The 56,525-nt window shown below is 63.0% G+C and carries 56 protein-coding genes (2 of these 56 only partly in view); 24 read left to right on the top strand and 32 right to left on the bottom strand.

Annotation, left to right across the window (positions count from 1 at the left end; translation table 11 throughout):
- The 5 genes from QKW60_RS06680 to hisD all read right to left on the bottom strand — a co-directional run.
- Positions 1-775 carry the 5' portion of an ABC transporter permease gene (locus tag QKW60_RS06680; protein WP_282367434.1) on the bottom strand. Its footprint begins 182 nt before the window's first position, so the window shows 775 of its 957 coding nt (coding positions 1-775); it begins with the start codon at positions 773-775; the stop codon falls past the left edge of the window.
- A gap of 105 nt (positions 776-880) precedes the next feature.
- Positions 881-2,449: an ABC transporter substrate-binding protein gene (locus QKW60_RS06685; protein ID WP_282367435.1), complete on the bottom strand. Its 1,569-nt coding sequence runs from the start codon at positions 2,447-2,449 to the stop codon at positions 881-883.
- A gap of 61 nt (positions 2,450-2,510) precedes the next feature.
- Positions 2,511-3,620: a mandelate racemase/muconate lactonizing enzyme family protein gene (locus tag QKW60_RS06690; protein WP_282367436.1), complete on the bottom strand. Its 1,110-nt coding sequence runs from the start codon at positions 3,618-3,620 to the stop codon at positions 2,511-2,513.
- A gap of 155 nt (positions 3,621-3,775) precedes the next feature.
- Positions 3,776-4,459 carry a cysteate racemase gene (gene cuyB / locus QKW60_RS06695; protein WP_282367437.1) on the bottom strand — a complete coding sequence of 228 codons (684 nt, stop codon included), beginning with the start codon at positions 4,457-4,459 and terminating at the stop codon, positions 3,776-3,778.
- A gap of 16 nt (positions 4,460-4,475) precedes the next feature.
- Positions 4,476-5,789 (bottom strand): histidinol dehydrogenase, encoded by a 1,314-nt coding sequence (gene hisD, locus QKW60_RS06700; protein ID WP_282367439.1) that lies wholly within the window; start codon positions 5,787-5,789, stop codon positions 4,476-4,478.
- Between the two features lie 105 nt (positions 5,790-5,894).
- Here hisD and QKW60_RS06705 point away from each other — a divergent pair, with 105 nt between their 5' ends.
- Positions 5,895-6,860, top strand: coding sequence for a LysR family transcriptional regulator (locus QKW60_RS06705; RefSeq protein ID WP_282367441.1), 966 nt, complete (start codon positions 5,895-5,897; stop codon positions 6,858-6,860).
- A 132-nt stretch (positions 6,861-6,992) separates the two neighbouring features.
- On the opposite strand, the gene QKW60_RS06710 is transcribed toward QKW60_RS06705, so the two are convergent.
- The 7 genes from QKW60_RS06710 to pdxR form a co-directional block, all read right to left on the bottom strand.
- A complete protein-coding gene (locus QKW60_RS06710) occupies positions 6,993-7,868 on the bottom strand; it encodes a dimethyl sulfoxide reductase anchor subunit family protein (protein WP_282367442.1) in 876 nt (291 codons plus the stop codon).
- On the bottom strand, positions 7,868-8,605 hold the full coding sequence (locus QKW60_RS06715; RefSeq protein ID WP_282367444.1) for a 4Fe-4S dicluster domain-containing protein: 738 nt from the start codon (positions 8,603-8,605) through the stop codon (positions 7,868-7,870). The genes QKW60_RS06710 and QKW60_RS06715 overlap by 1 nt, the downstream gene beginning before the upstream one ends.
- Entirely contained in the window at positions 8,602-11,388 is a 2,787-nt protein-coding gene (locus QKW60_RS06720) for a molybdopterin oxidoreductase family protein (RefSeq protein WP_282367446.1), read from the bottom strand. Before QKW60_RS06720 ends, QKW60_RS06715 begins: the two co-directional genes overlap by 4 nt.
- A gap of 89 nt (positions 11,389-11,477) precedes the next feature.
- Positions 11,478-12,491, bottom strand: a complete 1,014-nt coding sequence (pta, locus tag QKW60_RS06725) for a phosphate acetyltransferase (protein WP_282367448.1) — start codon at positions 12,489-12,491, stop codon at positions 11,478-11,480.
- A 13-nt stretch (positions 12,492-12,504) separates the two neighbouring features.
- Positions 12,505-13,251, bottom strand: coding sequence for a sulfite exporter TauE/SafE family protein (locus QKW60_RS06730; protein ID WP_282367449.1), 747 nt, complete (start codon positions 13,249-13,251; stop codon positions 12,505-12,507).
- A complete protein-coding gene (xsc, locus tag QKW60_RS06735; RefSeq protein WP_282367452.1) occupies positions 13,251-15,029 on the bottom strand; it encodes a sulfoacetaldehyde acetyltransferase in 1,779 nt (592 codons plus the stop codon). The genes QKW60_RS06730 and xsc overlap by 1 nt, the downstream gene beginning before the upstream one ends.
- Positions 15,030-15,130: 101 nt before the next feature.
- Positions 15,131-16,603 carry a MocR-like pyridoxine biosynthesis transcription factor PdxR gene (gene pdxR, locus QKW60_RS06740; protein ID WP_282367454.1) on the bottom strand — a complete coding sequence of 491 codons (1,473 nt, stop codon included), beginning with the start codon at positions 16,601-16,603 and terminating at the stop codon, positions 15,131-15,133.
- A gap of 203 nt (positions 16,604-16,806) precedes the next feature.
- On the opposite strand from pdxR, the gene QKW60_RS06745 reads away from it, so the two are divergent.
- Positions 16,807-18,396 carry a hypothetical protein gene (locus tag QKW60_RS06745; RefSeq protein ID WP_282367455.1) on the top strand — a complete coding sequence of 530 codons (1,590 nt, stop codon included), beginning with the start codon at positions 16,807-16,809 and terminating at the stop codon, positions 18,394-18,396.
- A 143-nt stretch (positions 18,397-18,539) separates the two neighbouring features.
- On the opposite strand, the gene tpa is transcribed toward QKW60_RS06745, so the two are convergent.
- Positions 18,540-19,919 carry a hypotaurine--pyruvate aminotransferase Tpa gene (gene tpa / locus QKW60_RS06750; protein WP_282367456.1) on the bottom strand — a complete coding sequence of 460 codons (1,380 nt, stop codon included), beginning with the start codon at positions 19,917-19,919 and terminating at the stop codon, positions 18,540-18,542.
- 408 nt (positions 19,920-20,327) lie between these two features.
- Here tpa and QKW60_RS06755 point away from each other — a divergent pair, with 408 nt between their 5' ends.
- From QKW60_RS06755 to QKW60_RS06770, 4 genes are all read left to right on the top strand, one after another.
- Positions 20,328-21,329 carry a taurine ABC transporter substrate-binding protein gene (locus QKW60_RS06755; RefSeq protein ID WP_282367457.1) on the top strand — a complete coding sequence of 334 codons (1,002 nt, stop codon included), beginning with the start codon at positions 20,328-20,330 and terminating at the stop codon, positions 21,327-21,329.
- A 135-nt stretch (positions 21,330-21,464) separates the two neighbouring features.
- Positions 21,465-22,271, top strand: a complete 807-nt coding sequence (locus QKW60_RS06760; RefSeq protein ID WP_282367458.1) for a taurine ABC transporter ATP-binding protein — start codon at positions 21,465-21,467, stop codon at positions 22,269-22,271.
- A gap of 5 nt (positions 22,272-22,276) precedes the next feature.
- Entirely contained in the window at positions 22,277-23,542 is a 1,266-nt protein-coding gene (locus tag QKW60_RS06765; protein WP_282367776.1) for an ABC transporter permease subunit, read from the top strand.
- A gap of 433 nt (positions 23,543-23,975) precedes the next feature.
- Positions 23,976-24,518 carry a Hint domain-containing protein gene (locus QKW60_RS06770; protein ID WP_282367460.1) on the top strand — a complete coding sequence of 181 codons (543 nt, stop codon included), beginning with the start codon at positions 23,976-23,978 and terminating at the stop codon, positions 24,516-24,518.
- Here the strand turns inward: QKW60_RS06770 and QKW60_RS06775 are convergent.
- Positions 24,515-25,252, bottom strand: a complete 738-nt coding sequence (locus QKW60_RS06775; protein ID WP_282367464.1) for an RlmE family RNA methyltransferase — start codon at positions 25,250-25,252, stop codon at positions 24,515-24,517. The genes QKW60_RS06770 and QKW60_RS06775 overlap by 4 nt on opposite strands.
- Positions 25,253-25,341: 89 nt before the next feature.
- Positions 25,342-26,454 (bottom strand): Ppx/GppA phosphatase family protein, encoded by a 1,113-nt coding sequence (locus tag QKW60_RS06780; protein ID WP_282367466.1) that lies wholly within the window; start codon positions 26,452-26,454, stop codon positions 25,342-25,344.
- A gap of 273 nt (positions 26,455-26,727) precedes the next feature.
- Here QKW60_RS06780 and QKW60_RS06785 point away from each other — a divergent pair, with 273 nt between their 5' ends.
- From QKW60_RS06785 to QKW60_RS06800, 4 genes are all read left to right on the top strand, one after another.
- Positions 26,728-27,408 carry an outer membrane protein gene (locus QKW60_RS06785; RefSeq protein WP_282367468.1) on the top strand — a complete coding sequence of 227 codons (681 nt, stop codon included), beginning with the start codon at positions 26,728-26,730 and terminating at the stop codon, positions 27,406-27,408.
- Positions 27,409-27,660: 252 nt separating this feature from the next.
- On the top strand, positions 27,661-27,957 hold the full coding sequence (locus tag QKW60_RS06790; RefSeq protein WP_282367470.1) for a virulence factor: 297 nt from the start codon (positions 27,661-27,663) through the stop codon (positions 27,955-27,957).
- 28 nt (positions 27,958-27,985) lie between these two features.
- Positions 27,986-28,909 carry a methylenetetrahydrofolate reductase gene (locus QKW60_RS06795; RefSeq protein WP_282367472.1) on the top strand — a complete coding sequence of 308 codons (924 nt, stop codon included), beginning with the start codon at positions 27,986-27,988 and terminating at the stop codon, positions 28,907-28,909.
- 27 nt (positions 28,910-28,936) lie between these two features.
- Positions 28,937-29,896, top strand: coding sequence for a methyltetrahydrofolate cobalamin methyltransferase (locus tag QKW60_RS06800; RefSeq protein WP_282367474.1), 960 nt, complete (start codon positions 28,937-28,939; stop codon positions 29,894-29,896).
- Between the two features lie 195 nt (positions 29,897-30,091).
- On the opposite strand, the gene tsf is transcribed toward QKW60_RS06800, so the two are convergent.
- The 3 genes from tsf to QKW60_RS06815 form a co-directional block, all read right to left on the bottom strand.
- On the bottom strand, positions 30,092-30,967 hold the full coding sequence (tsf, locus tag QKW60_RS06805; protein WP_282367475.1) for a translation elongation factor Ts: 876 nt from the start codon (positions 30,965-30,967) through the stop codon (positions 30,092-30,094).
- 98 nt (positions 30,968-31,065) lie between these two features.
- Complete coding sequence (rpsB, locus tag QKW60_RS06810) at positions 31,066-31,839, bottom strand: 30S ribosomal protein S2 (RefSeq protein WP_282367476.1); 774 nt, start codon at positions 31,837-31,839, stop codon at positions 31,066-31,068.
- Positions 31,840-32,033: 194 nt separating this feature from the next.
- On the bottom strand, positions 32,034-32,762 hold the full coding sequence (locus tag QKW60_RS06815; RefSeq protein ID WP_282367478.1) for a DUF2461 domain-containing protein: 729 nt from the start codon (positions 32,760-32,762) through the stop codon (positions 32,034-32,036).
- A 32-nt stretch (positions 32,763-32,794) separates the two neighbouring features.
- Between QKW60_RS06815 and QKW60_RS06820 the strand changes: the two genes are divergently transcribed.
- The 4 genes from QKW60_RS06820 (at position 32,795) to QKW60_RS06835 (ending at position 35,770) form a co-directional block, all read left to right on the top strand.
- Positions 32,795-33,130 carry a cupin domain-containing protein gene (locus tag QKW60_RS06820; RefSeq protein WP_282367480.1) on the top strand — a complete coding sequence of 112 codons (336 nt, stop codon included), beginning with the start codon at positions 32,795-32,797 and terminating at the stop codon, positions 33,128-33,130.
- A gap of 48 nt (positions 33,131-33,178) precedes the next feature.
- Positions 33,179-34,072, top strand: coding sequence for a PfkB family carbohydrate kinase (locus QKW60_RS06825; protein ID WP_282367482.1), 894 nt, complete (start codon positions 33,179-33,181; stop codon positions 34,070-34,072).
- Complete coding sequence (locus QKW60_RS06830) at positions 34,069-34,986, top strand: pseudouridine-5'-phosphate glycosidase (protein WP_282367484.1); 918 nt, start codon at positions 34,069-34,071, stop codon at positions 34,984-34,986. The genes QKW60_RS06825 and QKW60_RS06830 overlap by 4 nt, the downstream gene beginning before the upstream one ends.
- Positions 34,987-35,047: 61 nt before the next feature.
- Positions 35,048-35,770 (top strand): DUF502 domain-containing protein, encoded by a 723-nt coding sequence (locus QKW60_RS06835; protein WP_282367486.1) that lies wholly within the window; start codon positions 35,048-35,050, stop codon positions 35,768-35,770.
- A gap of 5 nt (positions 35,771-35,775) precedes the next feature.
- On the opposite strand, the gene QKW60_RS06840 is transcribed toward QKW60_RS06835, so the two are convergent.
- Together QKW60_RS06840 and QKW60_RS06845 are read right to left on the bottom strand one after the other, a co-directional pair.
- Positions 35,776-36,813 (bottom strand): patatin-like phospholipase family protein, encoded by a 1,038-nt coding sequence (locus QKW60_RS06840; protein WP_282367488.1) that lies wholly within the window; start codon positions 36,811-36,813, stop codon positions 35,776-35,778.
- A gap of 136 nt (positions 36,814-36,949) precedes the next feature.
- On the bottom strand, positions 36,950-37,723 hold the full coding sequence (locus QKW60_RS06845; protein WP_282367489.1) for a 3-hydroxybutyrate dehydrogenase: 774 nt from the start codon (positions 37,721-37,723) through the stop codon (positions 36,950-36,952).
- Between the two features lie 300 nt (positions 37,724-38,023).
- Here QKW60_RS06845 and QKW60_RS06850 point away from each other — a divergent pair, with 300 nt between their 5' ends.
- The 5 genes from QKW60_RS06850 to QKW60_RS06870 all read left to right on the top strand — a co-directional run bounded on the left by QKW60_RS06850 (position 38,024) and on the right by QKW60_RS06870 (position 41,525).
- Positions 38,024-39,838 (top strand): extracellular solute-binding protein, encoded by a 1,815-nt coding sequence (locus QKW60_RS06850; RefSeq protein ID WP_419762649.1) that lies wholly within the window; start codon positions 38,024-38,026, stop codon positions 39,836-39,838.
- 3 nt (positions 39,839-39,841) lie between these two features.
- Positions 39,842-39,955 (top strand): entericidin EcnA/B family protein, encoded by a 114-nt coding sequence (locus tag QKW60_RS06855; RefSeq protein ID WP_282367490.1) that lies wholly within the window; start codon positions 39,842-39,844, stop codon positions 39,953-39,955.
- A gap of 76 nt (positions 39,956-40,031) precedes the next feature.
- The gene (locus QKW60_RS06860) at positions 40,032-40,505 is read left to right on the top strand and encodes an arsenate reductase ArsC (RefSeq protein WP_282367492.1); all 474 of its coding nucleotides are present in this window, start codon (positions 40,032-40,034) and stop codon (positions 40,503-40,505) included.
- Positions 40,506-41,153 (top strand): aquaporin, encoded by a 648-nt coding sequence (locus tag QKW60_RS06865; protein ID WP_282367494.1) that lies wholly within the window; start codon positions 40,506-40,508, stop codon positions 41,151-41,153.
- Between the two features lie 45 nt (positions 41,154-41,198).
- Entirely contained in the window at positions 41,199-41,525 is a 327-nt protein-coding gene (locus tag QKW60_RS06870; RefSeq protein WP_282367495.1) for a hypothetical protein, read from the top strand.
- 55 nt (positions 41,526-41,580) lie between these two features.
- On the opposite strand, the gene QKW60_RS06875 is transcribed toward QKW60_RS06870, so the two are convergent.
- The 10 genes from QKW60_RS06875 to QKW60_RS06920 form a co-directional block, all read right to left on the bottom strand.
- On the bottom strand, positions 41,581-42,360 hold the full coding sequence (locus tag QKW60_RS06875) for a hypothetical protein (protein WP_282367496.1): 780 nt from the start codon (positions 42,358-42,360) through the stop codon (positions 41,581-41,583).
- On the bottom strand, positions 42,354-43,172 hold the full coding sequence (locus tag QKW60_RS06880) for a sulfite exporter TauE/SafE family protein (protein WP_282367497.1): 819 nt from the start codon (positions 43,170-43,172) through the stop codon (positions 42,354-42,356). Before QKW60_RS06880 ends, QKW60_RS06875 begins: the two co-directional genes overlap by 7 nt.
- 83 nt (positions 43,173-43,255) lie before the next feature.
- Entirely contained in the window at positions 43,256-44,278 is a 1,023-nt protein-coding gene (gene dusA, locus QKW60_RS06885; RefSeq protein WP_282367498.1) for a tRNA dihydrouridine(20/20a) synthase DusA, read from the bottom strand.
- A 200-nt stretch (positions 44,279-44,478) separates the two neighbouring features.
- Positions 44,479-45,462: an ABC transporter substrate-binding protein gene (locus tag QKW60_RS06890; RefSeq protein WP_282367499.1), complete on the bottom strand. Its 984-nt coding sequence runs from the start codon at positions 45,460-45,462 to the stop codon at positions 44,479-44,481.
- A gap of 22 nt (positions 45,463-45,484) precedes the next feature.
- Positions 45,485-46,333 carry an ABC transporter permease gene (locus tag QKW60_RS06895; protein WP_282367500.1) on the bottom strand — a complete coding sequence of 283 codons (849 nt, stop codon included), beginning with the start codon at positions 46,331-46,333 and terminating at the stop codon, positions 45,485-45,487.
- A complete protein-coding gene (locus QKW60_RS06900; protein ID WP_282367501.1) occupies positions 46,330-47,199 on the bottom strand; it encodes an ABC transporter permease in 870 nt (289 codons plus the stop codon). Before QKW60_RS06900 ends, QKW60_RS06895 begins: the two co-directional genes overlap by 4 nt.
- Before the next feature lie 156 nt (positions 47,200-47,355).
- The gene (locus QKW60_RS06905) at positions 47,356-48,153 is read right to left on the bottom strand and encodes an ABC transporter ATP-binding protein (protein ID WP_282367502.1); all 798 of its coding nucleotides are present in this window, start codon (positions 48,151-48,153) and stop codon (positions 47,356-47,358) included.
- Position 48,154: 1 nt separating this feature from the next.
- Positions 48,155-49,609 (bottom strand): dihydropyrimidinase, encoded by a 1,455-nt coding sequence (gene hydA / locus QKW60_RS06910; RefSeq protein WP_282367503.1) that lies wholly within the window; start codon positions 49,607-49,609, stop codon positions 48,155-48,157.
- Between the two features lies 1 nt (position 49,610).
- Complete coding sequence (locus tag QKW60_RS06915) at positions 49,611-49,904, bottom strand: hypothetical protein (protein ID WP_282367505.1); 294 nt, start codon at positions 49,902-49,904, stop codon at positions 49,611-49,613.
- Positions 49,901-51,151, bottom strand: coding sequence for a Zn-dependent hydrolase (locus tag QKW60_RS06920; RefSeq protein ID WP_282367507.1), 1,251 nt, complete (start codon positions 51,149-51,151; stop codon positions 49,901-49,903). The genes QKW60_RS06915 and QKW60_RS06920 overlap by 4 nt, the downstream gene beginning before the upstream one ends.
- Positions 51,152-51,280: 129 nt before the next feature.
- On the opposite strand from QKW60_RS06920, the gene QKW60_RS06925 reads away from it, so the two are divergent.
- On the top strand, positions 51,281-51,913 hold the full coding sequence (locus QKW60_RS06925; protein ID WP_282367508.1) for a TetR/AcrR family transcriptional regulator: 633 nt from the start codon (positions 51,281-51,283) through the stop codon (positions 51,911-51,913).
- A gap of 124 nt (positions 51,914-52,037) precedes the next feature.
- Positions 52,038-52,967 carry a class I SAM-dependent methyltransferase gene (locus QKW60_RS06930; protein ID WP_282367510.1) on the top strand — a complete coding sequence of 310 codons (930 nt, stop codon included), beginning with the start codon at positions 52,038-52,040 and terminating at the stop codon, positions 52,965-52,967.
- Here the strand turns inward: QKW60_RS06930 and QKW60_RS06935 are convergent.
- On the bottom strand, positions 52,883-53,140 hold the full coding sequence (locus QKW60_RS06935) for a cupin domain-containing protein (protein WP_282367780.1): 258 nt from the start codon (positions 53,138-53,140) through the stop codon (positions 52,883-52,885). The genes QKW60_RS06930 and QKW60_RS06935 overlap by 85 nt on opposite strands.
- A gap of 127 nt (positions 53,141-53,267) precedes the next feature.
- Between QKW60_RS06935 and QKW60_RS06940 the strand changes: the two genes are divergently transcribed.
- Positions 53,268-53,891: a TetR family transcriptional regulator C-terminal domain-containing protein gene (locus tag QKW60_RS06940; protein WP_282367512.1), complete on the top strand. Its 624-nt coding sequence runs from the start codon at positions 53,268-53,270 to the stop codon at positions 53,889-53,891.
- A gap of 148 nt (positions 53,892-54,039) precedes the next feature.
- Positions 54,040-54,861, top strand: a complete 822-nt coding sequence (locus QKW60_RS06945) for a hypothetical protein (RefSeq protein WP_282367514.1) — start codon at positions 54,040-54,042, stop codon at positions 54,859-54,861.
- Positions 54,862-54,883: 22 nt separating this feature from the next.
- Here the strand turns inward: QKW60_RS06945 and QKW60_RS06950 are convergent, their stop codons facing one another.
- A complete protein-coding gene (locus QKW60_RS06950; protein WP_282367516.1) occupies positions 54,884-55,987 on the bottom strand; it encodes an anhydro-N-acetylmuramic acid kinase in 1,104 nt (367 codons plus the stop codon).
- A gap of 63 nt (positions 55,988-56,050) precedes the next feature.
- Between QKW60_RS06950 and tyrS the strand changes: the two genes are divergently transcribed.
- Positions 56,051-56,525: the 5' portion of a tyrosine--tRNA ligase gene (tyrS, locus tag QKW60_RS06955; RefSeq protein WP_282367782.1), read on the top strand. Its footprint extends 776 nt past the window's final position; 475 of the gene's 1,251 nt are visible here — the first part of the coding sequence; the start codon lies at positions 56,051-56,053; its stop codon lies off the right edge, out of view.

A 56,525-nucleotide genomic window follows, 5' to 3' on the forward strand; every position in this document is an offset into this window, starting at 1 on the left:
CCACGACGCCGGTGATGAGATAAGCAAGGTTCAGCGCGATGACGGTGATGATCGGCGCCAGCGCATTCGGCAGCGCGTGTTTCAGGATCACCCGCATCGGGTTGATGCCCTTGAGCCGCGCCATCTCGATATAGGGCGAGGCCAGAAGGTTGATGATCGCCGCACGGGTCATCCGCATCATATGGGCCGTGACGACCAAGGTCAGCGTCAGTGCAGGCAGGAAGGCACGATAGAGGCCCTCTCCGAGGGTGGTATCGGCATCCATCCGCGTCATCGACGGGAATAGACCAGACTGAGCAAGGACGAAGATCAGGATATAGGCGACGAAAAATTCCGGAAATGAGATCGAGGTCAGCGCGGCCGCATTGGCGGCGCGGTCGAAGATCGAGTTCCGGTAGAGTGCCGCGAGAATGCCAAGCACCAGCGACAGCGGCACCGCGATTGCGGCTGCATAGAGGGCGAGGAAGAGCGTATTGCCAAGCCGTGTGGCGATCAGGTCCGCAACCGGCCGCTTGTTGCCCGAAAGCGATGTACCAAAATCGCCCTGAATGGCGCCCCCAAGCCAGTTGAAGTAACGCTGATAGGCTGGCAGATCGAGCCCGATTTCCTTGCGAAACGCGGCCAGCGTTTCCTCGGTCGCTGACTGACCGAGAATGGCCTTGGCGAAGTCCCCCGGCAAAAGCTCGGTCGCGCTGAAGATGATAACCGAAATCACGAACAAGGTAAGCAGCCCCAAGCCGAGGCGCTTGGCGATCATCGTCCAAATCAGGCCCATCCCGGTTCTCTCCTGTTGTTTTTTTGTCCGGTCACTTCACGAAAACCGGTTGGTCCCTTCGGGGACGAATAAGCCCCGGCACTTGCGCGCCGGGGCCTTGTCAGATCAGGCGAACCACCAGCGTTCGTAGAGGCGCAGGCCGTCGAGGCCCTGGTTGGTGCCGATGACCTCGGGCACGCCGACCTTGTCGGAATGCGCGTTGACGTAGCTTGCGAACATCGGGATGACGACGCCGCCTTCGTTGGCGCAGATGTCCTGCATTTCCCAGTACATCTGGCGACGTTTGTCATCGTCCAGTTCCGACCGCGCGGAGACCAGGAGTTCGTTGAACCGGGCATGATCCCAGAAGCTGTCGTTCCACGGCGCGCCCGCGCTGTAGGCGACCGAGAACATCAGGTCTTCGGTCGGACGGCCACCCCAGTAGGAAGCGCAGAACGGCTTCTTCATCCAGACGTTGTCCCAGTAACCGTCGCTGGGCTCACGCACGACCTCGATGTTGATCCCGGCAGCGGCGGCCCGTTCGGCATAAAGGACGGCGGAGTCGACCGCGCCCGAGAAGGCGGCGTCAGCAGCCGAAAGCTGGACCGAAATCGAATCCATCCCGGCCTCTTTCAGGTAGAACTTGGCCTTGTCCGGATCGTAGGTCTTCTGCTCCAGTTCGGTGTTGAAGTAGCGCTGACCGCGACCGATCGGGTGGTCGTTACCGGCGCTGCCGAAGCCGCGCAGGATCTTTTCAACCAGCTCGTCCCGGTCGAGACCGTATTTCAGCGCCTGACGGATGTTGTTGTTGTCGTAGGGCGACAGCCGCGTATCCATAGGGAAGACGAAATGCTGGTTGCCGGTCACCGGCAGGACCTTGATGCCCGGCGCGCGTTCCAAGAGCGACACGGTGTTCAGATCAACGCCGTCGATCACATCCACTTCGCCGGTGATCAGCGCGTTCTGGCGCGCCGCCGCATCGACGATCGACAGCGCGTCGATCCCGTCGAACCAGGCCCGGTCGGATTTGAAGTAGTTCGGGTTGCGGCTCATCTTGACCGAAACGCCCGGCTCGAAGCTGTCGAGCACATAGGCGCCGGTGCCATCCGTCGTCGTCACGTCGATCTTGCCGTCGGCCGAGGGCAGAACGACCAGGTGATAGTCGGCGAGGATGAACGGGAAGTCGGCATTGCCGCCCGAAAGCGTGATAACGACGTTCTGACCGTCCGCCTTGATATCGGTGATCGGGTCGACATAGGGCTTCGCGGCCGATTTCGACTCTTCGCCACGGTGGTAGTTGATCGAGGCGACGACGTCGTCCACCGTCATCGCCTTGCCGCTGTGGAAGGTCACGCCTTCGCGGATCTTGAAGGTCCAGGTCACGGCATCTGCCGAGGCTTCCCAGCTTTCGGCAAGTTCGCCGACCAGCGTACCGTCCGGCGCGATTTCCGTCAGCGTATTGCAGCGTGCGGTGTTGAAGCTCTGCACGAAGGTAGAATCCCAGGTCGCGGGATCGAGGCTGTCGGTGGTGTTGCCGCTGGCAAGCGCGATGCGCAGGACGCCGCCGCGCTTGGGCTCGGCCATCGCCTTGCGCACGCTGGCGGGCAGGATCAGGCCCGCGGCGCCAAGGGCGGTCGCGCCCTTGAGCAGACCGCGACGGCTGAGGCCACCGGTTCCGTTAGTGAAGTTCGACATGTTGTCCTCCTTGTCGAGTCTTTGTCGTTTTTCTTGATTACGGCCCCCCGGACGCTCCGGGTCAAGCCTCTAACGCGCTCTTTTGATATTTCGCCCGGCCGAGCCAGTCGGGATTGATCTCGACGCCCCAGCCGGGACCATCGGGAATACGGAGCTTGCCATCCTGAACAGCGTAGGGACCGCCGAGGAACAGATCCTGCTGCCAAGGATAATAATCCTCCCCCTCGATGGAAAATTCGAGGTATTTGCCAGCGTTCGGGATCGCCCCCAGAAGATGCATCGTGCATATCGTCACAAGCGACAGGTTGGCGCTGTGCGGGGTGCAGGGCAAGCCTGCCTTGGCGGCAAGCTCGGCCACGAGCAGCGTTCGGGCGATGCCGCCCATATACATAACGTCAGGCTGGACGATGTCGACCGCGCGCATGTCGATCATGCGTTTCCATGTGGCGAGGTCCCAGTCCTGCTCGCCCCCGGTCACGTCGATATCGAGCGTATCGGTGACCTCTTTGGTCTGCTCCAGTTGCCAGTAGGGACAGGGCTCCTCGAAATGGCCGACCCCCTCGGCCTCCAAGAGCCGCCCGACCTCGATGGCGCGCTTGGGGGAAAAGCCTGAATTGCCATCGACCAGCTTTGCGATTCCGTCGCCCAGCGCGCCGGCGACAACCGGCACGACCGCTTCGGTCCGGCCCGGCCATTCGTCGACATCGCGGCCGCATTCCGCCCCGACCCGCCATTTGAACGCGTCAAATCCCTGTTCATCGCGCAGGCGGATGAAGCGCGCAGCCTCATCCTCGGGGGTAATGTCGCGCTTCATCGACGAGGCATAGGCCCTGATCCAGCCCGGCTTGCCGCCGAGAAGTTCGACCACCGGCTTGCCTTCACGTCGTCCGCGCAGGTCCCACAATGCTGTGTCGAGCCCCGCCAAGGCACGGCAGCGGTAGGAGCCGGGGAATTTGTGCTCTTTTTCCTCGATCCGCTGGACAAGGCCGAGAATGTCGTCCGTGCCCGCCCCTAGCGCATGGGGCGCGACCTGACGGTGCAGGATCAGTGCGGTGATATCGGCGTTGTAGGTAGAGCACTGCCCCCAACCAGTCGCACCGTCCTCTGCCGTGACCTTCACGAACGAAACAAATTCATTCGAAAAGGTTTCCAGGCAAGAAATCTTCGTCATTCCGCGATGGTCTCCCCCCAAAGGAACGACCGCGAGACTGAGCGTTGAGTCACGCAGCCAGACCAACGTATTGTCTGACATTAATCGCCCTCACATGAAATACGACGCTTCGCGACGAAAATACGACACGTTTGCGGTTTTTATTGATTGAGCCGTTAATTAACCGCGAACTCCACCACGCGCGTGACGAGGCAATCGAGCGTATCGATCAGCGGAAGGTCAGCGGGCAGGCCGGGCATGAGAATCGACAATTCCGTGCAGGCGACAGCAAGATGGTCGCAGTCCTGCCCGTCGATGAAGCCACGTGCAAGGCGTTCCAGACCCGCCGTTTCGGCAGCCCCCTTGCGGCCCGCCTTGACCGCGCGGATAACGGCAAGCAGGGCGTCTTCGTCATCCGACCAGACCGGTTCCAGCCCCTTGGCGGCAAAAGTCGGTCCAAACACGCCCGCGATCCGCACGGCGGGCGAGGCGAGCATACCGACCCGCCGGGCACCTTTCGCGGACAGGTCCGCTGCCGTCGCCTCGATCATGTCGAGAAACGGCAGCCCGGTCGCAGCCTTCACATCCGGCGCATAGGCATGCGCCGTGTTGCAGGGCATGGCGAGTGCCTCCGCCCCCGCCCGTTCCAGATCGCGGGCCATAGCGGCGAGGACGGGGCCGGGATCTTCGCCCGTCCCCTCAATCAGTGCCTTGATGCGGCTTGGCACCTGCGGGTTCTGATGCACGATGAGGGGGATGTGGTCGGCGTCATCCACCGCCGGCCGGGCGGCGATGACCTTCTGCATCAGAAGCACGGTCGCGTCCGGTCCCATGCCCCCGAGAATACCCACGCGCCGCATTACCACTCCTACCCGTTCAGCCGTTTCGGGCCGGTCTAAGGTTGAACGCCTCGCCGGGAAAGTATTTTTCCAGCCGGATATCGGCCGAACGGGCATGGCCCTCCATCCCCTCAAACCGCGAGATGCGGGCGGTGACGGCGGCAAGGTCGCGCAGCGCCTCGGGCTGCACTTCCTGCCATGTCACGGTCTTGAGGAACTTGTGGACCGAAAGCCCGCCCGTGTAGCGCGCCGCCCCCGATGTCGGCAGGACGTGGTTCGTCCCCGCCGCCTTGTCTCCGAAGGCCACCGTCGTCTCGGCCCCAAGGAAGAGCGAGCCATAGGCCGAAAGCCGGGACTTCCACCACGGAAGGTCAGCAGCCTGAACATGCAGATGTTCCGGCGCGACGCGGTCGGCATGGGCGGCCATCTCTTCGCGGTTCTCGCAGATCACGATCTCGCCCAGCGCCTCCCACGCTGCTTCGGCGGCGCTGCGGTTCGGCTGCGGCAGTTCGGCGATGCAATTCGGGATATGGGCGCTGACGGCCTCGGCGAAAGCGGTGCTGTCGGTCACCAGCCAGACGGGCGAGGTCTGGCCGTGTTCGGCCTGTCCGATCAGGTCCCAGGCGACGAGATAGGGATCGGCGGACTTGTCGGCGATGACGAGGCTGTCGGTGGGGCCCGCGAACATGTCGATGCCGACCCGGCCGAACAGCTGACGCTTGGCCTCGGCGACATAGGCATTGCCGGGACCGACGAGGATATCGGCTGGTGGCAGGCCGAACTGGCCATAAGCCATCGCCGCGATGCCCTGCACGCCCCCAAGCGCCAGAATGCGGTCGGCGCCGCAATAGTCGAGCGCATAGAGGATCGTGGCCGGAATACCCTTACCCGGGCGCGGCGGCGACACCGCGCTGATATGGCCGACGCCCGCCACCTTGGCCGTGGTGACGGTCATCAGCGCCGAGGCGATGTGGCTGTAACGCCCGCCCGGCACATAGGCCCCGGCGGACGAGATCGGGATCAGACGCTGACCGGCCTTGAGGCCCGGGCGCAGTTCGATCTCGGTCTCGCTGCAACTGTCGAGCTGGGCCTGCGCGAAGCGGGCGATATTGTCATGCGCGTAGCGGATGTCGTCCTTGAGCTGCTGCGGCACGGAACTGGCGGCTTCCTCGATCACCGCGCGCGGGACGACGATATCCCCGGCCCAGCCGTCGAGCTTTTCGGCATAACGCTGGGTCACGACCTCACCACCCGCCTCGATCTCGGCCAGCATACGGGCCACGGTCGCCGGAACATCGGCCGCAACCTCTTCGCTCGTGGTCGTCGATTGTTTGAAAAAGGTGATACCCATAATCGCGCCGTTCCTTTCCTGTCATTTCGCAGCGGGGGCTTGACCGGACCCCGCCGTAAGTTCAACTTTCTGAAAACTATGACCCCGATGCGGAGCCGTCAGACCATGCTCGCCAAAGGCATTACCCTTCGCGCACTGGAGCTTTTCGAAGCGGTTGCGCAGTCCGGCACCGTCGCCGAAGGCGCGCGGCTGATGGGGCTCAGCCTTCCGGCCGCCTCGCAACAGCTTTCGAACCTTGAAAACTCGCTGGGCTGTCCGCTTCTCGACCGCAGCCACCGGCCGCTGCAACTGACGCCCGCCGGCCGCGTCTTCCTGCACCGCACCCGCGACGCGCTGAGCCGCATACGTCAGGCGCAGGCGGAACTGACCGTTCTGGACATCTCGCACCTGACCAGCCTGCGGGTTGGCATGATCGACGATTTCGACGCCGAGATCACACCCGAACTGGTGATCGCGCTGGCCAAGAACCTGCGCAACTGCGACTTTCGCCTGACCACGGGCCCCAGCCACGACATGATCGCCCGCATGGCGAACCGTCAGCTTGACGTCGTGGTGTCGGCCGCCCCCGCCGATGCAGTGCAGGGCACGGTCGAATACCGCCTTCTGCGCGACCCCTATGTGTTGGCTGTACCGCGCGGTTTCGACCTGCCCAAGGGCAAGGAGATGGAGGCGCTCGCGGCGCTGCCGCTGCTGCGTTATGACCGCGGCCAGCTTATGGGGCGGCAGATAGAGGCGCATCTGGCGCGTCACCGCATCGCCCTGCCCGACAGGTTCGAGATCGACAGTAACCAGTCGATCATGGCGCTGGTGGCAAACGGCGTCGGCTTTTCGATCACCACGCCGCTCGCGGTTCTGCGGGCACGCGCCTTTCTCGACCGGGTGACGATCCATCCTCTGCCTTTGGCCGCGATGTCGCGCACGATTTCGCTCTTCGCGGCGGCCGATCAGTCCAGCCATGTCGCGACCGAAATCACCCGGACCCTTCGCGCCCTGATGACGGCTCGGCTCATCCGTCCGGCCAAGGACTTCGCGCCTTGGCTTGGGGATTCCTTCGCTGTCATTCCGGCTTAACTCGGCGATCACATTCGGGCCCTGAACGCTGCAATTCAGACCGTTAGGCGGCAAAAACGGGCGGCCCGGCAAGCGGGACGCCCGTCTTTTCGCCACGTGGAAGCGTAGCTTCAGGAAAGTGGAATGTTGCGGCTATCGCTGACCGTAGTAGAGACCGACAACATGTTCCGCCTCGGCAAAGAACAGCCAGCGCGCGGCAAAGGCCCCCATCAGGTGGATGGCGGCGATCACCGCCAGAACGAAGGGATGCGGCGGCATGAACAAAAGCATCAGCCCGGGCAGGATTGCCGCCAGCGTGACGGCAATCCGGCGCAGGGTCGCAGCATGCTTGCGCCCGACCACATGGATCATTTCCTTCATCAGGTAGTTCGGTCCGGTATGGGGCTGGGCGAGAACCCGGACCTTGCCGACGGACCCGAGCCCCGTGGCCGACCCCATCGAAGCGCCGACCTCGCCAAACCGCTGGTCACCCAGCTTGAAGGCCGCGATCATCAGGACAGCGAGAAGGGCACAGAGGACAGCGGCCATCAGCGCCTGCCCCGTCATGATCGCCCCACCGGTCGCGGCGAAGGCGAGGAACAGCGCAGGCGTCGCCCAGAAGTTCCAGCGCGGCACGGTCTTGAGCTGCGTGTAGATCATCGAGGTGGCGATGACCGTGGCAAGGCAGAAGGCCGCGCCGACAAGACCGAAGAATGGCGGCAGGCCGCCGCCGAATATCGCGGCCAGCGCGACGGGGGCGAGCAGAAGGAGTGCCGCGACCGCCGCCCAGCCCTCGCGGCTCAGCCAGCTTGTCCGCCACTGGGTGAAGGCGCGCCATGCCCGCTGGGGATTACCAAGGTGGAAGGTGGAGGCCAGAAGCCCGATCACGGCAAGGCCGTAGCCCAGCCCCCAGATCAGGAAGGCCTGCACCCCGTAGACCGGCAGGAGCCCGAGGGCGAGGAAGGCCAGAAGCCCGAAACCAGCGCCTGAAAGCGTCGTGAAGACAATGACCGAAGGTGCCGGATGCATTAGATTTTCTCCAGTATTCTGTCGAGCCATCCGGCAAAGCCGGTGGTCTTCACGTCAAGCAGCGGCGCGAGGATATCGACCTGCTGTTCGGGTCCCTTGGGGCGCGGCGGCAGGTATTTGTTGACCGGTTTCGTGTCCATCTCGGGCATGAGGTCATAGCCGCCACGCTCGGCGACCAGCTTGCTCACGTCGCTGTCAGGATCGCCGAGATCACCGAAATGCCGCGCGCCTGCCGGACAGGTGCGGACGCAGGCGGGCTGGCGGTCCTCTTCGGGCAGGTTCTCATTGTAGATCCGGTCGACGCAGAGCGTGCATTTCTTCATCACCCCCGCCGCCTGATCGAGTTCGCGCGCACCGTAGGGACAGGCCCAGGCGCAAAGGCCGCAGCCGATGCAGGCATCTTCGTTGACCAGAACGATCCCGTCCTCGGCGCGTTTGTAGCTGGCGCCGGTCGGACAGACGGTCACACAGGGCGCGTTTTCGCAATGGAGGCAGGAGCGCGGGAAGTTGATGACCTGCGCCGGGCCCTGGTCGGGCTGTACCTCATAGCTGTGCACCCGGTTGAGGAACGTGCCGGAAGGCTCTGATCCGTAAGCGTTCTGGTCCGATAGAGGCACGCCATAGCCCTGATCGTTCCAGCCCTTGCAGGCGGTCACGCAGGCATGGCAGCCGACGCAGGTGTCAAGATCGATGACAAGGCCGAGCTTCTTGGCGGAGGGGGGCGGAAGGGCGGTCATGGGCGGTTCCTCTTTGCGGAGGGAACGGGCGACGGGATGGAGGGGAAGGCCGGTTGCGATTCCTCCGGCGGGCCGGCCTTTTCGATCCTGACGCGCAGGTCGAACCATGCGGCCTGTCCGGTGATCGGGTCGGAGTTTGACCAGCGCATCCCGTCACCCTTTTCCGGCAGAAGTTCGTGGATCAGGTGATTGAGAAGAAAGCCCTTTGTCGCCTCCGGCGCATCCGGGTCCAATGCCCAGGCACCCTTCCGCTTGCCAATCGCGTTCCAGGTCCAGATCGTATTTTCGTTCAAGGCGGCCATATGGGCCACCGGAACGGTGATTTCCCCGGAAGGCGAGGTCACGCGGGCCCAGTCGCCGTCCTGAAAACCGTTCGCTTCCCAGATCTTGGTCGGCACGTAGAGCGGGTTATGCCCGTGGATCTGCCGTAGCCATGCATTCTGCGAGCCCCAGCTGTGGTACATCGCCATCGGCCGCTGGGTCAGGGCATGGACCGGATAGTCCGCCCCGGCACTGTCGCCGAAAGGCTCATACCAGATCGGCAACGGGTCCATCGTGGTCCGGACCCTTTCGCGCAGATGCTCGGGCGGCTGACGCTCACCGTGGCCTTCGGCGGCAAGGCGGAAGCGCTGCATCGGTTCCGAGTAGATCGAGAAGAGATAGGGCTGCGGCTTGTCATAAAGGCCAAGCTCCACCGCCCAGTCCTGATAGGCCATGTTCCACGGTTTGAAGAACTGCGCCTCGTCGGGGATATGGGCGATGGCGAAGCCGCCATTGTCGATATAGCGCTGCAACTGGTCCGGGTTCGGCGCGCCACGCCCGGTTTGATCGCCATTTCCGCGCCAGCCCATAAGAGGACCGACACCGGGGCGGCGTTCGTGGTTGACCATGTAATCCGCGTAATCGCGGTACTTGGCCTTGCCTTCTTCATCCACAAAGCCGGGCAGTTTCAATCGGTTACCCAGTTCCACCAGCACCGACTGGAAACCGCGCACCTCACGGTCAGGCTCGATCACCGGCCAGCGGATCGCATCCGCCGCCGCCTCTGCCTCGCAGATCGGGCGATCAAGCAGAGAGATGCAGTCGTGCCGTTCCAGATAGGTCGTGTCGGGCAGGATCAGGTCGGCATAGGCCACCATTTCGGAGGCATAGGCATCGGAATAGATGATGCGCGGGATCTTGTAGTCGCCATCTGCATCCTTGTCGGTCAGCATCTCCATCACCGCACGGGTGTTCATGGAGGAGTTCCACGACATGTTCGCCATGTAGAGCAGCATCGTGTCGATCTTGTAGGGATCGCCCGCATGCGCGTTGGGGATGACCATATGCATGAGGCCATGGGCACTCATCGGGTTTTCCCAAGTGAAGGCCTTGTCGATGCGTGCCGGGCTGCCGTCGGGGTTCAGCGCAAGGTCGTCCGGCCCGTGGACAAAGCCCAGATGCGGGCCGTTCAGCGGCGTGCCGGGATTGAAGCCGCAATGCGGTTTCGGATGCGCCTCGGGCGGTTTGGGATAGGGCGGCTTGAAGCGGAAACCGCCGGGGGTTTCGACCGAGCCGATGAGGATCTGCAGAAGGTGCAGCGCGCGGCAGGTCTGGAAACCGTTCGAATGGGCCGAGACGCCACGCATGGAGTGAAAGGCCACGGGACGGCCGACCATCTGGCTGTGGGTGTCGCCCCGGAAATCGGTCCATTCCTGATCGAGGACGACGGGTTCATCGAAAGCCGCCCTGGCGATTTCGGCCGCGAGACCCTTGATGCGGGCGGCGGGGATGCCGGTGCGCTCGGCCACCGCCTCGGGCGCGTATTCGTCGGAAAGGTAGCGCTCGGCGAGGTGCTGAAAGACGGTGCGGGCGCCCTTATGGGTCGCGCCAAGGTCGGGCTGCACACCCTTCTTGTCAAAGGGCGCGGGCTTGCCGGTTTTCTTGTCGATGACGAGGAGCTTGCCGTCCTTGTCGCGCAGCAGCAGGCCCCTGCCCGGCCCCTCGGCCTCATCCACCAGACAGGGCGCGTTGGTGAAGCGGGCGAGATAGTCTAGGTCGATCTTGCCGGCCTTCAGAAGCTCATGGATCAGCGACAGGATCAGCAAACCGTCGGTGCCGGGCGTGATGCCGTACCAGTCGTCCGCAACGCCATTATAGCCGGTGCGTATCGGGTTGACGCCGATCACGCGTGAGCCCCGCGCCTTCAGCTTGCCGATACCGATCTTGATGGGGTTGGAATCGTGGTCCTCGGCCACGCCGAAAAGGATGAAAAGCTTCGCCCGGTCCCAGTCCGGCTGGCCGAATTCCCAGAACGCCCCGCCCATCGTGTAGATGCCGCCGGCGGCCATATTGACCGAGCAGAACCCGCCATGGGCCGCATAGTTTGGGGTGCCGAAACCCTGCGCCCAGAAGCTGGTGAAGCTCTGCGACTGGTCACGGCCGGTGAAGAAGGCGAGTTTTTCAGGCGCGGTTTCGCGCAGCGGCTTCAGCCACGAAACGGCCGTCTGAAGGGCTTCCTCCCAGGAAATCTCCTCGAAGGCCCCCGATCCCCGGGGGCCTACTCGTCGTAAGGGCGCGCGCAGCCGCGAGGGGGCCGTGACCTGCATGATGCCCGACGACCCTTTGGCGCAGAGGACGCCCTTGTTCACCGGATGGTCGCGGTTGCCTTCAATATATGAAATCTTGCCCGACTTCAGATGCACATTGATGCCGCAGCGGCAGGCGCACATGTAGCAGGTCGTCTTCCTCACCTCGTCCGAGATTTTGGGAGAAGTGTCCAGTTTCGGCTGCTGATAGGTCATGTGCGTTCCCCGCTCCCCTGCGCCGGCAGGAGTTTGTTCATCTTCTCTTTACACGGCAACCCGTTGAACCCGAATTGCATTTTTTCGAACTAAACGTTCGCTTTCGTCATGTTGGCCTGCAACGCAGTGACGGCGATCATCAATTCGACATCGGCAGCCGTGCAGCCGCGCGAGAGGTCGTTGGCCGGTTTTGCGAGCCCTTGCAGCACCGGGCCGATGGCCATGGCGCCGCCGATCCGCTGGGCGATCTTGTAGCCGATATTGCCTGCGTCGAGGTCCGGGAAGACGAAGACATTGGCGCGACCTTCCACGGGCGAGCCCTTTGCCTTGGTGGCGGCGACCGAGGGCACGAAGGCCGCGTCGAACTGCAACTCACCGTCGAGGATCAGGCCGGGATGGGCGGCGCGGGCCAGGTCCGTCGCTTCCTGCATCTTCGACACCGCCGGATGGGCGGCGCTGCCCTTGGTGGAGAAGGAAAGCATCGCAACGTGCGGGTCTGCGCCCGTCAGGGTGGTCAGCGAGCGGGCGGATTGTCCGGCGATGGTCGCGAGTTCTTCGGAGCTCGGGTCGATGACCAGCCCGCAATCGGAAAAGACCACGGCCCCTTTGATCGCGTGGTGCGGCGCTTCCATGATCATCAGGAAGAAGGACGAAACCAGCGCCTCGCCCTTCGCCTTGCCGATGCACTGGATCGCTGCGCGGACAGTGTCGGCGGTGGTGTGAACCGCCCCACCGACGGTGCCGTCGGCCAGCCCCTCGCGGACCAGCATCGCGGCATAGGTCAGGGGGTCGCGCAGGGCTCCGGCCGCGCGTTCCGCGGTCATCCCCTTGTGCTTGCGCAGGTCGTGATAGGCCGCGGCAAGGCTCGTGTAATGCGGTGACGTGGTAGGGTCGTGAATGGCGAGCCCCTCGGCCTCCGCCCCGCCCTGCCGGGTCAGTTCGGCTGAGACAGTGGCATGATCCCCGACAAGGATGATCCGCGCCAGCCCGCGCGCCCGTGCGGCCAGAGCGGCCCCGACGATGCGCGGATCTTCGCCCTCGCTCATTGCGATGCAGGTATCGGCCCGGGTTGCGGCCGTAAAGATACGGTCCTGAACGCTCATGAGCTCCTCCTCTTCACACGAACGACCGGGCCAGCCCCAGAACGGACAGAGCGATCAGAAGCATGATCGCCACGCGGCGGAAGCTTTGCGGAGTGGCGGACAGGAACCGGCGCCCGCCCAGCCAGATACCCGCGACCAGAAGCGGCGCGGCGAATGCCAGCGTCACGAACGTGTCATGCGTCACCATCCCGTTCGCCCACATCAGTGGCAGCGCCACCATGTCGATTGCGGTCAGATAGGCAACCATGGTTGCGCGAAAGATCGCCGCCGGAATGGGCTGCGCCGCCATGAAGGCCGCGACCGGCAGGCCGCCCACCGCCGCCCCATTGGCAAAGCCCGAAACCAGACCGACGCCCGCGTGACCGACGAGCCCGATCTTGCGGTGAAGCGTCCAGCCCGTCAGCAGGATCAGCGCCATGACGAGGATCAACAACGAAATCGCGATCCGCGCCCGGTCCTCACCCACCCGCGCCAGAAGCGCGACGGAAATTGGCATGACCACAGCTGCGCCCGCCAGCATCGACAGGACCCGTTTCCATTCGATCTTTCCCGCCACGCCCCGCGCCTGCAAGAGCGTCATGGCGATCTCGGCGATCACCACGACCGGCACGAGAAAGACCGGGTTGGTCGCAAGGCCCGCTGCGGCGACGACAAGGGCCGAAAAGCCAAAGCCGGAATACCCCCGGACAAAGGCCGCCGCGAAGAAGGCGAAGGCAAGCCACAGGCCCGCCCCCGCCCCCAGATCGAAGGGAAGCGTCATCACGCTCCTTTTTGCGGACGCATGTCAGCCTTGTTGATGCCCGCCACCGCGACCGGCTTCTTCATGGCGTCACGACGGAAGGGCTCTCCCAGTTCCTGGTTGATCATGGCTTCGATCAGCGTGGTCTTGCCATGCTTCATCTGGTCCTCGATCGCCTTCGCGAGCGCGTCGGTCAGTTCCTGCTGCGTGCGGGCGACCACGCCCTGCAACCCGCAAGCCTTGGCGATGCCGGCATAGGAGACCTGAGTGTCAAGCTCGGTGCCCACGAAGTTGTCGTCGAACCACAGGGTGGAGTTCCGCTTCTCCGCACCCCACTGGTAGTTGCGGAAGACGATCTGGGTCACTGCGGGCCATTCCTCGCGCCCGATAGCGGTCAGTTCGGTGACCGCGATGCCGAAGGCACCGTCACCCGAGAAACCGACGACCGGCACCTCCGGGCAGCCGATCTTGGCGCCGACGACCGAAGGCAGTCCGTAACCACAGGGGCCGAAAAGGCCGGGGGCGAGGTACTTGCGGCCCTCTTCGAAGGAAGGATAGGCGTTGCCGATGGCACAGTTGTTGCCGATGTCCGACGAGATGATCGCGTTCTTCGGCAGCGCCGCCTGAATGGCGCGCCATGCTTTGCGGGGGCTCAGCCAGTCGGGCTTCGCGGCACGGGCGCGTTCGTTCCAGGTGGTGCCGGGATCGTCCTGCTCGTGATCCATCGAGGTCAGTTCCTGCGCCCAGGCCGACTTGGTCTTGGCGATCAGCGCCTTGCGGTCATCGCGGCCCGCATCGCCGGCGCTGTCGGCCAGCTTGTCGAGGATCGAGGTTGCGACCTTCTTGGCGTCGCCGATGATGCCGACAGTGACTTTCTTCGTCAGGCCGATCCGGTCGGGGTTGATATCGACCTGGATGATGGCCGCATCCTTGGGCCAGTAGTCGATGCCGTAACCCGGCAGGGTCGAGAACGGGTTGAGACGGGTGCCGAGCGCCAGAACCACATCGGCCTTGGCAATCAGCTCCATCCCCGCCTTGGAGCCATTATAGCCCAGCGGACCGGCGAACAGGGGATGCGAACCGGGGAAGGCATCGTTGTGCTGGTAGCCGACGCAGACCGGTGCGGTCAGGCGCTCGGCCAGTTTCATCGACGCGCCGATAGCGCCACCGAGGACCACGCCCGCACCGTTCAGAATGACCGGGAACTTGGCGTTCGACAGCAGTTCGGCCGCTTTTGCCAGCGCCTCTTCGCCACCGGCGGGACGTTCGAATTCGACAATCTGCGGCAGCTCGATATCGATCACCTGGGTGAAGAAATCGCGCGGCACGTTGATCTGGGCCGGGGCCGAGGCGCGCTTGGCATTCAGGATCACGCGGTTCAGAACTTCAGCCATGCGGCTGGGGTCGCGGACCTCTTCCTGATACGCGACGCAGTCGGCGAACATGCGCATCTGTTCCATTTCCTGGAACCCGCCCTGCCCCATCGTCTTGTTGGCGGCCTGTGGTGTGACCAGAAGAAGCGGGGTGTGGTTCCAGTAGGCGGTCTTTACGGCGGTGACGAAGTTGGTGATGCCGGGGCCGTTCTGGGCGATCATCATCGACATCTTGCCGGTGGCGCGGGTGTAGCCGTCGGCCATCATCCCGCCCGAGCCCTCATGGGCGCAGTCCCAGAAGGTGATGCCCGCTTCGCCGAAAATGTCCGAGATCGGCATCATCGCCGAACCGATAATGCCGAAGGCATGTTCGATCCCGTGCATCTGCAGGACTTTTACAAAGGCTTCCTCGGTGGTCATCTTCATGGCGGGTCTCCCTCGGGAACAGGCTGTTGCAGGGGATATCCCCCTTTTCATGATGTACTTACGCCGGGAAATGCGCCGCCCTGTAGGGCCAGTCGCAACACCTAGTTAGGTCCAGATTGACGTTGCGCTTCGGCGATCAGGCCGATCCCGTCCGGAATGCGGGTCTGGGCGATCGAGGAATAGGCGATCCGATAGTAGTTGCGGGGCGCCGTGCCCGGGGCAAAGAAGATACGTCCCGGCTCGATCAGCACGCCCTTTGGACGCAGCCGCGCCGCCAGGAGGTCGGTATCAATATGGTCGGGCGCCCGCATCCAGAAACTCGACCCGCCAAAGGCGCCCTGCCCGGCGATTTCCAGCCCATTCAGGCGGATCGCTTCGTCCATCGTTGTGCGGCGGCGCTTATAGGCCTGATTGAGCCGGTTGATCAGCGCGTCGTAGTGGCCAAGCGACAGAAAATAGGCGACCGTGCGCTGGATATGGCCCGGCGCATGGCGCAGCATCGCAGCCCTCAGCGCGCGCGCCTCGCGGATGAAGGCCTCGGACGCCACGACATATCCCAGCCGCAGTCCCGGAAAGAGCGATTTGGAGAAGGAGCCGACATAGATCACCCGCCCTTCCCGGTCGAGTGATTTGAGCGCAGGCGCGGCGGGCTTCAGGAACGACATCTCGAATTCGTAGTCATCCTCGACGATGACGAAATCCTCCCGTTCGGCCCGTTCCAGAAGCGCAGTGCGGCGATCGACGGGCATGGTGGCATTGGTCGGGCATTGATGGCTCGGCGTCGTGAAAAACACCTCTGTCCCCTCAGGAACCGCATCGGGCGAAGCACCGTGACTATCCACGTCCACGGGTCGCACCTGTATTCCCAACTGCCCAAGGATAGCCCTAAGTCCCGGGTAGCAGGGATTTTCTACTGCGGCCATGCCGTCCGGTTTCAGCAATATCTGGGCCGCGAGCCAAAGCGCGTTCTGCGCCCCCATCGTCAGCAATATCTCTTCAGGCCGGGCACTGATCCCGCGGCGTGGCAGGATCGATCGGATGATGTATTCGATCAGCATCGGATCATCGCGTTCGTAAAAATCGGCCGTCAGAACCTCGAAATCCCGCTTACCGAGGGCGCGGAGCGCGCATTGCCGCCAGTTCTGATGGTCAAAGAGCGTCGCATCCGCCTGCCCGTAGATGAACGGATAGGGATAGGATTGCCAGTCCTGCGGCTTCGCGATCAGCTCGTGGCGGGAAAACCGGCGGCCGATGATGCGCTCCCAGTCAACGGAATCGCCATGCGGCCGTTCCGACGGGGTAAAGGCCGGATGGATCGGCGCGGTATCGGACACGAAATAGCCCGACCGCCCGCGCGAGGTGAGATAATCGCCGGACACAAGCTCGGTATAGGCCAGCGTCACGGTGATCCGGCTGACCCCCAGATGCCGGGCAAGCCCGCGGCTCGACGGCATCTTCTCGCCCGGACGGAAGCGGCCGCGCAGAATGCCGTCGGCCACCATCTGCTGGATCTGCTGCTGCAGCGTCCCGTTGGAACCCGGAGCAAGGAAGAAGGATTCGGCGGGGATCGACATGTCTGGCCTTATCAGGGGTCGAGTCTGGACTTATTGGCAGCATGCCCTTTCTGCCGACATCGTCAAGCTTCGGGTGAGTTGGGTGACGGTGATTGCATTCAGACCAATCCAGCGCCGTCGCAAAACGGCCAATCGGTCACCTTTTTGTTGCCATGCCTCTCGGCGACGACTGACCGGACTGCTTTCGACAGGAATGAAACATTGTGTCTGATGCTACCAACACGTTGATTGTAAACGAAACCCGCTCCCGACCCGTAGCAGGGCAAGCTGTTGGTGTTCTGATCTCAATTGCGATGCCGATCCTTCTGCTGGCGGCGCTCTGGGGTCATCAGATCAATGTCGACACGGCCTGGTATCTGGTCGCCACACGGGATTGGCTGGATGGTGCACGCCTCTATGTCGATCTCTTTGAGATAAATCCACCGCTGAATTTCTATCTCACCGTTCCACCCATCCTGTTGTCCGACCTGATCGGCATCAGCGCCCCGAACGCACAATATGTCGTTTTGTGCCTTGCGATCTTTCTCAGCCTGCTGGGCTGCCAGCAGATGATCCCTTCAGCGCCGGAGATGCCCGAGTCTCGTCGCAACTTCTTTCTGTTCGGGTTGGGAATTGCGCTGATCGCGCCAGCCATGAACGATGTCGGCCAACGCGAGCATGTGATGGTCATCCTGACCGCACCCTGGCTTGTATCCTTGCTTCCGCGTCACCGACCACTACCGCTTGGCAACCGGCTCCTGCTGGCCGCAATTGCCGCGCTGGGAATCTGTCTGAAACCATATTTCGTACTGATCCCGGCAGCCGTCACGTTGTGGCTGGTTGTCTCGTCACGATCGCTGCGCCCGATCCTGTCGGCCGGGAATCTGGTCATGCTGTCGGTCGGGGTCAGCTATCTTGCAGCCGTCTACATTCTTCATCCGGAGTACTACCAGGACGTGATCCCCCTTGCGCGGGACGTCTACGGTGCGATTGGCTTTCTTGACGATCGCGTCTTTGGATACTTCGCGATCATTACATCTCCCTTCATCCTCTTTTCCATTGTTCTGCTGCTTGGCCGGAGCATCCCGGAAGGCACCGGCCTGTTCGCTTCGGCTGTCTTGGCTGGCGTCGGGTTGTATTTCACCCAGTGGAAGGGCTTCAACTACCACACAGTCCCACTCGAAGCCTTCGCGCTGGCCGCATGCTTCTGGGTCCTGTCACGCTCACACCGCGTAACCGCAATAGCGGCAACGGTAACAATCGGCATTCTGGGTTCAGGCTTTTGGGATTATTATCAAGGCATGTACCGGAACCCCGCGATGGGTTTCCCCCAGCGGGTCGTCAACGCCGGACTGCAACCACAGAGCGTCACAAGCCTGTCGACCCACGTCTTTTCCGGCCCACCGATTGCGCTCGACCTGGGTGCGGATTGGGGCAGCCGCTATGCCCACCTGTGGCCGATCCCCGGCGCTCTCAATGCGCTGTCCGACATGGACTGCAGCACCAATCCCGAAAGATGCGCCCAGTACCATGCGGTGCTTGATCACACTCGGCAAAGTGTCATCGCCGATCTCAAGGTGACCCGGCCTGACATGCTGATCCTCGACAGGGACAACCCATACATCACCGATACCGACTTTACCTGGGACGATTTCATGCGGAACGACCCAGCCTGGCAGACAGTCATGGATGACTACCGGTTGGCGATGATCGACAGCACCTACGATGTCTGGATACGCTGTACGCAGCCGACTGCCGCCTATGCCAAAAAATGTGGGGCACTGAGCAATGAAAGCCTGCCCCAACCACAGTGAAACGCGCAGCAGCCGTTACTCGGTCAGGGTCCAGAGCGTATTGACCAAAAAAAAAGAGCCGGGGAAGCCACATCTGGCATCCCCGGCTATCTTTAAATCTGATGAGCGTTACGGCCCGACCAGTCGGCGCCCATACGGAACTCTCAGCTGAAGACCTTGGTCAGCGCCTTGTCGATCGCGCCGGTGATCTGGTCGATATCGTCGGCGGTCGCGATCAGCGCCGGTGACAGGCACAGCGTGTTGTTGAAGCCCGGCAGCGAACGGTTGGTCGCGCCGATGATCACGCCCTGCGCGCCGCATTCGGCGACGACGGCCTGCACCTTCTTCTCTTCGACCGGCTCCTTGGTCTGACGGTCGGCCACCAGTTCGGCGCCACAGAACAGGCCCTTGCCGCGCACATCGCCGATCACCCGGTGTTTTTCCATCAGCGCGCGGAGATTGTTCATCGTCCGCTCGCCCATCTTCACCGTGTTTTCCAGCAGGCCCTCATCCTCGATGATCCGCATGTTCTCGATCGCCGCCGCCGGACCGGCCGTGCAGCCACCAAAGGTGGAGATGTCGCGGAAATAGTTCATCGGGTCGGACGAGTCGTCCTTGAACATGTTGAAGACCTCTTCGGTCGTCACCATGCAGGCGATGGCGGCATAGCCCGAGGCGACGCCCTTGGCCATCGTCACGAAGTCCGGCTTGATGCCGTAGTGCTGATAGCCGAACCAGGTGCCGGTGCGGCCGACGCCGCAGACGACTTCGTCGATATGCAGAAGGATGTCGTACTTCTTGCAGATCTCCTGCACGCGCTCCCAGTAACCCTGCGGCGGGGTGATGACGCCGCCACCGGCGGTCACCGGCTCAAGGCAGAGCGCGCCGACCGTATCGGCGCCTTCGCGCAGGATCACTTCCTCGATCGCGTCGGCGGCGCGTTCGCCGTAATTCTCCACATCCCACTGCTTGCGGTATTCCAGGCAATGCGGAACCTTGACGAAGCCCGGCACGAAGGGGCCGTACTGCGCGTTCCGCTCGTCCTGCCCGCCCGCGGACATCGTCGCGATGGTCGCGCCGTGATAGTCGCGGTCGCGGTAGAGGATCTTGTGCTTCTTGCCACCGTACCGCTTGTGGGCGATCTGGCGGATCATCTTGAAGGCCTTCTCGTTGGCCTCCGATCCGGAGTTGGTGTAGTAGACCCGGCTCATGCCCGGCATCTTCTCGATCAGCTTCTTGGCGAAGAGTGAACCGGGGATCGAACCGGCCGAGTTGGCGAAATAATTCACCTTGATCAGCTGGTCATAGACCGCCTTGGCGATGGATTCGCGGCCATAGCCCACATTCACCGTCCAGACGCCGCCGGACACCGCGTCGAGCAATTCAGTGCCCTTGGCATCCCAGACACGCATACCCTTGCCTTCGATGATGACCCGGGGATCCGAGGTTTCGAACGGCTTGTGCTGAATCAGGTGATGCCAGAGATGGGCGCGGTCAGCCTCGACCACCTCGGAAATATCGTTTGAATAGACGGAGTTGTTCATCTTCTTCACCTTAATTGACGTCTGCCGCTCCGCTCGCACATGCTCATTGCCGAACATCGCCGTGGCTCGCGGTCTTACATCGAAATCATCATGAAACCGCCGACACCCGTAGGGCCAGAGCGGCCGCTCATCTATAGCCAGTTCTGAGTCGAGATTTCACTTTCCGAAATATATGCTTCCCGGTCGTGGAAGCCGATAGGCACCGCTTGCCTGCGACCGTCCTGCGGCGCCGAATACCGGAGCATATAAGACGCCAAACGAAGTGGCGGCATCGCGTGGACGCCGCAGATTCTGGACATATGAAACACACCGATTCTGGCCCTATGCCAAAACACAGCAAACTCGCATCGTAGTAGAGATCACGGTGCAGTCAGAACCAAATCGGATCACATCAGGGAGAGAGACTGAATGAACAACCGGACTTTGAAGACCACAGTCGCCGCCATCGCGCTTGTAACCGCGGGTGGCCAGGCTGCGCATGCGCTCGACGAAATCACCGTTGCCTATTTCCTCGAATGGCCGATGCCGTTCGAATACGCCAAGGTCAAAGGCACCTACGAAGAAGAGATGGGCGTCAAGATCAACTGGCGCAGCTTCGACACCGGCACCGCGATGTCGGCCGCCATGGCCTCGGGCGACGTGCATATCTCGGTCAGCCAGGGCGTGCCGCCCTTCGTCGTCGCGACCTCGGCCGGTCAAGACCTTCAGGCCGTCGACGTAGCCGTGTCCTATGCCGAGAACGACAACTGCGTCGTGCGCACCGATCTTGAGATCGACAAGGACAATGCGGGCGAACTGGCGGGCAAGAAGGTCGCCGTGCCGATCGGCACTGCCGCGCATTACGGCTTCCTCAAGCAGATGGAACATTTCGGCGTCGACACGGCTTCGATGGAAATCGTCGACATGGCGCCGCCCGACGGCGCTGCCGCCTTCGCGCAGGGCTCGCTCGACATGGTCTGCGGCTGGGGCGGCGCGCTGCGCCGGATGAAGGAGCATGGCAACGTCCTGCTGACCGGGGCCGAGAAGGAAGAGCTTGGCATCCTGGTCTTCGACGTGACCTCGGCACCCGCCGCATTCGCCGCGGAAAATGGCGACCTGCTGGCGAAGTTCCTGAAAGTGACAGCCGACGCGAACGCAATGTGGGCCGATGAGGCGAACCATGCCGAAATGCTGCCGGTCATCGCCGCGGATGCCGGCATGGACGAGGCCGCGACGGCCGAGACCATGGCCACCTTCGTCTTCCCGACCGTGGAAGAGCAGCTGAGCGCCAAATGGCTCGGCGGCGGCGCGCAGAGCTTCATGAAGGGCGTAGCCGACGTCTTCGTCGCCGCGGGCTCCATCGACGCGGCGCTCGACAGCTATGACGGTGCGGTGAACACCGACGGGCTGACCGCCGCCTCGGGCATGTAAGGTACCAGTTGAACCGGGTCCGGGCGGCAGCGCCCGGCCCCCACCACTCACGGAAGGGGCTGCGCCCGGCGCAGTCCCGCCGAGTGAACATCGCGCGACGCGATCTTCCCGTCCAAACCTCAAGAAAGTGGCGAAATGGCCGGACTTTCCATACAGAATATCTCGATGCGCTTCGACCTGCCCAACGGCTCGTCGGTGCAGGCATTGAAGAATGTCAGCCTCGATCTGGCGCCGGGAGAGCTTCTGAGCGTCCTTGGCCCGTCGGGCTGTGGCAAGACCACCCTTCTCAATATCGCGGCGGGCTTCCTCGCGCCGACCGAAGGCACATTGACACTGAACGGCCACCCGGTCACCGGGCCCGATGCCGAACGTGGCATGGTGTTCCAGCAGGGTGCTTTGTTCGAATGGATGAACGTGCGTGACAATGTCAGCTTCGGTCCCCGGATGCGCGGCCAGAAAGAGGCAGACTACGGCAAGGAGGTGGACCACCTTCTCGACATCGTCGGGCTCAGGGACTTCAAGGAAAAGGCGATCTATGAACTTTCCGGCGGCATGCAGCAGCGCGTGGCCCTTGCCCGCTGCCTGGCCAACCACCCGGATGTCATCCTGATGGACGAACCCTTGGGCGCGCTCGACGCGCTGACGCGGGAAAAAATGCAAAGCCTTGTCCTCAAGCTCTGGAAAGAGACGGGCAAGACCATCATCCTCATCACCCACTCGGTGGAAGAGGCGTTGCTTCTGGGTGAGCGCCTGCTGGTCATGGCCCCGCGCCCGGGCCGCATCCACAAGGAATACCGCCTGCCCTTCGCCGATCTCGGCGTCGGCAAGGACCTGCGCGAGGTCAAGAAACATCCTGACTTCGCGGTGAAGCGCGAAGAGATCCTCGCGATGATCTGGAACATGGAAGAAGAAATCATGGGACGCACGGAGGCAGCGCAATGACCGGTCTGATCATCCTTGCGGTCTATGTCGCAATCTTCGTGGGCAGTTTCATCGTCACGAAGTTTCTTGTCCATAAAACACGACGCGACTTCACCTCGCTGAAGACCGTAACCTTCGGTGACGAAAGCGCCGTGTCGCCCAACCGGGTCGCCAGCGTCGTCTCGATCCTGACACTGTTCCTGATCTGGGGCTCGTTCACCGGGTCGAAACTCCTGCCCTCGTTCCTGCACGCGCCGGGGCCGACCACAGGAGAAGCGGAACTGACCTATACGCTTGAGGCCGAAGATGGCAGGCGCGACGACGCCACCATCGCAATTCTCATTCACAAGCACGGCGAAGAGGTCACTGAGCCGGCAATCGAGCCCGGCGACGGTTTTGCCAAGAACGACGTCATGACCATGGCGTCCGGACGGACCACGACGATCATCTTTGATAAGAATGATGAGATCACCCGCAAGATGGGCGCAAAGGTTGTGGCCGTCGATGGCAAGCCGATCGCCCCCGGGCAGACCGTCGAAATCGACGCGGGCACTGTGTCCCTATCCGACAAGGGCGCAATCCAGTTCGCGCCACCGCTCGGTCTGCAGATGGACCCGATCTGGCTGCCCGCGCCGGAATCTGTGGTCAGCCGGTTCGTGGAGATCCTGAAATCCGGCTATCGCGGCAGCACGCTCTTGGAGCATCTCGGCTATTCGCTCTTCCGTGTTGTCGTCGGATTTGTCTGCGGCGCGATCGTCGGCATCCCGCTCGGCTATGCGATGGGCCTGTCCAACTGGTTCCGCGGCTGGTTCGACCCGATTGTCGAATTCATGCGTCCGGTGCCACCCTTGGCGCTGATCCCGCTCGTCATCATCTGGGCCGGTATCGGTGAGACGGGCAAGATCATCCTGCTGTTCCTCGCCGCGCTCTGGATCATGGCCATCGCCGCCCGGTCCGGCGTGTCCGGTGTGCGGATTACAAAGATCCACGCCGCCTACTCGCTCGGTGCCACCAAACCGCAGATCATGCGCCATGTCATCGTGCCGAACTCGCTGCCCGACATCTTCACCGGTGCGCGGGTGGCGATGGGGGTCTGCTGGGGCACGGTCGTCGCGGCCGAGCTTGTCGCCGCCGAAAAGGGTGCGGGCATGATGATCATGGTCGCCTCCAAGTTCCAGCTGACCGATATCGTCATCATGGGGATCATCCTGATCGGCCTGATCGGCTTCGGCATCGATATCCTGATGCGCATGGCCGAGAAGTGGCTGGTGCCCTGGAAGGGCCGCGCCTGACGCACAGCTTACAGAACAACGCTCCCACCTGACCCGGCCATAAAGGCCGGGTTTTTTCTTTATTGTTCCCGCGCGGGTTGGGAATTCGGTATCGCATAACTTGGGATTTTAATAAAAACAGAATGTTTCCAGCCTATTAATTGGGCAAATGGGGCAAACCTGCCGTAATCCTTAAGTTGCTGCATCGGGTGCTTTTCTGGCCCGCGGAACCGCCTTTCAGGCCACAATCCCGACGAGTGACAAAAATGGGTGGCGAACCGTCAACGATCGTTTCGACTACGGAACCATTGCCCAGTGCTGACAATCATGGCTGCCCCAAACCAGTCCGGAATCAGGAAAAACCCCGCCTTGGCTGAGCCGCATTCCCGCTCTTTCCTAAGCTCATCCAGTCACGGCCGCGCGTTCAGGCGGTCAGAAAGCGTAACGAGGACCAATGAAAACTGCTTACGAGTCTATGAATTCCGCAACCGAACGCCCGCTGCCGCCCGGCCGGGGCGCTTTGATCCCGGAAAGCCCCCGCCCCTCCCGCCGCATAGCGACCCCTGTCATCTGGACCCTGCCGGGTCTCATTGGCACCGCCCGTGTGGAGACCTCTTTTGGCGCGCTGCCGGTTCAGGCGTTACGCAAGCACGATCCCCTGCGCACCGTTCAGGGCAGCTACGTTCGCGTGTCCTGTGTCGTGGCCAACCATCTAGACGCGGATTTCCTGAGCGCCAATCCGGACGCGCAGCCGATCCGGATCATGGCAGGGTCGCTTGGGCCGAATTGTCCGAAAACCGATCTTCTCGTCTCCCCCGCACAGAAGATCAATGTCAGCCCCGGTCAGTTCCGGCAGGATTTCCGCATGGCGCGCGAACTTCTGGACAAGCCGGGCGTGATGCGGGCGCCGCAGGCCCTGGTGAGCTATTACAGCTTTCAGTGCACGGCCCCGGCGGCGGTTCTGGTGGAAGGCCTCTGCGTCAGCGCCGATGCTTAATCGGCCAGGTCATCCTCCGGCACGCCCCGGAACCCGGTGGCGACGACGAACTTTTCCGAACTGTCGGCACGGCTTGCGGGCGGTTTCACATTCGCGACCTTGGTGAAGGCGCGTTTCAGTAGCGCCTGCAACTCGTTTTCAGCCCCACCCGCCAGAACCTTGGCAACGAAGGTGCCGCCCTCTTCCAGAACGTCGAAGGCGAAATAGGCCGCCGCCTCGCACAAAGCCACGATGCGCAGATGGTCGGTGCCCTTGTGGCCGGATGACGCGGCCGCCATGTCGGACATGACCACATCGGCCCTGCCGCCCAGCCATTCCTTCACCTTCTCATCGGCGTCGTCCGAGAGGAAATCGAGCTGATGGATCTCGGCTCCGGCGATGGGTTCGACCTCCTGCAGGTCGACGCCCAGAACCGTGCCCACCTTCTTGCCGGATTTCTGGCCAAGCGCGTTCACCCGCTCTACCGCCACCTGACACCACCCTCCCGGCGCACAACCCAGGTCCACAACCCGCGCGCCGGGCACGAGGAAGCGGAACTTGTCGTCAAGCTCAAGGATTTTGTAGGCCGCCCTGCCCCGGTAGCCTTCCTTCTTGGCCCGCTGCACATAGGGATCGTTCAACTGGCGTTCGAGCCAGAGGGTCGAGGACAGTTTCCGCCCCTTTGCGGTCTTGACCCGCACCCGAAGGTCGCGCTGCCCGCGTCCTGATGTGTTGCCCGAAGGTGTCTTCGCCATGTCCCCTGCCCGTCGCGGGCCCTCAGTTCTACTTCCCGGTTCAAATACGCACCCAGCGCCGCCAAGGCAATCGCGCGCGGACCGAAGGTTCAGAACGGCCCGTCCTCAAGTACCCCGTCAGCCGACATTTGGGCGTAAAGCAGGCCCTCGCGCAGGCCACGGTCGGCAACCGAAAGGCGGTTGGTCGGCCAGATCCGCATCAGAGCCTGAAGGATCGCAGCCCCCGACATGATCAGCGAATGCCGGTCGCGGCCGATCCTTGGATCGTTGCGCCGCCCTTCGGGCCCCATGTGAAGGTATTCGCGGATCACCTTGTCAATCTGGTCCGATGTCATCCGCAACCCGTCGACCTTGGTCCTGTCATAACGCTTAAGCCCCAGATGACTGGCCGCGACCGTCGTCACCGTGCCCGAGGTGCCGATGATCTGGAACCCCTCGCGCGGCTGGCTGGCATTGTAGGGGGAGAAATCAGCGAGGTTTTCCTCGAAGAACCAGCTCATCAGCGCGAAACGGGCCGCGTCATCCTCCACATCATGGAACTGGTCCTTCAGCGTCGCAACGCCGAGCGGGACCGAAATCCAGTCCACAACCTTGGCAGCCGGGAACGGGCTTTCGGCCGGATGGAAGCCCGCATGAAGCCGCATGATGGCGCGCGGCCGATCATGGCGGGGCACGGCGGAAAGATCGATCCAGACCAGCTCGGTCGAGCCGCCGCCGATATCGACGACCAGCAGCTGCTCGGTCTTTGTCGACACCAAAGGCGCGCAGGACACAACCGCCAGCCGCGCCTCTTCCTCGGGCTGGATGATCTCCAGGGGCAGGCCGGTTTCCTTCTTGACCATGGAAATGAATTCCGCGGCATTCTTGGCCCGACGGCAGGCCTCGGTCGCCACCAGACGCATCCGCTTCACGTCGTGTTGTTCGATCTTGCGGCGGCAGATCTGCATCGCTTGCACTGTGCGCGCCATCGAGCCGCGCGACAGGCGACCGGACGCTTCCAGCCCGTGCCCGAGTTGGACCGATTTCGAAAAACTGTCGATCACATGAAACTGACTGCCCTTCGGCTGGGCAATCAGCATGCGACAACTGTTGGTTCCGAGATCCAGCGCCGCATATAGCTGCGCTGGGTCCGGCCTTGGGGTGCCTGGCGGCTCTACCGATCTCGGGAACGCGCCCGCACCTCCGGGACGCCTGGGCGCCATCTTTGCGCCCTCCGATTTGCTGTTACCTTCAACTTAGACGCAGCCTCGACAGCAATCAAGTTGCCTCAAACTGCCAAATTCATGCATCCGTTCATCGCCACAACCTCAAATGCGTGGCGCTTGGGCAACGTGCACCCATCTCGGACAGGCCGCCTCCATTATTTTCGCTTGAGATGCAGCCACTTGTCTTAGACTTGTCGCAATCTGTCTGCCTGCGGCGATGGCCGGGTGGTCCGAAACATCTGGGCAGGACATAAAAGAAATGGGTGGGGCATGAAAAAGAGCATTCTGGCCGTTATGGCCATCTGCACGGCTACTTGTGGTTGGGCCGGTAGCTTTGACGGTGGCACGGAAGATCAGACCATAACCGAACCGGTCGCCGCATATGACTGGTCTGGCGGTTATGCCGGTCTTGGACTGGGGATAAGCACCGGGTCCGTGGCATGGGAAGCGATCGGTTTCGGCTTCGGCAACGACGCCGATTTTGAAGGGGAGTCATTCTCTCTGCGTGCAGGCTATGATTGGCAGCGCGGCAACTTTGTTTTCGGCGGCCTGATTGAAGGCGGGTTTGGGACGATTACATCGGTCGATGATGTCGATACAGTACTGAATTGCGGATCCGCCGGCGGCTGCACGACTGATATCGAAAACTACTTCTCCATCCGGGCCCGTGTCGGCCGCACGTTTGACCGAACCTTGGTCTTTGCTACGGTGGGCTCTGCTTCAGCCGATGTCACCGCAAGCACGCCGGTTTTCGGTATCCACGGCGAGGACAGTATGAACGGATGGGCTGCCAGCCTTGGCGTCGAACACGCCGTTCGCGACAACATCTCGGTTTCGGCAGAATACGTTCACAACGACCTTGGCAGTCTGCCGATTCCGTTCGCTTGTGGCGCATGCCAAACCGATATCAAATTCGGCTCGCTTCGTATCGGCGCCAACTATCGCTGGTAAACAGTTCATACAGTTCAAATTACGCTACGCCGCCCCCGACCAATCCGGGGGCGGCGTCGTTTTTTGTCCGGGAGGTTTCCACCGGTTTTCGTTGCGGTCAGGTCGACCATGCACCCGGTGGGCACTGGAGTGGTATCCGCAGGACCGCTATCAAAGGCGGCAACGTCGCTCCGGTCCCGCACAATGTCGAAAACCGGCACTGATGTGCGGGTTGCGACGAGTATTGAGGGCGCGAACCGAGAAGGAATCGTCATGGCTGAAGTCACAATCGTCTACTGGCGCGACATCCCGGCCCAGGTCATCGTCGGCAAGGGCCGCCGCGGCACGAAAAAGCCGCTGCCAGAGCGCTTTGAGCAGGCCATCGACCGCGCCGCGATGAAGACGGGTGCGGCCGGAACCGATGACTATCTCGCCGAATGGCGCAAGGCCGAGCCCTTCACTGTTGAGGGCGAGGACGAAGAGGTCGCGAACGCCCAGGTGGCGCGGATCGACGCCGAATACGACAAGGAGCGCATCAAGGCGCTCATCGACAACGATGGCTGGGCGTGACGCCTGATTTTTTGACCGGAGGGTTGCAATGGCACTTCTGAATTTCCGCCGCAAGGAAACCGCGGCACCCTCGGGTGCGAACGCCGCCGTCGAGGCCTTCCTGCAAGGCTACTCGATCGAGGTCATGCCGCGCACCGCTGAGAAGGTCGAGGATTTCCGCGATCTGTTGCCCACCGGCACGCGTGTCTACATCGCCCATATCGACGGGACGCCGATCGAGGACATGGTCGCGACCGCCAAGCGCATCGCCGCCGAGGGCTTCCCGGTTATGCCGCACTTCCCGGCGCGCATCATCAAGGACAAGGCGACGCTCGCCGACTGGATCGCCCGCTATAAGGGTGAGGCCGATGTCAAGCAGGCGCTCCTGCTGGGCGGCGGCATCTCCAAGCCGCACGGCGATTTCCACTGCTCGATGCAGCTGATGGAGACCGGCCTCTTCGACGGCTTCGACCGCCTGCATGTTGCCGGCCACCCGGAAGGTAACAAGGACATCGACCCTGACGGGTCCGACAAGAACGTGATGGACGCGCTGCGCTGGAAGCAGGCCTTCAAGGACCGCACCGACGCCAAGATGGCGATGGCCACCCAGTTCTGCTTCGAGGCGAAACCGGTGATCAAATGGGTCAACTGCCTGCAGGCCGAAGGCATCGACATCCCCGTCCATATCGGCGTCGCGGGCCCCGCGAAACTGCAGACCATGATCAAGTTCGCCATTGCCTGCGGCGTTGGCCCCTCGCTGAAGGTTCTGCAGAAGCGCGCGATGGATGTGACGAAGCTCCTCCTGCCCTATGAGCCGAACGAGTTCATCACCGAACTTGCCGCCCACAAGAAAGCCAATCCGGACTTCGGCATCGAATCCGTGCACTTCTTCCCGCTCGGCGGTATCAAGACGAACGCAACCTGGGCCATTGAAAACGGCGGCGCGTCTGCCGTCCCCGCCGCTCAGGCCTGAAGACATAACAAAGAGACAAGGTGAACCATGACCCGCACCGTCCTGGAATCGAAATCGAAAACCGTCGTCATCGGCTTTGACGAGCCGTTCTGCGTGATCGGCGAGCGGATCAACCCCACCGGGCGCAAGAAGCTGGCGGCCGAGCTTGAGGCGGGCAACTTCTCCACCGTCGAGAAGGACGCGCTGGAGCAGGTCGCCTGCGGCGCGATGGTCCTCGATGTAAACGCGGGCGTGGTTTACAACTCGAACCCCAACCCCAATGAGACCGAACCGCCGCTGATGACCAGGATGATCGAGATCGTCCAGGGGCTCGTCGATGTGCCATTGTGCATTGACTCGTCGGTACCCGGCGCGCTGGAAGCGGGTCTGGCGGCGGCGCAGGGCCGTCCGCTCCTGAACTCTGTCACCGGTGAAGAGGACCGTCTGGAACTCGTCCTGCCGCTCGTGAAGAAATACAACGTGCCGGTCGTGGCGATCTCCAACGATGACACCGGCATTTCCGAAGACCCGGATGTCCGCTTCGAGGTGGCCAAGAAGATCGTGCAGCGCGCCGCCGATTTCGGCATCCCGGCGCATGACATCGTGGTCGACCCGCTGGTGATGCCGGTGGGCGCGATGGCGACCGCTGGCCGCCAGGTCTTTGCGCTGGTGCAGCGCCTGCGCGAGGAACTCGGCGTCAACACGACTTGCGGCGCCTCGAACATCTCGTTCGGCCTCCCGAACCGGCACGGCATCAACGCCGCCTTCCTGCCGATGGCGATCGGCGCGGGCATGACCTCGGCAATCATGAACCCGGTCCGTCAGGTGGAAATGGAGGCGATCCGCGCCGCCAACTTCCTTTCGGCCCACGACCCCAACGGCGGTGAATGGATCCGCTTCGCCAAGGTTCTGGAAGCCGTCGAGGGCGGCATGAGCTTTGCCGAGGCTTCGCAATCGCAAAGCCAGGCTGCCTCGGGCCGCCGCGGCGGCCGCCGCGCCCGCGGCTGATACCCGTCAACCTGATCTGAAAAGGCCCCGGCTCCGACCGGGGCTTTTTCATTCGCCTACACGTATTACATCCATTTCCGATCCGGGCACGCGATGCCGCGGATGCGTAGTCCCGGAACCTTCGCCAGTCCGGTGACCGGGCAAAAGAAAAGGCCGGGGAAATCCCCGGCCTTCTTTGACTTTCCTGCCGTTGGCTCAGGCGCCGCGGGTCTTGGCGACTTCGGCTGCGAAGTCTTCCTTTTCCTTCTCGATCCCCTCGCCGACAGCAACGCGGGCGAAACCGGTGATCTCGACGCCGGCATCTTTGGCCGCCTGGGCCACAGTCACGTCCGGGTTGATCACGAATTTCTGGCCGAGAAGGGTGACCTCCTCGAAGAACTTCGCCATCCGGCCAACGATCATCTTCTCGATGACTGCTTCAGGCTTGCCCGACTCGCGAGCCTGTTCGGTCAGAACGGCCTTTTCACGCTCGACGAGCGACGGGTCGAGGTCGGCCTCGGACAGCGAGGCGGGCGAGGTCGCGGCGATGTGCATCGCGATCTGCTTGCCAATGCCGCTGTCCGCGCCCTTCAGACCGACCAGAACGCCGATCTTGCCCATGCCTTCGGCAGCGGCGTTGTGGACGTAGGATACGACCGAGTCGCCCGTGACCGAGACCATACGGCGGAGCGTCATGTTCTCGCCGATCTTGGCGATGGCGGCTGTGACCTTCTCGTCCACGGTCGCGCCGTCAACCTCGGTCACCTTCAGCGCGTCGAGATCAGAGGCGCTGAGCGCGGCATTGGCGATCGACGAGACCATGGACTGAAACTCTTCGTTCTTTGCAACGAAGTCGGTTTCCGAGTTCACCTCGACAGCCACGCCCTTGCCGCCCGAGACGGCGACGCCGACGAGGCCTTCGGCAGCAACGCGGCCGGATTTCTTGGCGGCCTTTGCAAGGCCCTTGGTGCGCAGCCAGTCAACGGCGGCATCCATGTCGCCATTGGTTTCGGTCAGCGCCTTCTTGGCGTCCATCATGCCTGCGCCGGTGGATTCGCGCAGTTCCTTCACCATTTGTGCGGTGATAGCCATGTCGGCTCTCCTTCGAAGATTTATCAGCGGATCAGGCGGGGACTATCCCCGCCCGATGAAAATCATGTGACAGCGGGGACGTAACCCCGGCCCTTGTCTCAGGCTTCGGCGGCGGCCTCTTCGGCCACGGCTTCCTCGGCCGGGGCCTCATCCATCGCGCCAATGTCGATGCCAGCGGCACCCATCTGGGCGGTCATGCCTTCAAGGGCGGCACGGCTGACGAGGTCGCAGTAAAGCGCGATGGCGCGGGCGGCGTCGTCGTTGCCCGGGATGATGTAGTCCACACCTTCCGGCGAGCAGTTGGTGTCGACGACGGCCACGACCGGGATACCCAGCTTCTTGGCTTCCAGGATGGCGAGGTCTTCCTTGTTCACGTCGATGACGAAGAGCAGATCGGGAACCCCGCCCATTTCGCGGATACCGCCCAGCGAGGCTTGCAGTTTCGCCTGCTCGCGCTCCATGCCGAGGCGCTCTTTCTTGGTCAGGCCTTCGGCGCCCGAACCCAGAACCTCGTCGATGTTCTTCAGGCGGCTGATCGACTGGGAAACGGTTTTCCAGTTGGTCAGCGTGCCGCCCAGCCAGCGGTGGTTCATGTAGTACTGCGCGCATTTCTCGGCAGCTTCGGCGATCGGCTTGGCAGCCTGACGCTTGGTGCCGACGAAGAGGATGCGGCCGTTCTTGGCCACGGTTTCGCGGATGACGTTCAGCGCCGCGTCCAGCATCGGGACGGTCTGCGTCAGGTCGATGATGTGAATGCCGTTGCGGTCGCCGTAGATGTATTCGCCCATCCGCGGGTTCCAGCGCTGGGTCTGGTGGCCGTAGTGAACGCCGGCTTCCAGAAGCTGACGCATAGAAAATTCAGGCAGTGCCATGTCCGTTTTCCTTTCCGGTTTCTACCTCGGCGAAGCCAATCAGGGATCTCTCCCAACCGGCGGACCATTCGGGGATGTCTCCCCCGAGGGCCCAAGCCTCGCCTGTGAAGTGGCGCGCGTATAGTCCGGAAACCTTGCGGGCGCAAGCCCCCCTTGACATTGCCGGGGGGCGAGCATGCGCGGGACGCGCCTTGCTAAAGGGCGTGAAGCCAGCCAATCAGCGGCATAAGGGCCCGCGCGCGGTTCAGTGCCTCGTCCACGGCTTTGTCGGTGCCGATCCAGCCGGGCATCATCCGCCCCTCCATCGTGCGGGCGACGATACCCTTGTAGCGCAGCAGGTAATCCCAGTCCGGCGCGGGATCAAAACCCTTCGGAATATTCTTCAGATGCGGCTCGTCGAGATGGCAGCCCACAGCGGCCGCCTGTTCAAGCGCCACCAGCAACGCATCCCGCTCGGCTGCTACCTTCAGCCGGTCGCGATAGCGCGCCAGAACCGGTCCGTCGAAGCCCCAGCGCCCGGCGCCGCAGCCCACGCCATCCGCATCCAGCACAAAATGAAAGCCCGCCCCCCGCGTCGGGTGATCCCCCGGCCAGAAGATCAGGTGCAGCATCGGTTCATAGGGAGACTTGTCAGCCGAAAACCGGACATCCCGGTTGATCCGGCGCAGTGAACCGTTGAGCTTCGCCTCGGCCTTCAGGCCCGGCTCCATCGCTGCCATGCCGGGTCGCAGCGCCTCGATGAAATCCAGCGCTGGTTTTTTCCAAAACGCCTCGTACCGGTCGCGATTGGCTTCGAACCAGCTGCGCTTGTTGTTTTCCTTCAAGTCGGAAAGAAATGAAAAGGTCTCGGGGGAAAAACCGTTGAAGGGCGGCAAGGCTGCCTCCTTGAGTTGCTTTGCGGTTATGACAACGACACTATGCATATCATCTTTTCCGACCCCGAGAGGAGCCCGCGATGCCAATCGCAGAGTTCATGCGCAACCTTCCGGCTATCGACATCCCCTTTCTGGACGACGTCGTTTCCACCAACGTGATCCGTTCGGAACACGGGCTGGCGGTATTCTTTACATTCCACACAGCGGTTGATCTGCCCGCCCACTCACACAAAGCCCAATGGGGTACGGTGCTTCAGGGTGAGATTGAGTTGACCATCGAGGGCGACACCCGCACATACCGCCCCGGAGAGACCTATTCGATCCCTTCGGGGGCGACCCACTCCGCGCGGATCACGGCCGGAACGGTGGTACTAGATGTCTTTGAAGAGCCTGACCGCTATCCCCTGCGCGGCTGACGTCGCGCCCGGCTTGCAGTATCCCGGCTTTCACGGCAAAGGACGGGAATGACACTCCGTCCCGACATTCTCTGCATCGGCTCGGTCCTCTGGGACATTATCGGCCGCACGCCTGCCCATATGGGCGCGGGCGCCGATGTTCCGGGCCGCATCACCCGGCTGCCGGGCGGCGTGGCGATGAACATCGCGATGACGCTCGGTCGCTTCGGTCTGCATCCGGCGCTTCTGACCGCCATCGGCCGCGATCCCGAGGGCGATGAACTGGTCGCCGCCTGCGCACGGATGGGGCTGGTGACCGATCACATCTACCGCTCCGACGATCTGCCGACCGACCGCTACATGGCGGTCGAGGGGGGTAACGGGCTGATCGCGGCGATTGCCGATGCACATTCGCTGGAGGCCGCAGGGGACAAGATCCTGCGCCCGCTCATGGACGGCACGCTCGGCGGCACGGGCGAACCATGGTCCGGTCCCATCGCGCTTGACGGCAACCTCACCACCGGGCTTCTGGCCGATATCGCCCGGTCGGAGGCTTTCACCGCCGCCGATCTGCGCATCGCCCCCGCCTCGCCCGGCAAGGCCGAGCGTTTGCTGCCGTTGCTGCCGGTCCGAAACGCGACGCTCTATGTGAATCTCGAAGAGGCCGGCCTTCTCTGCCATCGCCGCTTCGACACTGCGCCTCAGGCGGCTGAGGCCCTGATCAACCGAGGCGCGGCGCGGGTTCTGGTCACCAACGGCGGCCAGACGACCGCCGACGGCACTGCGGATGGCGTCGTCGCAGCCGAGCCACGCCCGGTCCTGGTCACCCGCGTGACAGGCGCGGGTGACACCTTCATGGCGGCCCATATCGTCGCCGAAACCAGGGGAGCGAGCCGCGAGGACGCTCTGCGCGACGCGCTCGACGCCGCCGCCCATTATGTGTCCGGAGATATCGGATCGTGACCGACCTGCCCCTCACATTCTCACCCGAAGTCACCGAAGCCCACGCCAATGGCGCCCCGGTTGTCGCGCTGGAATCGACGATCATTACGCATGGCATGCCCTACCCGCAGAACCTTGAAACGGCGCACCGGGTAGAGGCCGAAATCCGCGACCACGGCGCCGTGCCTGCCACCATCGCGGTGATGAAGGGCAAGCTGCATATCGGCCTGACCCCGGATGAACTTGAAAGGCTGGCGCAGGCCAGCGACGTGATGAAACTGTCGCGCGCAGACATCGCCGCCTGCCTCGCGCAGGGCCGGACGGGGGCCACAACCGTCGCCGCGACGATGATCGCCGCGCATCTGGCAGGCATTCACGTCTTCGCCACGGGCGGCATCGGCGGCGTGCATCGCGGCGCTGAAACCAGCTTCGACATTTCGGCCGATCTTCACGAACTGGCCCGGACCCCTGTCAGCGTTGTCGCGGCGGGTGCCAAGGCGATCCTTGACCTGCCGAAGACGCTGGAAGTTCTGGAAACCCTCGGCGTGCCGGTCATCGCCTACGGACAGGATGATTTTCCCGCCTTCTGGTCACGCTCCTCGGGTCTCGCAGCGCCCCTGCGGATGGACCGAGCATCGGAAATCGCCGCCGCCCACCTGATGCGCGCGCGTCTCGGACTCGACGGCGGCCAACTGATCGCCAATCCGATCCCTGAGCCGGATGAAATCGCCCGAGATCAGATAACACCGGTCATCGAAACCGCGCTCAAGGAAGCCGAGGCGCAGGGCATCGCCGCCAAGGCGGTGACCCCCTTCCTTCTTTCACGCATTTTCGACCTGACCGACGGCCGCTCGCTCAAGGCCAATATCGCCCTTGTTCTAAACAATGCCCGTCTCGGCGCGGCCATCGCGACCGAAATCTCCCGCGCCACCTGACCCCCCCATTGTCGGCAGGGTGCGAAGCCCCTACATTCGCGTGGGGACGGGGACAGGAACCATGAGCGCGGACAAAGACGGACACGAACACGGCATGCTCCAGCCGCCGCGCAGGCGCGGCCTGCTGGCGCGGTTCCGCGCGAACTTCCTGACCGGTCTCGTCGTGATTGCCCCCATCGGGCTCACGCTCTGGCTGATCTGGTCCGTCACCGGCTGGATCGATGGCTGGGTCCTGCCCTTCGTCCCGGACAAGTACCAGCCCCACCGGATCCTGCACACGCTCTTTGGCGTCGACTACGTAATCAACCTGCGCGGCATCGGCGTCATCCTCGCGCTGATCTTCACTGTCTTCGTCGGCTGGGTCGCCAAGGGGCTGATGGGCCGTTCGCTGATCGGTTGGGGGGAAAGCCTTGTCGACCGGATGCCGGTCGTGCGCTCGATCTATTCCGGCGTAAAACAGGTCGCCGAAACGGTGCTGAGCCAGACCGAGTCGAAATTCGACAAGGCCTGCCTCATCGAATACCCGCGGCAGGGTATCTGGGCCATCGGCTTCGTCTCCACCGCCGCCAAAGGCGAAGTGCTGGCAAAACTGCCTGATGACGAGGTGATGACCGTCTTCCTGCCGACGACGCCGAACCCGACCTCAGGCTTCCTGCTCTACCTGCCCAAGCGCGACGTGAAGTTCCTCGACATGTCGGTCGAGGACGCCGCGAAACTCGTCATCTCGGCGGGGCTGGTCTATCCCAACGGCAAGGACAAGGCACCGCCGCCCGACGGTCAATAACCGTTTCAGGCAATCAGCAGCCCCGGATCGACGCTCGACTCGCGGTTGAGTTTGTCCCCGTGACGCGCAAGAAAATCGTCTGCCGCGGCCCGCCCCGCCGCCTTCAACTCCCACAGAAGACCCGGATGGGGCGCAAGCTTGCTGCGCGCATTCAGCCGATTCATCAGCCCGTCATCGGCGATGAGATGCAAAAGCACATCCTTCATCGCGCCTTTCTCCATCCGCCCCTCGGCGATCAGCCGCTTGGCAAATCGGATGGCCCGCAATTCGCCCAGGAGAGACGCGTTGAAGCTGATCTCGTTGATCCGGTCGAGGATATCCTGCGCCGAGCGCGGCAGGCCCTCGCGCTGCTGGGGGTTGATGCTCACCACCACGATATCGTCCGGCAGGTCAGGCGCGTAGAGCGGAAAGAGCGCGGGATTGCCAGTATAGCCGCCGTCCCAGTAGGCCTCCATCCCGCCCGTCTCCGGGTCCGGCAGCTCCACCGCCTGAAAGATGGTCGGCAGGCAGGCCGAGGCGAGGATCGCATCGGTGGAAATCTCAACCCCCGAAAACACCCGGATCTTCCCGGTCTGCACATTCGTCGCGGCAACAAAAAACGCGGGACCTGACGCTCCGCAGACAAGGTCAAAGCGAAACTGCTCGACGACACGTTCCAGCGGATTGCTGTAGAACGGACCGTAATCGTAGGGGCTGAACAGTCGCGTGAATGTTTCCGCCGGTGAAAACGGCGCGAACCGGTCGGTCATCTCTTCCCAAAGACTGGTCGCGGGCAGAAACGCCCGAAACCAGCCCGCGAGCCGCATATCGCCGACCGCGCCAACCTGCGCCCAGAGCCAGTCGAGGTTGTCCCGCGCGCCCTGCCGTCCGCCCATGGCCAGACCCGCCTTCAGCGCGGCCCCGTTCAGCGCCCCGGCCGAGGTCCCCGATATCCCGGCGATCTCGATCGTCTCGTCTTCCAGAAGCCGGTCGAGCACGCCCCAGGTAAACGCCCCATGCGCACCGCCACCCTGCAACGCAAGATTGATCCGTCTGACAGACATCGCGACGCCGATTTCCCTTCTTCTTGACCGAATTACTCCGGGGGTCGTCAATTGGTGCGCCATTGGTTCAAGAACCAATGGACGACGGGCAGCGCCCCCGGCGGGTCGGCCCGGCGTCAGCCGGGACGAAACCGGATCAGAGCGCGGTCCACCCGCCATCGACCGAAATGGTCGTGCCGGTGATCTGCGCTGCGGCCTTCGAACACAGGAACACGGTCGTGCCGCCGATCTCCTCAACCGTCGCGAACTGCTTGGAAGGCTGGCGCTGCAACATCACCTCGCGGATCACCGTATCGCGGTCCATCCCGTGCACCTTCATCTGGTCGGGGATCTGCGCCTCGACCAATGGCGTCAGAACGTAACCCGGGCAGATCGCATTGCAGGTGATCCCCTGCCCCGCCGTCTCCAGCGCGACGGTCTTGGACAAGCCCACAACCCCGTGCTTGGCGGCGATATAGGCCGACTTGTAGGGCGAGGCGGTCAGGCCATGGGCCGAGGCGATGTTGACGATACGCCCCCAGCCCGCCGCCCGCATCTTCGGCAGCGCGGCCGCCGTCGTATGGAAGGCGGAAGACAGGTTGATCGCAAGGATCGCATTCCACTTCGCGACCGGGAACTCATCGACCGGGGCCACGTGCTGGATCCCGGCGTTGTTGACAAGGATGTCGCAATTCCCGGCGGCCTCGACGAGCGCCCGGCATTCATCGCCGTCCGACATGTCAGCCTTGATGTAGCGCGCACGCACCTTGAACTCCTTGGCGAGTGCCGCCGCCAGAGCATGATCTTCATCCCGGTCGGTGAACGAGTTCAGCACCACGTCCGCCCCGCCCCGCGCCAGTTCCCGCGCGACACCAAGGCCGATGCCGGAATTGGATCCGGTGACGATGGCGGTCTTACCCTTCAGCTGCATGATTGGCCCCGTATCTTGTTGCGTCGCGGCAAGACTACATGCTGCGGCAGCAAAGAACAGGGTGATTCCCGCATCACGGGCAAGGCACCGCCGACACCGCAAAAACCCAAGAAAAAAAACGCCCGCACGAAGCGGGCGTTAAGTTATTGAGGCAGGTTTCATACAGGCAAGAAACCTATCGAGCAGTGCCTTCTTTATACGCGGTCCTTCGCCACCGGCCAAGCTAAAAGTTTGAAAAGGCTGGAAAGCCCGGCTAGCTTCACCGCCAACGAAGAACGGGCAGCGGGGATTGTCTACGAAATGAGACCGGTTTTATTCACATGGCTACATTGGATCGCGTTCGCTGCCGTCTTTCTTCTTACCGCGCCATCCACCCATGCCGAGCCGCAGCATGGCATAGCTATGTATGGACGCCCGGCCCTACCACCCGATTTTGTGTCGCTGCCTTACGCCAATCCCGATGCGCCGAAAGGCGGGCGCATCGTCTTTGGCGAACCGGGCGGCTTTGACTCCCTCAACCCCTACATTCTGAAAGGCTCCGCTCCCTGGGGGCTCGGGCTTCACACCGTCGAAAGCCTGATGGGCCGCTCGATCGACGAACCCTTTACGCTCTATGGCCTTCTCGCCGAATCGGTGGAGACGGATGAGGCCCGGACGTGGGTCGAATTCACGCTTCGGCCCGAAGCGCGTTTCTCCGACGGCAGCCCGGTGACCATCGACGACTTGATGTGGAGTTACGAGACCCTGGGCACCAAGGGACATCCCCGCTACCACACAGCCTGGGCGAAGGTCGCGAAGATGGAGCAGACCGGCGAGCGTTCGGTGCGCTTCACCTTCAACACCGAGGACCGGGAACTGGCCCTGCTGATGGGCATGCGCCCGATCCTGAAAATGGCGCAGTGGGAGGGAAAGACCTTCGAGGACGCCGCGCTCGACGTGCCGACCGGTACCGGCCCCTATGTGGTCGCCGGGTTCGAGCCGGGTCGTTACATAACCTTCAAACGAAATCCCGACTACTGGGGCAAGGATCTGGCCTTCAACCGGGGCCAGCATAATTTCGACGAGATCCGTTACGACTATTTCGGCGACGGCGATGTGGTGTTTCAGGCCTTTACTGGCGGCGAAACCTCCAGCCACCGGGAAACCAACTCCGCGAAATGGGCCAGTCACTACGACTTCGCCGCGATCCAGTCGGGCGAGGTGGTGAAGTCCGAGATCGAAAACCAGCGCCCCTCGGGCATAACCGGTTTCGTCATGAACACACGCGAACCCGTCTTTGCCGATTGGCGGGTGCGCGAGGCGATGCTTCTGGCCTTCAATTTCGAATTCATCAACCAGACACTGAATGGAGGTACTGAGCCGCGCATCCTGTCCTATTTCTCGAACTCGGTCCTTGCCATGGGCGCTGGTCCGGCGACCGGAAAGGTGGCAGACCTCCTCGCCCCCTTCGCCGCCGACCTGCCCCCGGGCACGATCGAAGGCTACGCCCTGCCCGAGGGCAATGCCGACCGTGCCGTCGACCGCGGCAATCTTCGCAAAGCGACGAAGCTTCTGGAAGAAGCAGGCTGGACCGTTCACGGCGGCACGTTAACGAACGCCGAGGGCAAGCCCTTCACCTTCGAACTCCTGCTGGCTTCGGGCGCGACAGAAACCCAGTCCATCGCCGATATCTATATCGAGGCGCTGAAGAACCTCGGCATCTTCCCGACCGTCACCACGGTCGACAGCGCCCAGTACAAGGAGCGCACGAACAACTACGAATTCGGCATGGCCTGGTACACCCGCGCGCTGTCGCTGTCCCCCGGCAATGAACAGTTCCTTTACTGGGGGGCAAAGGGCGTCACTGAACCCGGAAGCCGCAACTGGATGGGCATGAACTCCCCCGCCGCCGAGGCGATGATCAAGGCCATGGTCGAAAGCCGCAGCCAGGAAGATTTCATCGCCGCCACACAGGCCCTCGACCGCGTGCTGACAGCAGGGCGCTATGTCATCCCGGTCTGGTTCTCGCGCGTCTCGCGCATTGCCCATTCCTCGCATCTTCACTACCCGGACCGAATTCCGCTATACGGGGACTGGCCGGGCTTTCAGCCTGAAACATGGTGGTATGAGGAATAGAGCATGAAGAAACTGGTCCTTGTCGCGCTGCTGACCGCCCTTGCGGCATGCAATACCGTCGCGGGCGTCGGCGACGATGTCTCGGGTGGCGCGCGCACGGTGCAAAGCTGGTTCTGATCCGGCCTGTCCCTGTCGCAATGCCGTTACACTATACGTGTATCGCGTGCGCGATTGACAGCGTCAGGAACGACCAATGAACATTCTCGTCCTTTGCACCGGCAACTCAGCCCGGTCGGTTCTTCTCGAAGTGATCCTGAACGCGGAGTCCAATGGCCGCATAAAGGCGTTCTCGGCCGGATCGCAGCCGAAGGGTGATGTTCACCCCGAAACTCTGGCGCTGCTTTCCCGGAAGGGGCTGCCGATGACGGGTCTGCGATCGAAATCCTGGGATGAATTTTCAGGGCCCGACGCGCCGGCCATGGATGCGGTGATCACCGTTTGCGGCTCTGCGGCCGCAGAGGCCTGCCCTATGTGGCCCGGCACACCCATCCGCGCCCATTGGGGCGTCGAGGACCCGGCCGCCGCAGCAGCGGATGACCAGCCTCGCGCGTTCGAAGAGGCCTATTCGCAATTGCGGGCCTATGCACGCGCGTTTCTCAAGCTGCCATTTGAAACGATGGAGCCTGAACAGCTTGGCAGAACCCTGCGGCTGATCGGAGCGTCCTGAATGCTGCGCCGCCTTGCCGCCGAAGCCCTCGGCACCGCCTTTCTGCTGATCGCCGTCGTCGGATCTGGCATCATGGCCGAGACGCTTGCGGACGGGAACGTGGCGCTGGCGCTTCTGGCCAATTCAACCGCGACCGGTTTCGCGCTTTACGTTCTGATCACCGCGCTCGGCCCGGTTTCGGGGGCGCATTTCAATCCCGCCGTCACGCTCGCCTTCGCGCTGATGCGACAGATTACGCCCGGAATGGCGCTGGCTTACGTGGTCACGCAGATCCTCGCCGGGATCGCCGGAGTCTGGATCACCCATGTGATGTTCGCGCAGGAAATCCTTCAGGCCTCCACCACCGCGCGCACGGGCACCGCGCTCTGGGTCGCCGAGATCGTTGCCACTTTCGGCCTCCTCTTCGCGATCCTCGGCGGGCTGAAACAGGCGCCCGCGCAGGTGCCTGCGCTGGTCGGCGCCTATATCGCCGGGGCCTACTGGTTCACCGCTTCGACAAGTTTCGCCAACCCCGCCGTCACCATCGCGCGCGGCTTCACCGACACCTTCGCGGGGATCGATCCGGCCCATATCGCGGCCTATATCGCCGCGCAGATCGTAGGTGCTGTCATCGCCGCATTTTCTTTGCCCCGGCTCTTTTCTGTCTGAGCGAACAGGTGCAGACTGGACCCCGGAACGACCGGAGGTCTTACGATGAAATGGCACCATGTTCAGGAAAACTGGTCCGCCTTCTACGAGGCGATCATCGACAAATGGCCCGATGCCGACGAGGCCGAACTGGATGAGATCGACGGCGACCAGCGCGCCTTCATCCTCTACATCGCGGAACTGACGGAACAAGAACCGGGCGACGCCCGCGAAGAGATTCGCGAATGGCTCTCTGGTGAACTGCCCTCCGACGTCGTGATGGACCCTCGCCACGACGACCAATCGATCCGGCTGTCGGGCAAGTACCTGCCCGAGGGCGAAGATGAATACGACGACGATGCCCGCTATGGCGATGATGGGCCGAACGAGTAGGCAAGACAACGTTTTGGGCAAAAGCGTTTCGGTTTCGCCGTGAGGTGGAACACCATCACTCTTCGACGCGCAACCACTCCGCTATTCCACCGGGCAGTTCCGGGCGAAAATAGGCGATGATCCGGCCGTCCTCCGGCGCTGCTGCCCCGACCTGCCACGGGCTGATCCCGTGCAAGGCCAGACGGTGGATCAGCACGGCTTCACCCGGCCCGGCATGCAGAACCACGCGGGGACAGGTGGCAAAGACCTCGCGCCGGGCGGCGTGATAGACGTTAGTCACATCGACATCCGGCCAATCTGCTGCGGCATAACCCGCGAAGGCCTCGCGAAAGGCGCGTGCCATGATCCTGTGGCTGCCTTCCCAGATGACCGGCGGGCTTGCCCCTTCACCCGTCTCCGTCAGCGGCAGGCCTAGGATATAGGCATGCGGTTCGCGGACCATTCGCCGCCTTTCGGGACCGACCGGCAAAATTCCATCGATATGGGCCGCGTCGCGGGTCAGCCGGTAGGTATAGGCCGCATCGCTTTCCGCCTCCCATGGCTGCGGATAGCCGGGATAGACGGCCGATAGCTGCGCCCGGTGGAGTGGCAGCATGCCGTAAAGCGCGGCAATTGCGGACATGGCCGCGCCCTCCAGCGCAACACCTCCGACCGCCGCATCGGACTCGTTTGGCAGAAGGTCAAGACCGACATCCCATGTCCCGCCGCAGCGCAGCGGCTCGGTGCTCTGCGCCAGCGCCTCCCGCGCCAGAGGCAGCGCCGCGCTTGCCCAGCGTGCGATCGCCGGATCGGGCCCGAACCGGGCCCAGCCCCGCGCCGCAAGCCCGGCTACCACCCTGCTGCCTTGCGCAGCATGTTGACCGCAACCAGGGCGAGGAAGACCGCGAAGACCCGTTTCAGCGGTTTCGGGTCCATCGCATGGGCAAGCCTGACCCCCCATGGCGTGGTGATCAGCGTCATGGCGATGATCACCACGAAAGCGGGCAGGTTGACCGCCCCGACCGTATAGGGCGGCCCGCCCTCGACCTGCGTCAGAAGGAACCCGGCGACCGAGGGCACCGCGATCACCAGACCGAACCCCGCCGCCGTCGCCACCGCCCGGTGGATAGGCGTGGCGTAAAGGCTCATCAAGGGCACGCCGAACGACCCGCCGCCGATACCCATAAGGACCGAAAGGAAGCCCACGAGCGGTGACAGCACCGCCCTGCCTGCCCCGATCGGCATGGCCGACCCCAACCGCCACTCCGACCGACCGAGGCCGAGGTAGAAGGCCACGACCAGCGCCAGGCATCCAAAGATCGCCTGCAGCGCGGGCGTCCTGAGCTGCGCCACCGCCAGAACGCCGAGCACGGCGCCGATGGCAATCCCCGGCGCCCAGCCCTTCAGGATCGCCCAGTCGACCGCGCCCTTGCGGTTATGGGCCAGAACCGACCGGATCGAGGTCACGATGATGGTGGCAAGCGAGGTGGCAAGGCAGACCTGCATCAGGTCCGGCCCATGATAGCCGAGCCCGGAAAACGCGTAGAAGAACGCAGGCACGAGGATGATCCCGCCCCCAACCCCCAGAAGACCGGCGATCACGCCCGCAAAGGCACCGATTGCCAGCAACAAGGCCAGCATCGGCATGAGTTCCCCTATTTCTGGCATTCCGATCCCTCTCGCCCATTCTTAACGCCAGATAGCCGCTTTGCCGGAAATTGGCCAGATCAGTTGACCGGATAGACGCGCGATCAGGACGCCAAGGCGGCCATCGGCTCAAGCGCCGCGTCGATCACCTCCAGCCCCGCACCCGGCCGGTTCGCGCGCTCGGACAACACGCGCCGCCAGCCGCGCGCGCCGGGCTGGCCGTGGAAGAGGCCCAGCATGTGGCGGGTGATCTGATGGAGCCGCCCGCCACCTTCCAGATGCCGCGCGATATAGGGCCGCATCCGCTCCACCACCTCGAACCGGTCAGGCGCGGGCTCACCGCCAAAGATGCGGGCATTGGCCCCGGCCAGCACCTCGTAAGGCTCGTGATAGGCAGCGCGCCCGATCATCACCCCGTCGAGCCCCTCGGCCAGAAACGCCTCGGCCTGATCCAGCGTGGTGATCCCGCCATTGACCGAGATATGCAGATGCGGAAATGCCTGTTTCATCGCCATGACCAGTGGATAGTTCAAGGGCGGAATATCGCGGTTTTCCTTCGGGCTCAGCCCCTGAAGCCAGGCCTTACGGGCATGGATCTGGAAGCGGGTGACACCGGCCGCCGATACGGTCTCGAGAAAGGCCGGCAGCACTTCCTCCGGCACCTGATCATCGACCCCGATGCGGCATTTCACCGTCACCTCGACAGGCGAGACCGCGATCATCGCCGCGACACACTCGGCCACAAGCGCGGGCCGCTCCATCAGCACCGCGCCGAAACATCCCGACTGCACCCGGTCCGACGGACATCCGACATTGAGGTTGATCTCGTCATAACCGAAATCGCCCGCGATCCGCACCGCCTCGGCCAGTTCCGCCGGATCAGACCCGCCAAGCTGAAGGGCCACAGGATGCTCCGCCGCGTCGAACCCCAGAAGCCGCGCGCGATCGCCATGGATCACCGCAGGCGCGGTGACCATTTCGGTGTAAAGCAGGGCCTCGCGCGACATGAACCGGTGAAAGTAGCGACAGTGACGATCCGTCCAATCCATCATCGGCGCAATGGACAGACGCGCCGCGCGCCGGACCTTTGCGTCCTCAGGATTGCTGCCGATCTTCGCCGCCGTCATCATTCCCATCTTTCCGCCGAACCCGGGCGTCCCAATCTCCCCGGCGCCGCACCATGTGGCACCGAAAGCGGCTCATAGCATCATTGCCAAGGGAAACGCCACCGCAACCGCCAGCCTTGCCCGGACCATAGCCTCCTGCAAACCCAATAAAAAACGCGCGGGCCAAAGCCCGCGCGTTCCCCTCTCACCTGAGACAGGCCTTATTGCAGCGCCTTGTCGGTGATCGCATGGGTCCAGGCCCCTTCCGGCGCCTTGGAGATCACCGGGTCCGAGCCGCCGCCCAGAAGAGTCGCAACCGTCCGCTCATAATCCGCCGGATCAAGCGCGCCGTTCGATCCCGCCGTCAGCTTGGCAATCTCGCCCATCATGCGCTTCTGATGACCTTCGGTCTGGGCACCCGTCTCGTCATTGTCGAGAACGATCATCGCCGCCTCGTCCGGGTTCTCCTCGGCCCATTTCCAGCCCTTCATGCTGGCGCGGACGAAGCGCACCATCTTGTCCTCGAAGGCCGGGTCGGCAAGCTTGTCTTCCAGCACGTAAAGCCCGTCCTCCATCGTCGCCACGCCCTCGTCCTGATACTTGAAGGTGACGAGGTCATCGGGGCTGATACCGGCGTCAATCACCTGCCAGTATTCGTTGTAGGTCATGGTCGAAACGCAGGCGGCCTGCTTCTGCAGCAGCGGATCGACGTTGAAGCCCTGCTTCAGCACCTCGACCCCGTCGGCCCCACCGGTCGTCGGAATGCCAAGCGTCGCCATCCAGTTCAGGAACGGGTACTCGTTGCCGAAGAACCAGACGCCCAGCGTCTTGCCCTTGAAATCTTCGGGCGAGGCCACGCCCGATTCCTTCAGGCAGGTCAGCATCATGCCCGACGACTTGAAGGGCTGCGCGATGTTCACCAAGGGCAGGCCCTTTTCCCGCGCGGCGAGTGCTGCCGGCATCCATTCGACCGTCACATCGGCCCCGCCGCCCGCGATCACCTGCGTCGGCGCGATATCCGGGCCGCCCGGCAGGATGGTGACATTCAGGTCTTCCTCGTCGTAAAAGCCCTGCTCCTTGGCCACGTAATAGCCCGCGAACTGGGCCTGCGTGACCCATTTCAGCTGCAGCGTCACATCGTCCGCCGCCCATGCGCCGCCCGCCATCAGGCTCAGCGCCGCAGCACTCATCATCAGTCTTTTCATTGTCACATCCTCCTTGTTGTCGTTACCGCCCTCTTTGCGAGGGATGCCAGAAAGTGGCCGCGCGTTCGAGCGTTGCCACCAAACCGTAAAATGCCGAACCGGCCAGGGCCGCCACGGCAATCTCCGCCCAAACCATGTCGAGCGCAAGCTGTCCGACGGCGGTGGAGATGCGGAACCCCATCCCCTTGATGGGTGAGCCGAAAAATTCAGCGACGATGGCGCCGATCAGGGCAAGCGTGGTCGCGATCTTCAGCCCGTTGAAGATGAAGGGCATCGCCGCAGGCAGGCGCAGCTTCATCAAGGTCTGCCAGTAGCTCGCCGAATAGGTCGCCATCAGGTCGCGCTGCATCCGGTCGGTGGCGGCAAGCCCCGCCACCGTGTTCACGAGGACGGGGAAGAAGACCATGACGACGACGACGGCCGCCTTCGACTGCCAGTCGAAGCCGAACCACATTACAAGGATCGGCGCGATGCCGACGATGGGCAGGGCCGCCACGAAATTGCCGACAGGCAAAAGGCCCCGTTGCAGAAAGGGTGAGCGGTCGATCATGACAGCCGTCAGCACCGCCGACCCGCAGCCGATCAGGTAGCCCGACAGCGCGCCCTTGAGGATCGTCTGCACGAAATCGCCCCAAAGGATCGGGACCGACGATTTCAGCGTCCCCCAGATCACCGAGGGCGCAGGCAGGATCACGCCCGGCACATTGAGCCCCCGCACAATGCCCTCCCAGAGAATGAGCAGCGTCACGCCGAAAAGCGCCGGGACAAAGAGCCTGACCGCCCTGGTCTTCGCCACCGGCTGCCGCGCCAGCCAGGCGTTGAAACCCCAGGCCGCCAGCCAGAAGAGTATCGCGCCCCAAAGCCAGTTCATCGCGCCATCCCCATGCGGGCCAGAACCGATCGCTCAATCACCCCGATGATCACGACGAGCCCCGCCGCCAGCGTCGCGGCGGCGAAAAGCGCCGCCCAGATCTGCACGGTCTGACCGTAATAGCTTCCCTGCAACAGCCGCGCGCCCAACCCGGCGACGGCGCCCGAAGGAAGTTCAGCGACGATCGTGCCGACGACGGCGGCGGCGACGGCCACTTTCAGCGAGGCGAAGAGATAGGGCATGGAGGCCGGAAGGCGCAGTTTCCAGAAGGTCTGCCCGCGCGACGCATTGTAGGTCGACAAGAGATCAAGCTGCATCCCGTCGGGGCTCCTCAGCCCCTTCACCATGCCGACGACGACAGGGAAGAAGGTCAGATAGGCCGCGATTACCGCCTTGGAAAGCAACGGCGGCACGTTCAATGGCGGCCCGCCCAGCACCACGATGACCATTGGCGCAATGGCAAGGATCGGCACCGTCTGGCTGGCAATCGCCCAGGGCATCACCGACATGTCCATCGCCTTGTCATGCACGATCCCCACGGCCAGCAGGATGCCAAGCCCGGTGCCGATGGCAAAACCCAGCATCGTGGCCGAGAAGGTGATCCAGCCATGATAGACAAGGCTGCGTTTCGAAGTGATCTTCTGCCCCGCCACCCCCTGCCAGAGGCCCAAGGCCACCTGATGCGGCGCGGGCAGGACGGGCCGCTCCTGCGCCATCGTATCGGAAACCATCTCGGAGAACGAAATCTCAACCCCGGCCCGCGCCGCCTGATCGTAGCTCCACTGGCTGTTCAGCCAGACCGTCGCACCGTACCAGAGCGCGATGATGGCCGCGACGACGGCGAGGATAGGCAGAAGCGATCTCACACCGCCTCTCCCTTCACCTGTTCCAAAATATCCTCGGGGCGAGTCCCCGATGCAATCGGGGACCGGGGGGCAGACAGCCCCCCGTCTGCGGTCGCATCCGTCCCGACGCCTGCCATACGCCTGCCATACGTTTTGCCGACGCTCGCCAGACCGGGTTCAGACCTCATCGCCATGCCCCGCCCTGAGACCTTCACGCACCCGGTGCGCGATCTCGATGAACTCTTTCGAATCGCGGATGTCGAGCGGCCGTTCCTTCGGCAGCGGGCTTTCGATTACATCAGTGATCCGCCCTGGCCGCGGGCTCATCACCACGATCTTGGTCGACAGATAGACCGCCTCGGGGATCGAATGGGTGACGAAGCCAATGGTCTTTTCTGTTCGCGCCCAGAGCTTCAGAACCTCCTCATTCAGCTTGTCCCGCACGATCTCATCGAGCGCGCCGAAAGGTTCGTCCATCAACAGGATATCGGCATCAAAGGCCAAAGCCCGGGCGATGGAGGCGCGCTGCTGCATGCCGCCCGACAACTGCCAGGGGAACTTCTTGCCGAACCCTTCAAGATCGACCAGCGCCAGCACCTTCTCCACCCGCGACGCTTGCTCGGCCCTGGAAAACCCCATGATTTCAAGGGGAAGCCGGATATTCCCGGCAATCGTCCGCCAGGGATAGAGCCCTGCCGCCTGAAACACATAGCCATAGGCCCGTGCCTGCCGCGCGGCATCGGCGCTCATTCCGTTGACACTCAGCGTGCCTTCCGTCGGGTGCTCCAAAGCGGCGATGGCGCGCAGGAAGGTGGTCTTGCCACAGCCCGACGGGCCGATGAAGGACACGAAATCGCCCTTCTCGACCGTCAGGTTCACATCCTTCAGGGCATGGACCGGGCCGTCATTCGTCTGGAACGTCAGCCCCAGCCCCTTCGCCTCGATCACCGGCGATGTTGCGGCGGTGTCCTTCACCTCAGACCCCGCTCGCCGGAATGCCCGTCCGCTGCACCGGACGCGGGGAGGTCAGTTCCTTCCAGCTCGACAGCGCCTTGTTGACCGGGTTCCCGGCCTCGCGACGGACGAATTCGCCATGCCCCTCGCGGGTCTCGACCTTGCCGTCATTCACCGCGACGACCCCACGGGTCAGCGTGTAGCGCGGCAGGCCCTTCACCTCGTGGCCCTCGAAGACGTTGTAGTCGATGGCCGATTGCTGCGACTTCGCCGAAATCGTCTTGGTGCGCTCGGGGTCCCAGACCACCAGATCGGCATCCGCGCCGACCAGAACCGCACCCTTTTTCGGATAGCAATTCAATATCTTGGCAATGTTTGTTGAAGTGACCGCCACGAACTCGTTCGGCGTCAGTCGGCCGGTATTGACCCCATGGGTCCAGAGCATCGGCATCCGGTCCTCCAGCCCCCCGGTCCCGTTCGGGATCTTGGTGAAATCGCCGACGCCAAAGCGCTTCTGATCGGTGGTAAACGCACAGTGATCGGTCGCGACGACCGAGAGTGAGCCCGACTGAAGCCCGGCCCAGAGGCTGTCCTGATGCTTCTTGTTGCGGAAGGGCGGGCTCATCACCCGGCGGGCGGCATGGTCCCAGTCCTTGTTGAAATACTCAGATTCATCCAGCGTCAGGTGCTGGATCAGCGGCTCGCCCCAGACCCTTTTGCCCTGCATCCGCGCCCGGCGGATCGCCTCATGCGCGTCCTCGCAGGAGGTATGCACCACGTAAAGCGGCACGCCCGCCATATCGGCGATCATGATGGCGCGGTTGGTGGCCTCGCCCTCGACCTGCGGGGGCCGCGAATAGGCATGGGCCTCGGGGCCCACATTGCCGTCGGCCAGCAGTTTCGCGGAAAGCTCAGCCACCACGTCGCCATTCTCGGCATGGACGAGCGCGATGCCGCCCAGTTCGGCGAGCCGCTTGAAGGAGGCATACATCTCATCGTCATTGACCATCAAGGCGCCCTTGTAGGCCATGAAATGCTTGAAAGTGGTGATGCCCTCCTTCTCGATCACACTCTTCATCTCGTTGAAGACCTGCTCGCCCCACCAGGTCACGGCCATGTGGTAGGAATAGTCGCAATTCGCCCGGCCCGACTTGTTGTGCCACATCTGAAGCGCGTCATGCAGCCCCTGCCCCGGCGCGGGCAAAGCGAAGTCGACGACCATCGTGGTGCCCCCCGCCAAGGCCGCGCGGGTGCCGGATTCGAAATCGTCGGTGGAATAGGTGCCCATGAAGGGCATCTCCAGATGCGTATGAGGATCGATCCCCCCCGGCATGACATAGCAGCCGGTGGCGTCCAGTTCCTTGTCGCCCTTCAGGTTTTCGCCGATCTGGGCGATCCTGCCGCCCTCGATCAGCACATCCGCCTTATAGGTCAGATCGGCGGTGACGATGGTGCCGTTCTTGATGACTGTGGTCATTTCATGTCTCCTCCGGTATTGGCATTACGTCCCACTGGTCGTTTTCCATCCGGTGCGCTTCAAAGCCAGCTTTCAAATTTTCTAAATTCCTGAATGCCGGATCATGAGAAGTCATTGTTCCAAGAGCTACGATCTGGACGTTGGCAGGGTTGTTCGCATCACAGTCCTCGTAGCCACAAAACAACGAATATGAGCGGTCTACGTGGTGGAAAACGAAGTTCGCCTCTCGCTCCTTTCGAGAAACGTGCAAACAAACAAAGGCTTGTGCGTTTGGCGGCGCATCAAGAAAGCTCACCCCACGACCTCCGCCGTCTCCAGCACCGCATGGAGCAAAACATCCGTCCCCGCCGCCGCCCATTCGGGGCTGATCTCCTCGGCCTCGTTGTGGGAAAGCCCGTCGACGCAGGGGCACATGATCATCGCGGTCGGGGCCACGTCGTTGATCCAGCAGGCGTCGTGGCCCGCGCCCGAGACGATGTCCATGTGGCTGTAGCCGAGCCGTTCGGCCGCAGACCGCACCGCCTTCACGCAGGTCTCGTTGAAGGCGGGCGGGTCGAACTGGCCGACGATCTTGCTTTCGAATTCAACGCCGATGTCGGCGCAGAGTTTCGGTGCGCGCTCCATGAATTCCGCGACCATGGCGTTCAGCTTCGGCAGGATATGGGTCCGCATGTCGACGGTGAAGACGACCTTGCCCGGGATGATGTTGCGGCTGTTGGGATAGACGTCGATATGGCCGATGGCGCCAACCGCGTTCGGCTGGTTCTTCATCGCGATCTCATGCACCAGTTCCGTCACCAGCGCGAGGCCCCGGCCTGCGTTCTTGCGCATATGCATCGGCGTGGAGCCGGTATGGCTTTCCTTGCCCGTCACCGTGCATTCGATCCAGCGCAGGCCCTGACCGTGGGTGACGACGCCGATATCCTTGTGTTCGGCCTCAAGGATCGGGCCCTGTTCGATATGGAGTTCAAAAAGCGCATGCATCTTGCGGGCGCCGACCTGTTCGTCGCCAACCCAGCCGATGCGCTTCAGCTCATCGCCGAATTTCTTGCCGTCATGATCCTCGCGGTCATAGGCGAAGTCCTGCGTGTGCTTGCCCGCGAAGACGCCACTCGCGAGCATGGCGGGGGCAAAGCGGGTGCCTTCCTCATTGGTCCAGTTCACCACCACGATCGGGTGTTTGGTCTTGATGCCGAGGTCGTTCATTGTGCGCACCGCTTCCAGCGCGCCCAGGACACCCAGAACGCCGTCATACTTGCCGCCCGTCGGCTGGGTGTCGAGATGCGAGCCCATATAGACCGGCAGCGCGTCGGGGTCCTCGCCCGCCCGCGTGGCGAACATATTGCCCATCGTGTCGACACCCATGGTCATGCCCGCCGCTTCGCACCATTTCTGGAAAAGCGCCCGGCCCTTGGCATCGTCATCGGTCAGGGTCTGGCGGTTGTTGCCACCCGCCACGCCGGGGCCGATCTTGGCCATCTCCATCAGGCTGTCCCAAAGGCGCGCGGGGTCGATCCTGAGATTCTCTCCGGGGGCTGGCATCATCATCCTCCTGTCGGTCTCGCGTCCCGAGGTCTTCTTGCCCCTTGCGGCGACTCATTTTCTGACCGTATGGTCAGGGTTGAGACGACCACAACCTGACCAACCGGTCAACAAATTTCTTCGGAGACGATGGCAGAACCGATCCGACTGTCCAAGCGAGACGCCGCGCGGCGCGAAAACGAGGCCCGCATTCTTGCGGCTGCCGAAAAGGTCTTTGCCGAGGCCGGGTTCGGCGGCGCGACGATGCAGCTTATTGCCGATATGGCGGGGCTGCCGAAGGCCAACCTGCACTACTATTTCGCGACGAAGGAAGAGCTTTATCGCAAGGTGGTGCAACAGATTTTCGAGATCTGGCTGCATGCGGCCGACAGTTTCGACAATGCGCCGGGCCCGGTCGAGGGGATCGGGGCCTATATCGACGCCAAGATGGATATCTCGCGCAAGCATCCCTTCGGGTCGAAGGTCTGGGCAAGCGAGGTGATGCACGGCGCGCCGGTGATCCAGGACTATCTGGAAACCACCCTGCGCGAATGGACCGACAACCGTGCCAAGCTGATCCAGCGCTGGGTGGACGAGGGCAAGATGGCCCCGATCGATCCCAAACACCTCCTTTACATGCTCTGGGCCACGACCCAGCATTACGCCGATTTCGGCCACCAGATCGAAACGCTGAACGCGGGCAAGCCATTGACGGATCGGCAGTGGAAGGCGGCGAAGGAAAGCGTCAAGACAATCATTCTGCGTGGTATCGGGGCGATCTGACCCTGACACCGTCACAGGGCCTCAAACGTGTCTTTTTGCATCATTTTCCACGACTTTGATTGACCGGAGGCCTGTCGCGGCCAATGCTGGGGAAAAGACTAAAGGGACAGGTTGGGACCAGATGGTGGCATTTCGCCCGAGCAGGGTTCAGTATTTTTTCGGATCACGCGCCAGGTTTCTCTACGAGCTGATCAGCTGGCACTTGCGGAATGCGACCCATCTGCGGTTCATGAATTACGGCTTCGACTTCGATGCAGACATCCCGCCCCCGGCCCTGCAGGGCGAAGATGAGGCCGAACGCTATTGCGCCCAGCTTTATCACGCGGTGGCAAGCCAGACCGATCTGACCGGAAAACGGGTGCTCGACATCGGTTCAGGGCGCGGTGGCGGGGCCTCCTATGTGCACCGCTATATGAACACGCGGGAAATGATCGGGTGCGAACTGGCCGAGCGCGCGGTGGTCTTCTGCCGCAAGGTCTATGACGGGGTGGAGGGCCTGTCGTTCCGGCAGGGCAATGCGATGGACCTGCCGTTTGACGAAGCTGAGTTCGACGCGGTGATGAACGTCGAAAGCTCGCATTGTTATCCCGACCTGTCGGCCTTCCTGACGGAAGTGTATCGCGTCCTGAAACCCGGGGGACGGTTCCTTTACACCGATTTCACACCCCCCAAGGGCGACCCGAAACTTGCGCGGCAAACCACAATGGCCGCTTTGGAACGTTCTGGATTCGCCCCGGTCGGCGTGACGGACATCACAAAGAACATCGTGCGGGGGCTGGAGCAGGACCAGAAGCGCCGGACCAGCGAAATCGGCAACCGCTTTCCCTTTGGCACGCGCCGGGCGATCAGCCTCTGGGCCGGGGTGCCCGGCTCATGGATCTACCGCGACTTCGCCGAGGGGCGCCGCGACTACCTGATGTATTGCGCCACAAAACCTGTCGCCGCCGAACCGGTCGCCGGACGCGCGCGTCACTTCAGTTCCACCTCGACAAAGCTCATGGAGCCGGAACCGGCATTGATGACATTGTGCTCAACCCCCGCCATTCGGCGATAGGCGGTGCCAGCCGGGACGGTCACCCGACGCGTCGCACCACCCGGCTCTTCCAGCAGCATCTCGCAATCGGTGATGGCCGTGATGACGTAGTCGAACCCGTGGCAGTGCCATCCGGTTTCGGCACCGGGTGCGAAGTCGAACCGTGTCACCCGAACGCGGGCATCGTCGATCATTTCGGTGGCGGTGCAGGGGCTTCTGTCCAAGGCGGGTCTCCTTGCCGTCATGCAGGCGGAATTCGCGTTTGACCTCCCGGTCAAAATCACGCTAGCAGGAAAGGACCGGATAGGGGAGAGCCAGAGCGTGGCCAATGGAAAGGCGGCGGAGCGTCCGCTGACCCGCATTCAGCAGAAGAACCGCCAGACGATCCTCGACGCGGCGCTCGACGTCTTTTCCCAGAACGGTTTTCGCGGCTCTACGCTTGACCAGATTGCCGATGTGGCAGGGCTGTCAAAGCCGAACCTGCTTTATTATTTCCCGTCCAAAGAAGCGATCCATGCCGAGCTTCTGTCGCTGTTGCTCGACACCTGGCTCGATCCGCTCAGGGCGCTCGACCCGGAAGGCGAGCCGGTCGCGGAAATCATGGATTACGTGCGCCGCAAACTGGAACTGAGCCGCGACTATCCCCGCGAGAGCCGCCTTTTCGCCAACGAGATCCTTCAGGGCGCGCCACGGATTATGGAGGCGCTGGAAGGCGAGTTGAAGGCGCTGGTTGACGAGAAGGCCAATGTCCTGAAGGACTGGGCCGAGGCCGGGCGCATCGCCAATCTGCCGCCGCACCACCTGATCTTCTCGATCTGGGCGCTGACCCAGCATTACGCCGATTTCGACGTGCAGGTCCGCGCCGTTCTCGGCCCCGGCCATGACCCCTATGCCGAGGCCGACGCCTTTCTGGAGACGCTGTTTCACAAACTGCTCGCCCCGTAAGAATCCACACCGGCAAGGCCCGGTTCAGATCGTCACAGGCGCTCAAGCAAACGCCCGATACGGTTTTATGGTAAACTTCTCTGGGTCGAAGCCCTTGCTGGCTCAACCGGTGGGGCTTCGGGACGTAACTTCGGAAAGGAAGTGAGACGTGCCAGACCCTCAGGAAAAGAAAGACAAGCGCCGACCACCTGAAAAGGCGCCCGGCTGTGACGGCAGGTTTCTTGCGAACCGCCAGAACAACCTCTTCTACCGCTCAAAGACCAACGGCGCGATCCCGCGCAAATTGCCCTGCACCCAGACCGCGACCTACCGGGTGCCGCAACGGATCAGCATCCCGATTTACTGGGCCCGGCTCGGTCAGCCGCAGTGGACAGCCCCTCAGGCGCAGGCGAAACTCGATGAAGCGGCGCGCTGGTTCGCCCGGTACTGCATTCAGCTCACCCTCTATCCGATCACCTTGCGGCCGCAGGACGGCCAGCAATTCGGCCAGCGTCTGCAGCAGGCAGATGCCCAGGGTCCGAATGATCATGCCAATGAGGCGCGCAAGGTTTACAAGGACCTCTGGGGTCGGATCGGACGGCCAAGGGATCTGCAGATGATCCTCTTTGTCGATACGTTCCGGGCGGTGAAATACGACGGCCAGCGCGTCAATCGTGTGGCCGGGAACTTCGCCGATGTGCCGGTGATCCTGATCCCGGCCGATCCCGACCGCACCAGCACCCACATCGTCACGCATGAGCTGATCCACGGGCTCGGCAAACTGCGTTCCGCCACGTCGAGCCCGCCAAAGACCAGCGCTCCGGGATCTGGGGCCGACCGGATCAATACCTGGGACGAAGGCGGCTGCGGCGAAGACATGGGCAATGCCCAGCGGACGCGTCCGACAGCGGCGATGTCCAAGTCAGACGACGCCCTGCTCGACTATGCCAGCTATCACCAGTTTCTGGCACGTGCGAAGACCATCGCCTGACCACGTTCGGCGCTGGCTGTGTCTATTGCAGCGGGCGACTGATCGTGCCGCCGCCAATAGCTACCCTCACCCCGGTTGTTCCGGGGCATGAGGTTGGCAGGCCACGCCGGACACGGGCAGCGAGATAGGCAAAGGCTTGCGCTTCCAGCATGTCGCCATTCAGCCCCACCGCCTCGACCGGATCGACCGGCAGATCGAGCGCCACGGCGAGGCCCGCCATGATCACCGGATTGTGCCGCCCGCCGCCGGAGACGAGAACGCGCGAGACAGGTTTCGGGAAATGCTCCGCGCCACGCGCAACCGACACCGCGACCGCCGCCGTCAGCGTCGCCGCCCCATCCTCGACCGAAAGCCCCTCCACCGCGCTTTTCAGCGCCGGGAACCCGTCCCGGTCGAGCGATTTCGGCGGAATCTTATAAAAATAGGGGTGGTTCAGGAACCGCGACACCGCCGCCTCATCCACTTTCCCCTTCGCTGCCAGCCTGCCGCCTTCGTCACAACTCGCCCCGGTCCGTGATGACACCAGATCATCGATCGGCGCATTGGCTGGCCCCGTGTCGAAGGCAAGGCAGGCGCCCGGCAGGTCCGGCTTCGCAAGCCGCGGATCAAGCCAGGTGAAATTACCAACCCCGCCGAGATTGAGAAAGGCGATGGGCTCCTCTGCCCGGATCCACTTCGCGCAAGCGAAGTGGAAGAAGGGGGCAAGCGGTGCGCCCTGCCCGCCAAGCTGCATATCGGCCGAGCGGAAATCCCAGACAACAGGCAGGCCCAGCGCCTCGGCCAGAACCGCACCGTCGCCGGCCTGATGCGTGCCGCGCCCACCAGGATCATGGGCCAAAGTCTGGCCATGGAACCCGGCCAGCGCCACCCCTTCGGTAAGGCCCGACATCAGTTCGATATGGGCCCGTTCGACCAAACGCGCCGCCGCATCCACCCCGTCCTCACCGGGCCAGCGGCCAAGGGCCGCGCGCAGGACAGCGCGTTCTGGTTCCGAATAGGGCCGGTAGGCGTGGTGGCCAAAGCCAAAGATGCTCTCGCCATCGGTCTTGACCAGCGCGGCATCCACCCCGTCCAGCGACGTGCCCGACATCGCGCCCAGAACCCAGATCGCTTCGGCCTTCTTCATGCCCTTCCCCCCGGCCTCGCCACCCGATATATGCGGGTGCGGATGAGAATGGACGATACAGCGATGACCTACCACCCGAAATCCGATTTCATGCGCGTGATGATGGAGCGTGGCTTTCTTGCCGACTGCACCGATTATCAGGGGCTGGACGAGGCTTTGGCCAAGGGTGTCGTGCCCGCCTATATCGGCTTTGACGCGACGGCGAAGTCGCTGCATGTCGGATCGCTGATCCAGATCATGATGCTGCGCTGGCTGCAGAAGACCGGGCACAAGCCGCTTGTCCTTATGGGCGGCGGCACCACGAAGGTCGGCGATCCGTCCTTTCGCGCCGATGAGCGCCCGCTGCTGACGCCCGCGCAGATCGACGACAACATCGCCGGGATCAAGAACGTCTTCTCGGCCTATGTCACCTTCGGCGACGGTCCCACCGATGCCCTGATGCTCAACAATGCCGAATGGCTCGACGGGCTCAACTACCTCGATTTCCTGCGCGATATCGGGCGGCATTTCTCGGTCAACCGGATGCTCTCGTTTGAAT

The sequence above is a fragment of the Albidovulum aestuarii genome (genome assembly GCF_029961185.1).
In the GTDB taxonomy this organism is placed as follows: Bacteria; Pseudomonadota; Alphaproteobacteria; order Rhodobacterales; family Rhodobacteraceae; genus Albidovulum; species Albidovulum aestuarii.

Bases quoted from the DNA above. Each gene is read 5' to 3' on its own strand.
- QKW60_RS06685 (WP_282367435.1), bottom strand. From the start codon at position 2,449: ATGTCGAACTTCACTAACGGAACCGGTGGCCTCAGCCGTCGCGGTCTG.
- QKW60_RS06690 (WP_282367436.1), bottom strand. From the start codon at position 3,620: ATGACGAAGATTTCTTGCCTGGAAACCTTTTCGAATGAATTTGTTTCG.
- cuyB (WP_282367437.1), bottom strand. From the start codon at position 4,459: ATGCGGCGCGTGGGTATTCTCGGGGGCATGGGACCGGACGCGACCGTG.
- hisD (WP_282367439.1), bottom strand. From the start codon at position 5,789: ATGGGTATCACCTTTTTCAAACAATCGACGACCACGAGCGAAGAGGTT.
- QKW60_RS06705 (WP_282367441.1), top strand. From the start codon at position 5,895: ATGCTCGCCAAAGGCATTACCCTTCGCGCACTGGAGCTTTTCGAAGCG.
- QKW60_RS06710 (WP_282367442.1), bottom strand. From the start codon at position 7,868: ATGCATCCGGCACCTTCGGTCATTGTCTTCACGACGCTTTCAGGCGCT.
- QKW60_RS06715 (WP_282367444.1), bottom strand. From the start codon at position 8,605: ATGACCGCCCTTCCGCCCCCCTCCGCCAAGAAGCTCGGCCTTGTCATC.
- QKW60_RS06720 (WP_282367446.1), bottom strand. From the start codon at position 11,388: ATGACCTATCAGCAGCCGAAACTGGACACTTCTCCCAAAATCTCGGAC.
- pta (WP_282367448.1), bottom strand. From the start codon at position 12,491: ATGAGCGTTCAGGACCGTATCTTTACGGCCGCAACCCGGGCCGATACC.
- QKW60_RS06730 (WP_282367449.1), bottom strand. From the start codon at position 13,251: ATGACGCTTCCCTTCGATCTGGGGGCGGGGGCGGGCCTGTGGCTTGCC.
- xsc (WP_282367452.1), bottom strand. From the start codon at position 15,029: ATGAAGATGACCACCGAGGAAGCCTTTGTAAAAGTCCTGCAGATGCAC.
- pdxR (WP_282367454.1), bottom strand. From the start codon at position 16,603: ATGTCGATCCCCGCCGAATCCTTCTTCCTTGCTCCGGGTTCCAACGGG.
- tpa (WP_282367456.1), bottom strand. From the start codon at position 19,919: ATGAACAACTCCGTCTATTCAAACGATATTTCCGAGGTGGTCGAGGCT.
- QKW60_RS06755 (WP_282367457.1), top strand. From the start codon at position 20,328: ATGAACAACCGGACTTTGAAGACCACAGTCGCCGCCATCGCGCTTGTA.
- QKW60_RS06760 (WP_282367458.1), top strand. From the start codon at position 21,465: ATGGCCGGACTTTCCATACAGAATATCTCGATGCGCTTCGACCTGCCC.
- QKW60_RS06770 (WP_282367460.1), top strand. From the start codon at position 23,976: ATGAAAACTGCTTACGAGTCTATGAATTCCGCAACCGAACGCCCGCTG.
- QKW60_RS06775 (WP_282367464.1), bottom strand. From the start codon at position 25,252: ATGGCGAAGACACCTTCGGGCAACACATCAGGACGCGGGCAGCGCGAC.
- QKW60_RS06780 (WP_282367466.1), bottom strand. From the start codon at position 26,454: ATGGCGCCCAGGCGTCCCGGAGGTGCGGGCGCGTTCCCGAGATCGGTA.
- QKW60_RS06785 (WP_282367468.1), top strand. From the start codon at position 26,728: ATGAAAAAGAGCATTCTGGCCGTTATGGCCATCTGCACGGCTACTTGT.
- QKW60_RS06790 (WP_282367470.1), top strand. From the start codon at position 27,661: ATGGCTGAAGTCACAATCGTCTACTGGCGCGACATCCCGGCCCAGGTC.
- QKW60_RS06795 (WP_282367472.1), top strand. From the start codon at position 27,986: ATGGCACTTCTGAATTTCCGCCGCAAGGAAACCGCGGCACCCTCGGGT.
- QKW60_RS06800 (WP_282367474.1), top strand. From the start codon at position 28,937: ATGACCCGCACCGTCCTGGAATCGAAATCGAAAACCGTCGTCATCGGC.
- tsf (WP_282367475.1), bottom strand. From the start codon at position 30,967: ATGGCTATCACCGCACAAATGGTGAAGGAACTGCGCGAATCCACCGGC.
- rpsB (WP_282367476.1), bottom strand. From the start codon at position 31,839: ATGGCACTGCCTGAATTTTCTATGCGTCAGCTTCTGGAAGCCGGCGTT.
- QKW60_RS06815 (WP_282367478.1), bottom strand. From the start codon at position 32,762: ATGCATAGTGTCGTTGTCATAACCGCAAAGCAACTCAAGGAGGCAGCC.
- QKW60_RS06820 (WP_282367480.1), top strand. From the start codon at position 32,795: ATGCCAATCGCAGAGTTCATGCGCAACCTTCCGGCTATCGACATCCCC.
- QKW60_RS06825 (WP_282367482.1), top strand. From the start codon at position 33,179: ATGACACTCCGTCCCGACATTCTCTGCATCGGCTCGGTCCTCTGGGAC.
- QKW60_RS06835 (WP_282367486.1), top strand. From the start codon at position 35,048: ATGAGCGCGGACAAAGACGGACACGAACACGGCATGCTCCAGCCGCCG.
- QKW60_RS06840 (WP_282367488.1), bottom strand. From the start codon at position 36,813: ATGTCTGTCAGACGGATCAATCTTGCGTTGCAGGGTGGCGGTGCGCAT.
- QKW60_RS06845 (WP_282367489.1), bottom strand. From the start codon at position 37,723: ATGCAGCTGAAGGGTAAGACCGCCATCGTCACCGGATCCAATTCCGGC.
- QKW60_RS06850 (WP_419762649.1), top strand. From the start codon at position 38,024: ATGAGACCGGTTTTATTCACATGGCTACATTGGATCGCGTTCGCTGCC.
- QKW60_RS06855 (WP_282367490.1), top strand. From the start codon at position 39,842: ATGAAGAAACTGGTCCTTGTCGCGCTGCTGACCGCCCTTGCGGCATGC.
- QKW60_RS06860 (WP_282367492.1), top strand. From the start codon at position 40,032: ATGAACATTCTCGTCCTTTGCACCGGCAACTCAGCCCGGTCGGTTCTT.
- QKW60_RS06865 (WP_282367494.1), top strand. From the start codon at position 40,506: ATGCTGCGCCGCCTTGCCGCCGAAGCCCTCGGCACCGCCTTTCTGCTG.
- QKW60_RS06870 (WP_282367495.1), top strand. From the start codon at position 41,199: ATGAAATGGCACCATGTTCAGGAAAACTGGTCCGCCTTCTACGAGGCG.
- QKW60_RS06880 (WP_282367497.1), bottom strand. From the start codon at position 43,172: ATGCCAGAAATAGGGGAACTCATGCCGATGCTGGCCTTGTTGCTGGCA.
- dusA (WP_282367498.1), bottom strand. From the start codon at position 44,278: ATGACGGCGGCGAAGATCGGCAGCAATCCTGAGGACGCAAAGGTCCGG.
- QKW60_RS06890 (WP_282367499.1), bottom strand. From the start codon at position 45,462: ATGAAAAGACTGATGATGAGTGCTGCGGCGCTGAGCCTGATGGCGGGC.
- QKW60_RS06895 (WP_282367500.1), bottom strand. From the start codon at position 46,333: ATGAACTGGCTTTGGGGCGCGATACTCTTCTGGCTGGCGGCCTGGGGT.
- hydA (WP_282367503.1), bottom strand. From the start codon at position 49,609: ATGACCACAGTCATCAAGAACGGCACCATCGTCACCGCCGATCTGACC.
- QKW60_RS06920 (WP_282367507.1), bottom strand. From the start codon at position 51,151: ATGCCAGCCCCCGGAGAGAATCTCAGGATCGACCCCGCGCGCCTTTGG.
- QKW60_RS06925 (WP_282367508.1), top strand. From the start codon at position 51,281: ATGGCAGAACCGATCCGACTGTCCAAGCGAGACGCCGCGCGGCGCGAA.
- QKW60_RS06935 (WP_282367780.1), bottom strand. From the start codon at position 53,140: ATGATCGACGATGCCCGCGTTCGGGTGACACGGTTCGACTTCGCACCC.
- QKW60_RS06950 (WP_282367516.1), bottom strand. From the start codon at position 55,987: ATGAAGAAGGCCGAAGCGATCTGGGTTCTGGGCGCGATGTCGGGCACG.